This window comes from Microcoleus sp. AR_TQ3_B6 (genome assembly GCF_036702785.1).
Lineage (GTDB): Bacteria > Cyanobacteriota > Cyanobacteriia > Cyanobacteriales > Microcoleaceae > Microcoleus.
Genome location: NZ_JAUBVJ010000002.1, coordinates 57,672 through 115,342, shown reverse-complemented (window position 1 = coordinate 115,342; position 57,671 = coordinate 57,672). Strand labels below are relative to the sequence as shown.

Here is a 57,671-nt window from a genome sequence, read left to right as displayed (position 1 = left end):
TCGGACTCGATCCGATATTGGGACTTATACCGGGCGGCGGCGATTTAATCGGATCGATTTTTGCAGGTTACGTAGTCTTCAAAGCCGCGCAACTCGGAGCACCGCGAGAAACTCTAATACAAATGGCTGCTAACATCGTATTTGATACAGTTGCCGGTACTGTACCCGTTGCCGGAGACTTGTTAGATGTTACTTGGAAAGCTAATGTCAAGAATATAGAATTGCTGGACGCTCATTTAGGTTCCCCCGATACCGGGAAAAAAGCTGACTGGCTGTTTGTCGCTGCTTTGCTGTTGGGTTTGATGTTAATTGTCGGAGGCGTGATTTTCTTGAGCCTCCTGCTTTTTGCCTGGGTATTCCGAGCATTGACAGGGCAGTGATTTTGCGTTTTAGGGTAAAAATAATAAATAACTCTAGCTGTGTCAGGTTAAAAGAACCTAATCTGGGATAAATTGTACTTAAAAATTTTCGTGTATGTCTATAACCAGGGCCAGTCAATATTTAGATTACGCAAAATCAGCCAGAGAAGAAATTTTTCAGCACATAAATCAACCTCTCTGGCATCATAAAAGTCTCAAAGATGTTAGCAAAGTAGTCATTATTCTATCCTCGCCACGTAGCGGGAGTAGTCTCCTTTTTCATCTCCTCAGTCACACAGAACAATTGCTTTCGCTTAATGGAGAACATACCACTTATTACAAACTTAATGGCTACAGTTTTCCGTTTCGCAACTTTCAATCAGATTGTCTGGACAATCCAAAGATAAGTAAGTCTGACTTAAATAATTTTTACCGGAATTTTTTATCATCTGTCGGTGTAGGTTCTGAAGACGTAATTTCGAGGCCGGAAAAATTGAAAAATTTCACTCAACTTATGGCTTTAACGCTACCTATGCAATGGCCCCAATTGGATATATCAGCCGAACAGTGGTTATGGTATATTGCAGAAGCTTGTAGACAATACTTTCACGAACATTCAACATGGAATTCATCTAGCTTTCCGATCGATATCTTAAAACTATTATTGATTAATAATCCGGGATTAAATCCTTTTTACTACGATATAAAATTATCTTTATTAAAGTCCCACTTCCCAAATATTAGTTATCCAAAAGCACCACCTAATCCCCACTTTTGTATTGAAGAGCCTCCTTTTATTGTTATCAAACCCCGCCGTCGTCCAACTTCAGAGGAAATTAGCAGCAAGCCTTGGTTGTTAAAAGCTTCAATTGATGCTTTTCGTCTTCCCCTACTCAAGCACCTGTTTCCCAATGCCGAGTTTAAAATCATTCATCTTACTCGCTTTCCCGCAACAAGTATTAACGGTCTCTATGACGGCTGGAGTCACAGAGGATTTTTCTCTCATAATTTAGAGGGGATTGCTAAATTAGCAATCTCTGGATATTCGGATCTCTATGAATGGGGGAAACATTGGTGGAACTATGAACTCCCGCCCCAATGGAAAAAGGTAATAAACCAACCTTTAGAATATGTTTGTTGCTTTCAGTGGTCTAGTCCACATCAGGTAATTTTAGAAAGTTTAGCACAAGAGAAAAAAAATAACATTTTGAGAGTTAAATTTGAAGATATTATCTCATCTTCCCAACAGCGTCTACTGACAATTGGTAGAATTTTGGAATTTATCGGAATTGGCGAAGATAAGGATCTCAAAAGGGTTGTTGACGAAATGCAGCCAGTGAGGTGTTCAGTCCCAGCAGATGAGACTAGATGGCTTAATCGTAAATCCCTAATCCTGCCAGTTATCAATCAAAAATCTATTCGCCAATTAACAAATGAATTGGGATATGAAAATAGGGAAACGTCCTTACTTACATCTTGCATCTAATTGCTAGGTTCTGTTGTGAATTTTTACGAGATTAGTGGTATACCTCCTAATAATGTCAGGGAGGTGTCTATGAGTTACACGAAACGCATCAGGGCTACTACGTGGACGAAGCTCTACGGATATTTGGTGGAATTTCCACGGATACATACTGGCGATGAAGGCAAGACGAACCAGTTAGTGGAAACGGTGTTTTGGATAGTTCGCAGTGGATCGAGCATAGCGTTTGCTGCCCAAAGAATATGGCAACTGCAACGTGATAGATGTGGCAGAAATCCGACCTATTGAGCAGAGTCTATTAAAGCACTTCGGAGACATCAAAAACCAGGCAGCATCTCACTTTTGTCAAAAGTGAGATACTGCTTGGTCTGTGACCTAAATCGAGGTGAATCAGCACTCTTGTTATATCTCAAATGGGTTTTATAATATAAAGCGATCGCCCTCTCTCGACCCTAAAATATATATATATATTAAGGGTATTGACAAATATTATTAAATGTGTAGTGTCTCTTTTCTGTGAAACTAGCTATTTACCAGCTAGCCGTTGAGTCAGATATAGTTATATAATCCAGACTATAATATCAATTTGATATAAATGCTTGAATTATCAGCCCTTGGGCTGCTACAGTTGCAACCCCTGCATGGCTATCGGCTAAAGCAACAACTGGAGCTGTTTATGAGCAGTTGCATCAGCGTCAACTACGGAGCGATTTACCCGCTGCTGAAGCGCTTGGAAGAGCGAGGGGACATATCGGTAATTGCCGAAGAAGCCGGAGATGCGGGCTGTCCGCGCAAAATCTACGGAATTACCGCCCAAGGGCGCGAACTCTGGCGGCAAAAAATGCTCGAACACCCTCAAGAAAGCTGGGTTAACAGTGGTTCCCGGTTCCGAATCAAGTTTTTCTTTTTTGGGAACTTAGAAGCCGAAGAACGGATGAAATTGTTGGAACACCGCTTGCGAGCCTGTTACACGCGGCAAGACTACATCGAAAACCTCAAGAGAGAATATCCACTAACCGACGACTATCAATTCGCCTCTCGCGATCGCTGCAAGTCAGTGCTGGCCTCAGAGATAAATTGGTTAACCGAGCAACTAGCCAAAGAAAGAAGCGCGATCGCCCGAGTGCGTGACTCCCCAACCTCCCCTGAATCCGCTGAGTCCAAGGGAAAATCCTTCCAACTCAGCCACTCAGGTAAGCCATAATCAGGTCTAATCTTCCCTGCCGATCGTAACTTTTGAGAGTTGACATACTCACGCCCGCTAAAGCAGGGGTGATTCTTGACAGTTCATCGGGTCTTGCTACCGAAGTAGTCTTGCAGTCCCTCCCTGTCCGTTTAAAGTCTCCCAATGCCCTATGGCGACTTTTACTCTTGCCGAACGGGTTAGAGTCAACCATTGCCCTTCTAGCTGTCTTTAAGTTTGCTCTCATCGTAGCTGTTTCAACGTGTCTTGAGCCTAAAGATCCTTTGAGTATTCAGCATTTTAATACAAAGCCGTCCTAAAAGGACAGGGTTTTAAACCCCTCTTCCCGATCGAAGCAAAGATTCCGCCAAAGTCTAGCTAAGTCTGATGTTAAAAAAAATCTAACTGGTGCTGCAAATGAGTTATCCTAAATCCCCAGAATCCGTGGTTGAAGCCCAAGAGCAAAAATCTGCCACACCGGAACTGCACCCAACCGATGCAGACAGCGATCGACCACAGGAGTTTGTTACCGTTGCCGATAGCCCCGAACCTGTTGATAAACCACGATCGCGCTGGCCCCTAATTGCCGCGATCGCGATCGCCGCAGGCGCAGCAGGTTTTGGCTGGTACTCGTGGCAATCGGGTCATAATCGCCCACAGCAACCTGCAGCAGCAGCCCAACCCAAAGCCATACCAGTCAAGCTCGCAACCGTAGAAGCCAGCTCAGTCCAAGAAGCCTCCGAATTTGTCAGCAGCTTAGAGGCCAAGCGTTCAGTAGAAATCAAACCCGAATCAGAAGGGCTAGTCACCGAGATTTTTGTCAAATCCGGGGACTTCATAAACAAAGGACAAGCCATCGCCCGCATGAAAAGCGACAGCGCCCAAGCTGACTTGAGGCAATCTCAAGCCAACCTGATCCGCGCTCAATCACGATACGCCGAATTGCAAGCAGGCACCAGGCCCGAAGAAATTGCCCAAGCTCGAGCCCAAGTCGCCCAAGCCCAAGCCAACCTCGCTCAACTGCGATCGGGCTCTCGGCCAGAAGAAATAGGCCAAGCCCAAGCCCGCGTCGCCCAAGCCGAAGCCAACCTAGCCGACGCCCAAACAGGTAGCCTCTTAGAAGACATCGCCCAAGCAAGAGCGCAAATAGAAGCAAGCACAGCCGAAGCAAAGTTAGCCACCCAGCAGCTTGCCAGATATCAGGCCTTGGCCAAAGAAGGCGCAGAATCCGCGAACACCCTCGAGGAATACACCCAAAAAGCAGGCACCGCCCAAGCCAACCTCCGAGAAGCTCAAAGGCGGTTCGAGCAGCGGCAAAAAAACAGACAAGCCGAGATCGAGCGCCGGACAGCAGCCTTGCAACAGCAGCGCCAAGCTTTGCGGCAATTGCAAAACGGTTCGCGCCCAGAGGAAATAGCCAAAGCCGAAGCAGAAGTCGCACAAGCCAAGAGCAGATTAGCGCAGTTAGCCAACGGCACTCGCCAAGAACAGCTCGATCAAGCTGAAGCGCAAGTTGCCGAGGCCGCCGCTCAGGTGCGCGGCTTTGAAGTACAACTACAAGAAACTGCTGTCATCGCGCCCTTCGCGGGAGTCATCGGCGACATACCAGTGAAAGTAGGTGATTACTTGCAAAAAGGTGATGCCATTGCCACCCTGACTGAGAACCAATTGCTGGACTTGCGGTTATCAATTCCTTTGGAACGGCAGCCTCAATTACGCTTAGGGCTGCCAGTACAAATGCTCGACGCTCAAGGCAAGGCGATCGCCCAAGGTCAAATCAGTTTTATCTCCCCCAACGTCAGCGCCAATTCCCAAACAATTTTAGCTAAAGCCACCTTTCCCAACCCCAGCGGCGAACTGCTTAATCTCCAGTTTGTCAAAGCTAAAGTCATCTGGAAACAGAACCCCGGAATTTTAGTTCCAGTAACAGCAGTCACTCGCTTAGGTGGGGAAACTTTTGTCTTCACAGCTCAAAAGCCCCAACAGCCACAACCTGGAACGCCACCTTTAATAGCGCGCCAAAAAGCCGTGAAATTGGGAACCATTGAGGGGAATAATTATCAAGTTATCGAAGGTTTGCAACCAGGCGACAAAATTGTTGTAGCAGGCATCCTTAACCTGACAGACGGTGTTCCCATTATGGCTCAAGAGGAAGGGAAAGGAGCAGGGGAAAAATTACCAGTAGAAAGCAAAAAATAAGGTATGTAGTTGCGTTTCAGCGCTCTTAATTCACCTCTTAAGAGTGCTAAAGTGCAACTACATACCTTAGGTGACACTACTTGATTGCTCCGCTCTTAAAAAGGGGGCTATTTGATTTTTTGACTGAAGTGCAATTAGGAATTAGCAATTATCAACTAATATCGTTTCCGGTTGCATCAGAATAATCAAATTAAGTCAACAGTTAACACTCAACCATTCAGTTTTTCGACCCGCCCGTCAACAGTCAACAGTCAACAGTCAACAGTCAACAATTACGGACGGTACAACCGGAATTGATATAACAACTACCCATTACCAAAATAATGTTTGCAGATTTCTTTATTAAACGACCAGTCTTTGCTAGCGTCTGCGCCTTAATTATTATCTTGGTAGGCGCCATCAGCATTCCCACCCTACCTATCGAGCGCTTCCCCGACATTAGCCCTACCCAAATTAACGTCACATCTAACTATAGCGGGGCGAGTGCTGAAATTGTCGAAAATGCAGTTACCAACATTCTAGAAAGGCAAATTAACGGCGTTGAAGGACTAAAATATCTAACTTCCAGTAGTAGTAACGATGGCACCAGCACCATTACAGCTACTTTTGATGCATCGCGCAACAAAGACATTGCCGGCGTCGATGTTCAAAATCGAGTTGCAGTTGCTCAGCCACAACTACCAGATGCCGTACAACGCACCGGAGTTAGAGTTACAAAACAATCTACAAGTCTCCTATTAGCGATCGGTTTATTTACCGAAAATAAAGAATACGACACCATATTTTTAAGCAACTACGCTGACCTATATTTAGCAGATGCCTTAAAAAGAGTAAAAGGGGTTGGCGACGTGCGAATTTTTGGGGAAAGACGCTATGCAATGCGTTTATGGATAGATCCCAATAAATTAGCAGCTCGCCGTCTCACAATGCAAGATGTAACGAGAGCTCTCAACGAACAAAACTTGCAAGTTGGTGCTGGGAGAATTGGTCAAGAACCTGCTCCACAGGGACAAATGTATCAAATTGACTTGCGTGCTGAAAGTCGCCTCAAAGAACCAGCAGAATTTGAAGAACTCGTCATCAAAACAGAGACAAATGGAACGTTAGTTAAATTAAAAGATGTAGGGAGATCCGAACTAGGGGCAGAGAATTACAGCTCATTTCTGCGATTTCGAGGCAATGATGCAGTAGGTTTAGGGATTTACCAACTGCCTGGAAGTAATGCTTTGAATGTTGCCCATGCCGTCAAAATCGAAATGGAAAAACTAGCTAAAAACTTCCCTCCGGGGTTGATCCATAGAGTAGCGCTGGACACGACTTTGTTTGTAGAAGAGTCGATGGCAGAAGTAGTCAAGACATTATTTGAAGCAGTCTTGCTAGTGGTGATAGTGATTTTTGTTTTCTTGCAAGACTGGCGCACCACTATTATTCCTACCATCACAATACCAATTTCTTTGATTGGGACGTTTGCCTTTATCAAAGTTTTTGGATTTACTATTAACAGTTTGTCTCTGTTTGGTCTGACCTTAGCGACGGGGTTAGTGGTTGATGACGCTATCATTGTAGTAGAAAATATTGACCGCCTGATTCGCCAAGGGATGAATGCCCGCCAAGCGGCTTTTGAGTCAATGCGGGAGCTGTTTAGCGCTGTAATTGCGACTTCTTTAGTGTTGATGGCAGTGTTCGTGCCAGTGGCATTTTTCCCCGGAACTACGGGAGCGCTTTATAAACAATTTGCGCTGACAATTGCTTTTTCAGTATTGCTTTCTACCTTTATGGCTATTACTCTCACGCCCTCACTTGCAGCTATATTACTGCGTCGAGGTCCGAAGTTTGGGGGTCCGATAGGTTGGGTTTTTGACCGTTTTAATGTAGTTCTCGATTGGGTACAGCGGCAATATCGGAAATCCTTAATATTTCTCACAGGAATTAAGACTATTGTCACCCTCGTGTTCATCGCTTCTCTGGGAGTAACAGCTTGGCTTTATTTATCAGTGCCCACGGCATTTATCCCGGAAGAAGACCAGGGCTATTTTCTGACAATTATTCAAGGACCCCAAGGTGTTTCCCTGCAATACACTCAGAAAGTAATGGACCAAGTAGAAGCAGAAATCCTCAAACTTCCTGAAGTTGTCGGGACTTTTTCAGTGGGTGGATTTGGTTTTAGCGGTAGCACTTCTAATCAAGGCATTATATTTACTACACTTAAAGCCTGGAAAGAACGTCACGGAGAAGATCAAACTGTACAAGCGATTATTGGTAAGTTGCGGGGTAAGTTTTTCGGGATTCCAGAAGCGAGAATTTTCCCTGTGAATCCGCCTGCTATTCAAGGTTTAGGTCAATTTGGGGGTTTCCAATTTCAATTGCAAGACCGCAAAGGTAACAGCGGTTTAGATTCCTTAGTCCAGACTATGGGCGGGATTTTAAAGCAGGCCAATCAGACACCGGGATTGCAGGCGGTATTTAGTACGTTTGCTGCGAATACGCCTCAGTTAATTGTGGAGGTTGACCGCAATCGAGCTAAGGCTCTAGATATTCCCATTGATGATGTTTTCAGTACGTTACAAACGGGTCTGGGTGCTCAGTATGTGAACGATTTTAACCTGCAGCAGCGCAACTATCGGGTGTATGTTCAGGCGGATAAACAGTTTCGTGATAACCCTGAAGATATTGGGAAATTGTATGTGCGTTCTGGAAAGAATGAAATGATTCCTTTGAGCAATTTGGTGAAGATAACTCCGGTGGTGGGGGCGCAAACTGTTAACCACTACAATTTATATAGGTCAATTGAAATTACTGGTACTCCGGCTCCGGGTTCGAGTTCTGGACAGGCGCTAAAATCGATGGAAAAGGTGTCGGCTCAAGTTTTGCCGTCGGGTTTTGGCTATGAATGGTCGGGGAGTTCTTTAGAAGAAATTGAGTCGGGGGGTCAAGCACCGATTATTTTCGGTTTGGGGCTGATTTTTGTGTTTTTGGTTTTGGCGGCTCAGTACGAAAATTATGTCGATCCTTTCATTATTTTGCTATCGGTGCCTCTGGCGATTTTGGGTGCACTTTTAGCTCAGTCGTTGCGGGGTTTGGCGAATGATGTTTATTGCCAGATTGGTTTGGTGATGTTGATTGGATTGGCTAGTAAAAACGCGATTTTAATTGTGGAGTTTGCGAACCAGTTACGGGAGCAGGGATATTCAATTGCTAAGGCGGCAGTTGAGGCTTCTCAAGAGCGTTTACGACCGATTTTGATGACTTCTCTGGCTTTCATTTTGGGTATTGCTCCTCTGGTTAACCCAGAAGGTGCGGGTGCAGCTAGCCGCCGATCGCTGGGGAATGCGATCGCGGGGGGGATGGTTGTTTCTACTGTCTTGAGTTTGTTTATAGTGCCGGTGCTGTATGTGGTGGTTGTCTCGGCTCGCGATCGCTTTAAGAAGCGCGATCGGGTAGAAAATATCCCCGAGGATGGCACAATTTTGAACGGCAAAACAACTCCCCACGAGGAGATTGAACGCGACAAAGTATCGCCGTTTTAGTTGGGAAGTGGAAAAGGCGATCGTTTTGTAAGTAGGATTGGTGCGATCGCCCAAAACCCACCAATCCCGCATCAAAACCCCCAAAGTCCCCAGATTACTCCGGGAATCAATCCCAAATCCCAAATCCCCAATCGAAAATCTCAAATCTCAAATCTCAAATCCCAAATCCCCAATCCCCAATCGAAAATCTCAAATCTCAAATCCCAAATCCCCAATCCCCAATCGAAAATCTCAAATCTCAAATCTCAAATCCCAAATCCCAAATCCCCAATCGAAAATCCAAAATCTAAAATCTAAAATCGATTGACGCCGGCCCCCATCTGCGGCTAGGCTTGGAAGTGAGAGGTTGCTTGCTTGTAGAGGAGGCAGCCCGCGTCGCCCAAAAATCTAGTTGCACTGCCCAAAGCTGTTGATACCAGCAATGGACAGCTAACCGCCAAACTGAAAGCACCAGTCTGGAGGCTAACGGAAGATTGTAACATCCTCTGTAGCCGCCTTGCTATGCGTTGAGCTGCGGGGCGGCTGGGTTTTTGGGTTTTTCTAGAAAACCCAAAAGCAGGAGAACATAATAAGCTGTGTTGCATCTAGATTGCCTATGGTATTAGAGAGGGAGAGGGTCCGATGGGGATCGGGGGAGAGGATTTGACGATTTTTGATCGGGACTCGAAATATACAATTTAAATGCACAACAGTTTATGTCACAGGAATTGGTGCCTGAGGATAACAAATCCGAGCGCCCAAATGACGACTCAGCAGCAGTATCGGAACAGGAAGTGGTGCTGTTAACGGTTGTCGGTTCGCCCAAGGGTGTCAGGGAAACCATACTCACTTTGTACCGACTAGGATTTGCCCAAGTGGGCGATTGGAGTCCCCTACAACGTGCAGCGAATCCGAAGCAGGTGATGAGCGTGCTGATCCGTCGTTCGGGGGCTAACGGTACACCGCCGAGAAAATCTGAACGGTAAGCTGCGCTGTCATTTTGATTGAGTAGCTTAGGATTTACGCGCGGGTGGTCAGAAACCGGGTTTTTTTCGAGAATACTTCGTTTTGGTCGATAGATTCGCTAAAAAACCCGGTTTCTAGGCCTCGGAGTATGTCAGTTCTGTCTGAAAGTCGCATCCCCATAAGTAGGAGAGGCGACGTTCTTTCCCAGATCGCGGGTACTACTTCTTAGGACCTGACTTTAGCACGTGAATTAGTAGGGCAATTGAGCGGATCAGGATTGCGATCGCTAAGAGGGTTTCAGGAACACTGCCTGTATAAGGTTGTGGTGGCAGATTTGGTTGGAGATGAGTTGGTATAGAAACGATTGGTTCGCTCGTGTAAGTCGTGGGTTGTGTTTGAGACATGGAGTTATTTGTCCTGTAAAACTCTACACTCCAATAGTCTGAAAAGTCTGAGTGAGGTCGAATCTGAGGAATATCTGACTTGATAACTGAGTTCGCAACTGATTTGTGACGCGATCGTTTTGTCCAAATATGCGGAATTATCAGTACCAACTGTGTAATTTTATAAATAAGTAAATCTTGTGGATGAGCCATGACAAGATCCGTCAAAATTAACCCTGATCGCAAGCAGCAAGTTATATCAGCCATTGAACGCAATGGGTTTTTGACTCAGGGGGGCTTAGCAGCACATTTGGGGATAGCTTTATCCACCGTCAGCAACTTCATTAATAGTAAGCCTGTATTTGTATCGACTTTTGAACTGATTTGTGAAAATTTGAACTTAGATCAACGAGAAATTCGTAAACCAATTAAGTCAGATAGCGATACTTCGCCCGAAGATTCTACTTCCCCACAAGGTTTTTATGCCTATGACAATGCTTGGGTAGGTCGAGAAAAGCTTGTAGCTGAACTAAGTCAGAAGCTTCGCGGGTCATGTCGGCTATTGCTCGTTCTGGGACTCACGGGAATTGGTAAAACTGCTTTGGCTGAAAGATTAGCAGTGCAATTGCAAGACTGGTTCTCTGGAGATTGGAAGAACAAGTTACGGCGAGCGAATTTTGACTATGAGGACAAAGCCACAGACTTCGCCAGTGTGGCTTCTAGATGGCTTGAAGAATGGGGAGAGAGACTCTCAGCAGAGGATAAAAAACCAGAGCAACTGTTACAGCGATTAGTCAAACGCTTGCGGGAAAATCGGTATTTAGTCCTCATAGATTCTCTTGAGTACCTATTGACAGGAAATGAAGAGGATGGCTGGGGTGATTTTGCTGATGAGTGGTGGGGTAAGTTTTTTGTTAGTTTGTTTGCAGAATCATCTTGTCAAAGTCGCTTCATTCTTACATCTCAGGATTTGCCAACTAAGTTTGAAGCAGAGTGCGATCGCTACAAAAATCTATGGTATTGCCAACTTTTGAAAGGATTAGAAGTACCTGAACAGATGGCTTTATTTCAAAAAGCTGAACTAGATGGCGATTTGGAATTACCAGATAGTCCCCTGCGAGTAATTGGGGAAGTTTATGACGGGCATCCTTTAGCCTTGCGGACAATCGCTGGAGAAATTAAGGGTTCCTATGGAGGGAACGTTAGGGCTTATTGGAAAGATAACAGTCGTTACATTGAAGAAGTAAAAGAGGCTATTGACGAAGCTCGCAATCAAGGAATAGTTCAAGGAGATGAGGATAGGTGGCAGTTAGCATCATATACTACCGTCTTGCGAAGGAAAGTCAATGAACGGATTGAGAAGACATTTGACAGGCTAAAAAAAGATGTTTATGATGCTTATTTTTTGTTCTGTATGGCTTCAATTTATCGCTGCGAAGTGAAAGAAAAGTGGTGGCTGATTAATTTAGAAGACGAGGGTTACAGTGAGGAGCGGCAAAAAGCAGCAATGCAAACTTTGCGCGATCGGTATTTAGTTGAAGATGGGAAAATTGACGATGAAGATAATCGCCTGGTGGGACAACATAATTTGATTCGCACTGTTGCGATCGCTCACCGATTAAAGCTACCAGAAAACTGAACAAATTAGAGAATTGGACTTTGGACAAAAAGAAGGCAATGGAGAGGGTCTCTGTGCTCTTCTTGGTGAAGAACAGAGGAAAAAGAGGCTCGAACCGATGAGGGATTAAGCAGTTTTTGTGCGTTTTTTGCGTGGAGAGGAACCGCGTTTGACAATCGGTCGCGGAGGGCGAGGGTTAAGAGTGAAACCTTGGCGACGACCTGGGGATTTACCACGAGGTTTGACAGATTGAGCCGGAGTGCCAATCGAGCGAATAATTCGAGAGAAGTCCCGTTGGACAATAGAAGGAGAGTTAAGTCCTTGCCGGTAGGCAGGTAAATATTGTTGCCAAGGTCGAGGCAACGAGTGAACGAGGGTGCGAGCTGCCCAAAGTTGAGCATAGGCCAAGCCGGAGAATTGAACCGAGCGTTCTTCGGTAGTGACATCAGGGGTTTGCAGTTGGGTCATCAGGAGATGCTGCTTGCCAAAACGAATGCCATGTTCGAGGTTAAATCGCTGCCGATAGGCTTGATAAGCCTCACAATTGCGAAGTTGCCGACGTTCTTGACCAAAAACCAGCCACTGGGGCGCGAAGAGGCGCAAGGAGGTGGGGTCAGCGAGCTCAACTTGTAACAAGTCAAAGGGATGACGATGCATCGGTTGAGACTTCGACCCTTTCATCAGCAGGTCATGCCAGAGGCGAAGAGTAACGGTACGAGGACGGCCCAGATGGGTTGTGATGCTCAAGGTCTTGTACTCGTCGGGTGGAGACCAACTCGTGTCATCTTTGAGGTCAAACCGTTCGCCATACCAACGGGGATGCCCCCGTTGAGGGGCCGTGCTCGTATCGGGCAAGCGATAGAAGACTCGATTGGCTCGGCATCGGGTGACAATGACCCGGTTGCGGGAGATACTCAAAGGGTAGAGAAAGTGGCGATGAGAATAGTCGCCCGAAGCGACTAACACGCACAAGTCCTCATACCACGGTAAAGATTCGTCATTGAGCAGTCGTTGGACTTGATGGAGTCCGACATCCGTTTTACTCTCAAAACTCGTCACCCGTTCCACGCTCACCGGAATGCTCCAACTCGCTCCAGGAGCTACTTGCGCTTCAGGAATCGCCGACAGCAGTGAATAGTTATGTCCTAAACAAATCGGTTTGTTTCCCGCGATGACCGTGGGTTGATAGACACACTCGCGGTCTTTGAGGGTCTCAGCATGATGGCGTGGGACTGGGGTCACATCTACTCCAAATAGCCAGTAATCTCGCTGCTTGGGGGCGGGCACAACCTGGGCAATGGCTGATATCCAAGATGGGGGAAAACTGTTGTTCCCAGTCCTCGATAGCTCGCTCCGGGTCTTGGGGGATAACGCTTTCTCCCAGAGCCTCAATGGCTCTATACAATGCACTGTATCCTCGGCGAAATCTCTCATGAAGACTTAACTCCACCACTCCCGCTCGCTCCTTCATTGGCACACAAGGCATCTAACAAGTCCATCAGAGAGTCTCTGCGATGCTTGAAGCTACTGTAGACTTGTTCCCGAAATTGGACGAGTTGGTTGATACTATTATCTGGAGTTTAGACTAAGTAAAATCTCCAGGGATAAAAAAAGGGTGTCTGAATTGAAAAGCAGACCCCACGAAAGCAGAAACTAAGAGTAGTACCACCCACCCTTAGCTGCCAATATGCACCTTGCCAAATTAAAAGAATTTCGTCAAGCAGCTTATCAGTATTTATGTCGAGCCCACGATGCGACGTTTGAATTGACTGATGCCATCCTATTGACTCGCCATGTCCACTGTCTAGCTGACTTGTCCCTGTGTCCTGTGTTTCGCCGACGCTGGTCAAGTATTTATGAAGCCTTACAAGATTGCCGTCCAGCGGGCGCGTAAATTGATGCAGATATATATTCAACACATCCCAAAAGATATCCGTCCCATGCTCGCCATAGATCATACCAGTTGGCCGCGCCCAGATGCTGTGACGGGAGCAAGAACGAACAATTGAACATCAAGCAACGGATATCCCTGGAAACCGACCAATTACTTTGGGCCAAGGTTACAGTACAATTGCTTGGGTTCCCGAGAGCGAAGGTAGTTGGGCTTTACCATTACGGCACGAACGAATTACCAGTTGGGAAAGTCCTATTGACAAAGCTGTCTGGCAACTACGACAAGTCAGCCAATATCTACCCTCACGACCAATTGTACTCATAGACAGTGAGTATGGTTGTGCCCCTTTTGTCCTGAAAACTGCAGGCATTCCAGCTGATAAATTAATGCGTTTGCGCTCAAATTTATGTTTGTGGAGTGCGCCGCCCCCTTATTCAGGTAAAGGTTGTCCGCGCAAACATGGCGAGAAGTTTAAGCTCAATGATGCTAGCACATGGGAAGAACCAACGGAAACTATAGAAATTGATGCACCAAAGTTAGGTAGGCTCCGAATTAGTTTGTGGCGGGATAAACATTTTCAAGCGGCGGCTAACATCCAAATGCAATTAATACGGGTTGAACGGCTTAAGAAGGAGAGCGGACAGTTCGCCAAACCTCTCTGGTTAGCTTGGGTGGGTGAAGAAATACTGCCTTTGAATGAAGTTTGGCAACTCTACTTACGGCGCTTTGCTATAGATCATTGGTATCGTTTGGCTAAGCAACGGCTGCATTGGACATTGCCCAAATTAAGCAGCCCAAAACAGTGTGAACGGTGGAGTGATCTGATGCCGTTAATAACCTGGGAGTTGTGGTTGGCGCGTGCAGTGGTGGCTGACAATCCTTTACCGTGGCAGAAATCGATGACCAAATTAACACCTGGACGAGTAGCCCAAAGTATGGGAGGAGTTTTAGCCGCGATTGGTACTCCGGCTGTTCCTCCCAAACCCCGAGGAAAGTCTCCTGGATGGCCTCAAGGAAAACCCCGGCCAACAAAACCTCGGTGTCCAATTGTCAAAAAAGGGACTTCCAAGCGTAAAAAAGCCTTCAAGAAGTCGGTCTAAATCCCAATTTTTCCTCTTCCATATTTTCTTTTAGTAACTCAGCCATAGCTGAGTCAATTTATGCTGCTTAGTCTAAACACCAGTATTATGAATATCCATCGGCAATAGGTTGAGCTGTTTTACTTTGCTCTTTATCTCCTATTGCCACTTCTTTTGGCTACCCCCCTTCTTCCCCTTTGTCCAAAGTCCAGAGAGAAATTAACCATGACAAATAATCTGACACCATCTGGAGAGGAGGTTTTGGAACAGTTAGGAATCAATTCTAATAATCTCCGTGCCGATTTTCCTACTCGCGAGCAGCGGCTTCAGTACAGAGCAGTTGTACAGTGGCTCACGGATTACAAACCGAATTCAGATGCTACTAATCTGGAAAAGGTGCAGGGGTATTTGGAAGCGTTTCATCATCTTGGCAATGTGGAAGATTGGATGCGAAATAGCAAAATTATATCAATTCGACTAGATACACCTACCAAAGAGGAATTGCACGTTCAATTATCACTCTGGGGTTACTATAGAGAACTGATTGAGCTATACAACCAACTTTTGGGTAAATTAAATCCTAATCTGGATGCTGTTTTTATCGCAAATTTTGGCAATTCTTACCATGAACTAGGAGATTATTCCCAAGCTATTGACTATCACCAACAGAGTTTAATTATTGCACGGGAAATCGGCGATCGCAATGGTGAGGGAAGCGCCCTGGGAAATCTGGGAATAGTTTACCGTTCGCTAGGAAATTATTCCCAAGCAATTAAATACAATCAACAAAGTTTAATCCTTGCACGGGATATCGGAAATCGGGAAGGTGAGGGAAACGCGCTGATAAATTTGGGCAATGCTTACAATTCCTTAGGAAATTATTCCCAAGCTATCGACTATCACCAAAAGAGTCTAGCCATTTTCCAAGAAATTGGCGATCGCAAAGGTGAGGGAAGCACGCTAGGGAATCTGGGCATTGTTTACATTTTGTTAGGAAATTATCTCCAAGCCATCTACTATCACCAAAGATATTTAACCATTGCACAGGAAATTGGCGATCTCAAAGGTGAGGGAACTGCATTGTCAAATCTCGGTAATACTTATAAATCCCTAGGAGATTATTCTCAAGCTATCTACTATTCTCAGCAGAGTTTAATAATTTTCCAGAAAATTGGAGTTCTCAATGGTGAGGCAAGTGTACTATCAAACCTGGGAAGTGCTTACCGTTCATTAGGACAATATGCTCAAGCCATCGACTATTACCAACTGAGTTTGACCATTTTCCAAAAAATTGGCGATCGCAACGGTGAAGGAAACGCGCTATCAAATCTGGGAAATGCTTACCACGCTCTGGGAAATTATTCCCTAGCTATCGACTATTCTCAGCAGAGTTTAACTATTTTTCGGGAAATTGGCGATCGCAACGGTGAGGGAAACGCATTGTCAAATTTGGGAAATGCTTACCATGTTCTAGGCAAATATTCCCTAGCCATTGACTGTTATCGACAGGGTTTAACTATTGCAAGGAAAATTAGCGTTCGCAACGGTGAAGGAAGCGCTCTGGGAAGTCTGGGACTTGCTTACAATTCGCTAGGAGATTATTCTCTAGCTATCAATTATTGTCAGCAGAGTTTAACCATTTTTCAGGAAATTGGCGATCGCAAAGGTGAGGGAACAGCACTGGGAAATATAGGAAATTCTTACTGTTCGCTAGGAGATTATTCCCAAGGCATTGACTATTACCAACAGAGTTTAACTATTGCACATGAAATTGGCGATATGGAAGGTAAGGGAACTGTCCTAGGTTTCTTAGGAGTTGCTTACAATTCACTAAGAAATTATCCCCAAGCTATCAACTCTTACCAACAGAGTTTGATGATTGCAAGGGAAATCGGTGATCGCAATGGTGAGGGACGCACCCTAATAAATTTGGGAGTTTTTTACTATTCACTAGCTGATTATAACCAAGCCATCAACTATTATCAACAAGGCTTAACTATTATACGTGAAATAGGACAACACTCGGAACAAGAGCTGTCTTTACTGAATCTATGCAAAGCGTTCATTGCTTTAGGAGACTATAACAAAGCAATAGAGTACAATCAGCAGCACTTAGCTCTCGTACAATCAACATAATAGTAAGTGAAACTATTGATTTCTGATGAGAAAGCAAAACGCGATCGCCCCGCAGCTTTTCCTCTCGGGCGATCGCACTTATGGCATCAACCAACAGCAAACTCCGTAAATTTGCGTTTATAGGGATTGTGAAACCCTAAAACAATATCGCTCTTAGGAATTCCCGCTGCTAGTAAATCATCAACTACACACAAATCTGTCCAATCTTCTTCAACCCAAATTTTGCCATCTTTAATACGAAGATACATCGTAATGTGGCAGATCCGTTTTTTTCCCTCCCAACCAGAGCGAAACCACAGATATTGATCTCGTTTTTCGTCAAAGGCAAGGCGGCTGTCTGTCTCTAATTCATCTAGCGCCATCCCTCCCTTGACGCCGAGTTCATAATATTCAGTCAATATTTTTTCGATCGTACTCCGATAGTATTTTAGTTGATCCATTGCATAATTTCCTCCTTTTCCATTTCAACTACCATTAAGCAAAGCTTATTTTCATTAGTAATTAATTGTATAGACTTGCGTTGAAAAAAGTTTTGGTAGACAACATCGTCAATTGCTAAATAGAGCTTGTATTCTGGCTCTGTGAGTTGAATCAGATTTCTGTAGACCATATATTGACCGAGTGCGCCGTGAAAATCATACATTAGCGATCTCCCAACAAAGGTCTTAATTTCAACAACTATCTTTTGTCCCTGACGTTGTGCTGCAATCGGCTTTTCTGCTGCTAAATCAGCATATAACTCGGCATCCTCATATTTAATAAAGTATGGATCGGCCGTAATTGTCCAACCGTCTTTCAGTAAGGCATTTTTAACTTCGTTGTGGTAGATATCTTTAGCTGGCATAAATTAACTTGAGTTTTCAGCTAATTAAATTATAGTCAGGCTGACGAGCCTACTCCCAAATTTCGCGATCGACTACAGTAGGTAATCCCATTCTATAATATCCTCATTCACATTAACTCAATCCCCCCACAGCCAGCACTCGCATCAAGTCCCATCAGGGGCGTACCCGGAGTCATTTTGGGTATCTTTTCGCCGATCGCCCTCCATCGTGCAATAATAAAATGACTTGCACAAAAACTCTATTAGTAGGGTGAGCATTGCCCCCCTTACTACTACAGGTAGCGTCTCAACTGTCAACCCGTGCTTGCTTCCCACTTAAACCGGCTATTGCACTACACAAATTTTTCCTAATGGCAGAAGTCCCCCAATCTCCCGCAGAACTTGCAGAAGCCCTCAGCGGCTTTACCGATATCAATTTCCAATTGCCAGACCCCGAAGACGAACAAATACCAGACTTTGACTTTGAAAATCAAGTTGACAACGCCTGGAAAGTGTGCGATCGCTTCGACTTGCAAACCGACATTTGGCGGGGACGCATTCTCCGAACAGTCCGAGACAGAGAAAAAAAAGGTGGCGAAGGACGCGGCACAGGCTTTTTGAACTGGCTCAAAGAAAGAGAAATTGGCAAAAGTCAAGCCTATTCTTTGATAGAATTAGCTAATAGTGCCGACACTCTGATCCAGCAAGGAGATTTAGACCCAGATTCCATTAGAAACTTCAGCAAAAGAGCCTTTGTAGAAACCGCCAAAGCATCTCCCGAAGTCCAGCAAATGGTAACAGATGCCGCAGCAAATGGCGATCGCATCACCCGCCGCGAAGTCAAACAACTCTCCGACGAATGGATGGCAATGAACTCAGAATTATTGCCCGAAGAAGTCAAAGAAAAAGCATCTACCGGTTCTCTACCTTCCCGCTACCTCGCACCTTTAGTCAAAGAAATGGAGAAACTCTCCCCATCTCACCAAAGCGAAATTCAAAAAGAAGTAGCAGAAAATCCCGACGTAGAGACTGTCAAACAGCTAACATCCGACGCCAAGAACTTATCAAAATATCTCGACGCCGCCGCCCAAGTGCAAGCTCTCAATCAGCCTCACTTAGACATGGAAATGGCCTTAGAAGAATCTTTGCGAGTCGGCTGTTTGGGAACCACCGCCGACGTTGTAAAACAAGCCGCACAGCTAGAACAAACAGTAATCAAACTCTACACAGTTTGGAAGCGTTTAGGCAGTTTAGCAGATAGATTGTACGTGGATACAGGAGCAAGCACACCCAATTTGCGGTTGCTTTTGGGATGCTTGGACACTCTGTCTGGAGAAAAAATAGAAGTGGATTTCGGAGACGGAGAACGATCTATTCGCTTGCAAATTTTGAGTGAATAGCTCAACCTTGACCGCAGATAAATGCCACCATCCCGGCTGATTATCTGCGTCGAACCCTGTTCATCTGCGGTTAAAATTTCGGATTTTTTTCCAAAGATAGCGGGGATGCAAATAACGCCGATATTTGGTAACTACTTCTTTCCCCAACAGCACCACGCTAATCCAAAAACAAACTTCAGCCCCAACAGCTAAAACGACAGATAAAGTTGCTTTTTGGGTAATGTCCAGCGGCAGAAACGGCACCACAAACAAGATTACCAGCCAGGGCCCAAAAGATAGGACAAATAAGAACAAACCGAGCTTTTGCATAGATTCACATAATACAGCTTTGATATCCCTTTGATCTCGCTTGTGGGCTCGGAGTAGACGAAAGTTTGTATATAGCAATCCTTGCAGGAGTCGTAAAAAGATGTAGGGGTAGTGCCTTTCTTTGCCTACCCCGGCCTGCATCGGGGCAACCACGGGGGGTTTGCCCCTACAAGAATTACACAAATGATGCGAGGATTGCTATAGTAGCGAGTTCAATCGCCGAGTGACTACAAACTCCCCTATTGCACCAATGTCAGCAACAGGCTTTCCGGCCTGTTCCACAAGAACATTTAGTATTGGTGGAACAGGCCGGAAAGCCTGTTCTTGAGAATGGTTAAACCTATGGCTACAAACTTAATTGCCAAACATCTCCACCTCAATTCTTAATCCCCGTCGCCGCAATCCCCCGAATAAACTGCCGTTGACCGGCCAAAAACAGCAACACCACAGGTACAGTTCCAATTACCACTGCCGCCATCAACAACTGCCAACTGCTAGTAAACTGTTCCTGAAATTCCGCCAAAACCAACTGCACAGTCCGCAACTCCGGTCGCGTCGTAAACACCAGCGGCTTAAACAAATCGTTCCACTCTCCAATAAAAGTAAACAAAAACAGCGTCACCAAAGCAGGGCGAGCCAAAGGTAACATCACTTGCCACAAAACCTGCCAGCGGTTAGCCCCATCCAGCATTGCCGCCTCCTCCAACTCCACCGGAACAGTCATAAAATACTGGCGCAGCAGAAAAATCCCAAAACCGTTAGCCGCCGTCGGCAAAATTAGCGCCCCGTAAGTATTCAGCAAATGACCCCACTTCAAAACCAAGAAAATCGGAATCACCAAAAGCTGAAACGGAATAACCAGCGTCGCCAAAACCCCCAAAACAAGGGCCTGTCGCCCCCGAAACTTCAGCCTCGCCAAAGCATAACCGGCCAACGCAGAAGTCACAACCTGAAAACCAGTCACTGCGATCGCCACTAGAGTAGAATTAAAGAATGCCAACCAAAAATTACCCCGTCGCCAAGCCTCCTGATAGTTCGCCAAAGTCAGGGCTGTAGGCTTGACACCCACACCAGAGGGTGAAAGCGAAACCAAAAATACAGCAGCCAGCGGCAGCAGCACCAGCGCAGCCCCCGCCAGCAACAAAATAAAACTCAGCAATTCCAGCGCTTGAGACCTGTCAAAGGATTTACCCATAAATTTGTGAATTAACCTAAAATAATAAGCCTGTGAGGTTCTCCAACCCGATCGCCTCCCAGATTCCCATACAACAACATAATATGTCGTAGAGGGAAAGAAGGAGTACCAAGGCAGGAAGTTGTGATTAGGATATAATTTTAGAGATAGAGTTGGTACTGTAAAACCCTTAAAGGTGGAGACCTAGACCGTATTTCTATCATCTATTTCCGGGCAACAGATCGACTAACGACTAATTCAAGTAATTAGTAAATAGATAGCATTCTAGCGATAGTCTTTCTGGAGTGTTCCACGGCAAAAGTCCGGCAAACACGCTCTTGACGCCAGTTTTTCCCGGACCGTCAAAGAAAAGTTCTTTGTCGAAAGAATCCTCAGCTATAATCTTTGATTTAGATGGGGTGCGTTCAAAAGAGGTAAAGTGTACTGTCACTGACCCCAATTTTAAAGGGGCTTCCAAACATCCCAGAAGCTTATATAAGGAGACTACATATCTATGCCCCAGCTTGAGGCCAGCCCAACAATTGACTTTCAAACCGAAACTTACAAAGATGCTTACAGCCGTATCAACGCCATTGTGATTGAAGGCGAACAAGAAGCTCACGACAACTACCTGACACTGGCCGAACTGTTGGCTGACAAAAAAGCAGAGTTAATTAGCTTGTCCAAGATGGAGAACCGCCACATGAAAGGCTTCCAAGCTTGCGGCAGGAATCTCAAAGTCACGCCGGACATGGCATTTGCCAAGCAGTTCTTTTCGGATTTGCACAGAAACTTCCAAACGGCCGCTGCTCAAGGTCAGATTGTAACTTGCTTGCTGATTCAATCGCTAATTATCGAGTGTTTTGCGATCGCAGCTTACAACATCTACATCCCCGTCGCCGATGACTTTGCTCGCAAAATCACCGAAGGCGTCGTCAAAGAAGAATACAGCCACCTCAACTTTGGGGAAGTCTGGCTGCAAGCTCACTTTGAGGAATCCAAAGCCGAACTCGAAGCCGCCAACCGCGAAAACCTGCCCATCATCTGGAAGCTGCTAAACGCTGTCGCAGACGATGCCCGCGTCTTGGGAATGGAAAAAGACGCTTTAATCGAAGACTTTATGATTGCCTACGGCGAAGCCCTAGGTAACATTGGCTTTAACAACCGCGATATCATGCGGATGTCAGCACAAGGCCTCGCAGCCTAGTTAATTTGGAAATAAGGAATGGGAAAAAAATTAAAAATTAAAAATTAAAAATGGGATACCTCATTTTAAAATATACATTTTTAATCTTCCCATCTTCCCATCTTCAATCTTCAATCTTCAATCTTCCTTCATTTGACAACTTAATGTTTGGTCTAATCGGTCACTTAACCAGCTTAGAACACGCCCAATCAGTAGCTAACGAGCTGGGCTATCCAGAATATGGCGATCAAGGTCTCGATTTTTGGTGCAGCGCACCGCCCCAAATAGTTGATCAGATCACGGTAACAAGCATCACGGGACAAAAAATAGAAGGCCGCTATGTGGAATCCTGTTTTCTGCCAGAAATGCTAGCCACTCGCCGGATTAAAGCAGCCACTCGCAAAATCCTTAATGCGATGGCACACGCTCAAAAAAACGGGATTAACATCACTGCCTTAGGCGGCTTTTCTTCGATCATTTTTGAGACTTTCAACTTGCAGCAAATTAAGCAAATTCGCAATCTCAAGTTGGAGTTTGAACGCTTCACCACTGGTAACACTCATACCGCTTACATTCTCTGTCGCCAAGTAGAAGAAGCAGCCCCTAAATTGGGGATTGAACTTTCAAAAGCCACAGTAGCCGTTTGTGGTGCTACTGGCGATATTGGCAGTGCTGTGTGTCGCTGGCTCAATGTTAAAACAAATGTAGCAGAATTGTTGCTCATTGCCCGCGACAAAGAACGATTACAAGACTTGCAATCGGAATTGGGGCGGGGCAAAATTATGGACTTGGAAGAAGCCCTCCCCCAAGCGGATATTGTAGTGTGGGTAGCCAGTATGCCCAAGGGAGTAGAAATTGACCCTAAGACATTGAAGCAACCATGTTTATTGATTGACGGTGGCTATCCGAAAAATCTGGCAACTCAGGTTCAGCATCCAGAAATTTACGTACTCAATGGCGGCATTGTGGAGCATTCCCTCGATATTGAGTGGAAAATTATGAAGATTGTCAATATGGATGTACCGGGCCGACAGTTATTTGCCTGTTTTGCTGAATCAATGCTGCTGGAATTTGAAAAAATGTATACCAATTTTTCGTGGGGACGGAATCAAATTACAGTGGAAAAGATGGAGCAAATCGGTCATATTTCTGTCAAGCACGGTTTCAGACCTTTAATGTCATTTTGATGTGATTTGTTGTGGTTATTGGTTATTTAGGAAAGTTTTTCTGACAATAACCAGTAACTTTTTAATGACTGATAATATCAATTCCAGATTGTGCGATTGTTATTCATAGAATCTATAAAATCTTGATATATCAAAAAAAATATAGCGCGATCGCAATTCCCATCAGGGCTGGTTTTAAGGCTGGTAATCGCTCCAAATCAACATTCATCTGCGTATATCCGCGTATATCCATCACCATCTGCGGTTAAAATTCCTAAGTAATTCTGCAGTCATGGAAAATATCCGACTTTGCCGACTTGCACAGGCAGTGCCTTGTCCCTACAATTAATCTGGCGATTGTGACATCCCTCATCGAGTGTTCATGATTATTTTGGGGTAGGAAAACGGCATTGACGAATGTTGTTTACAAGAGAGAACTAGTATTTAAAGACATTCAGGAGCATCCAATCTGTAAATTAACGATCAAAATTTTTGAGTAGCTTGTGTTGGGAAAATTCAGCGTGAGGCCGAGCGCCTATTTAGTTAAAACAAAATGACATAATTATTACTATTTTCAAACGAACAAGCGCTCGAATAGGCTGAGGCGCTTAGAAGTTTTGACCGCAATTTTTGATAGTCATCACTTCGATAATTTTTTTGCCCATCTCGTCCGAGATTTCTAAAGCTTCGGCAAGTTCCACTAAGAATTCCTTTTCTTCTTGAGTGAATATTCCATCTACCAAAACTAAATCTGTGGCGATCGCAAAAGCGGTTTCTCGAAGCTGAGGAGTTAGGGCATTTTTAGCAACTGCAAATACCTCAGCCGGATCGTAATTATGGCTCAAGTTCAGGACTTTCTTAAAAAGCTCTTGGAACTGTTCCCCTGAATAAGAGCTGAACAAGCGCATATGATTCGCGGCAAGGGTTTGTCTTTCTTCTTCTGAGATTTGACCGTCGGCGGCAACAGCTAATACAGAAATGGCTGTTAAAGCTTCCGAGGGAGTGAGTTCGATCGTACTTGTGTCGCTTTTTGTAGGAACGAACAATTCAGCAGGATTTGGTCTTTTGTGGCTGTGGGGAGGCATAGGGGCGCAGGGAAAGCTCCGGGTAAAACTCTGAGCTGAGCTATAACAGTTTACCACAAAACGAACATCAAGCACCAGGTTTTCAACGGCGTCCGGCAGCAAATCACTATTCAAAATTCAAAAGTTTCGATTTTCCCTCTTTTTGACCATCCCCTGACAGGGTAGGATCGGGAAATAGCCGATCGACAAAACCTTAAAACCTTATAGAAATTATCAGCGTGCCAAACTCAGACCGCAAACCACTACTCCTAGATTTTGAAAAGCCGCTGGCGGAACTAGAAACCCGAATTCACCAGATCCGCGAACTCGCCGCAGAAAACGGCGTCGATGTCACCGACGAAATTCGCAAACTCGAAGCTCGCTCAGCCCAACTGCGACAAGAAATTTTCAGCAGCTTGTCCCCCATGCAGCGGCTGCAACTCGCCCGTCACCCGCGCCGCCCCAGCACCCTCGATTACATTCAGGCAATTAGCGACGAGTGGATCGAGCTTCACGGCGATCGGCGCGGCACAGACGACCCGGCCCTTGTCGGCGGAATTGCCCGCATAGACGGGCGTCCCACAGTCATCATCGGCCATCAAAAAGGGCGCGACACTAAAGACAATATCGCCCGCAACTTCGGCATGGCTGCTCCCGGCGGCTACCGCAAAGCCCTGCGGTTGATGGAACACGCCGATCGCTTCTCCATGCCAATTTTCACCTTTATCGACACTCCAGGAGCTTGGGCGGGCTTAGAAGCAGAACAGCTCGGACAGGGAGAGGCGATCGCCTGCAACCTCCGAGAAATGTTTCGCCTCGACGTTCCCATCATCTGCACCGTCATCGGCGAAGGAGGTTCCGGCGGCGCATTGGGTATCGGTGTCGGCGAGCGGCTGTTGATGCTGGAACATTCCGTCTACACCGTTGCCACCCCCGAAGCTTGTGCGGCCATCCTCTGGAAAGACTCTGGCAAAGCTAACTTGGCCGCAGAGGCCCTCAAAATCACTTCCTGGGATTTGAAAAACCTCGGCGTTCTCGATCAAATCGTACCCGAGCCGATCGGCGGCGCTCACTCGAATCCCCTCAAAGCTGCCTCCATACTCAAACAAGCTTTGTTAGAAAACTTAGCAGAACTGACACAGCTTACTGGTCAGCAGCGGCGCGAACTCCGGTATCAAAAGTTTCGCGATATCGGTGTATTCACTGAACTTCCTGCTTGAGCCGATCGATTGAGAGTTATCAGTTAGGACTTAAATATCTCTTAACTTTAAACTCATAACTGATAACTCATTATTCTGCAGATTAATCAGCAGTGTTATAATTTCTCAGGTGACACTGGCTTAACAGTTCTTAATGTTAATCTCATAATTAACTGCGATCGCCCGTAGCAGACAGCTTTCTAATTTGCCGAAGAAGGCTGCAATGCTTGAGGGAGTGGCCGAGTCAAAGTATTAGGACAGCGAATAAACCATCCAACAACAAAGCAGGCTCTGATTACCGGAGCCAGCAGCGGTATTGGCAAAGTGACGGCAGCGGCGCGATACCTGGTATCAAAAGTTTCGCGACAACGGTGTATTCACTGAACTTTCTGCTTGAGCCGATCGATTGAGAGTTATCAGTTATGACTTAAAAATCTCTTAACTTGAAAGTCATAACTGATAACTCATTATTCTGCGGATCTGTCAGCAGTGTTATAATTTCTCAGGTGACACCGGCTTAACAGTTCTTAATGTTAATCTCATAATTAACTGCGATCGCCCGTAGCAGACAGCTTTCTAATTTGCCGAAGAAGGCTGCAACGCTTGAGGGAGTTGCCGAGCGAAAGTATTAGGACAGTCAAGAACCTCAGCCTAAAGGCATGAGGCTTGAAGGAGAAATCTAACAAGCCGTTCCCCGGCGGCCGAGCGTCTTAACTGACTCGGTTTTTTGAGTCACGACACCCGCGCCAAGGCGTAGCTAGTCATGAGCTCTGTCGCTGAAGGTTAAACAGTTCGGTATGTCACGCTCGACAGTGCTTTGGGCCTAACAAGCTCTTAAAACAAAGGCGCGTGCTAACTTTACTCCGAAAGGAGATTGAGGCAACCATACCTCATCGGAGGGCAACCATACCCCTCCACCCCGCAAAGGTTTTAAGTCAATGTAAAGGCGTCCTAAAAGGACGGGGTTTCAAACCCATATTTCTGATGAACCATTCAACAACAAAGCAGGCTCTGATTACCGGAGCCAGCAGCGGTATTGGCAAAGCGACGGCTCTAGCGTTCGCCGCCGAGGGCATAAATCTGGCCTTAGTTAGCCGAGAGTCAGAAAACTTAGAAGCGGTTGCAGCAGCAGCCCGAGAAGTCGGAGTGAAAGCAGAAGCTTATCCCTTAGACTTGGCAAAAATTGAGCAAGTGCAAAGCAGCATCAGCGCGATCGCAGCTCAATTGGGTGCCGTAGATATCCTGGTCAACAGCGCGGGTATGGGCTACACCGGCTCCTTGACGGAAACGTCTCTAGCCGACTGGCAGAACGTTCTAGACCTCAATCTTACTAGCGTTTGGCAGTGCATTCTAGGAGTTTTGCCGTCGATGCGCGATCGCGGATCGGGAATCATCATCAACGTTTCCTCGATCGCCGGCATCCAAACCTTCCCCAACTGGGGACCCTACTGCGTCAGCAAATTCGGTCTCATGGCTTTGTCTAAAACCTTAGCCGCCGAAGAACGGGCTCGCGGAATTCGGGTAACAGCAATCTGTCCGGGTTCTGTCAACACTCCCATGTGGGACACAGACACCGTGCAAGCCGACTTCGATCGCAGCGCCATGTTAACCCCAGAAATCGTGGCCCAATCAATTCTGCACGCAGTTCAGTTGCCAGCAAATGCAGTAATTGAAGAAATCACCCTCATGTCCAACGCAGGAGTTTTGTGAACTTGAGATTTGAGACTGCTGGATTTTTCTCGAATTCAACAATCTTTAAATCTCTAGCTATATCCCCCAATCGAAAATCGAAAATCGAAAATCGAAACTCGATTCACCCTCACACCAACTTTTTATGACAATTGCATCTTCCACCGATTCCAATGGTTTGAACTCAACCTCGACTGACAGCATGAAACTTTCACAAACTGCAGACAACAACACCCCGCGCATCCCCACTCGACCCGATCGCAATTCCTCCCACGGTCAAGAATCCAGCATACCCGTACCCTCAGAAGTAGGCCAGGAAGAAATGATGGAGGCGGTTCGCACCCTGCTGCTGGGAGTAGGAGAAGACCCCGAACGGGAAGGATTGCTCAAAACCCCGAAGCGGGTAGCAGAAGCAATGCGGTTTCTCACCAGCGGCTACACTCAATCCCTCGAAGAACTGCTCAACGGCGCTATCTTTGACGAAGGCCACAACGAAATGGTACTGGTACGAGACATCAGCGTATTCAGTATGTGCGAACACCATATGCTGCCGTTTATGGGCAGAGTTCACGTGGCTTACATTCCCAACCAAAAAGTAGTGGGACTGAGCAAATTAGCCAGAATTTCCGAGATGTACAGCCGCCGGTTGCAGGTGCAAGAACGTTTGACACGCCAAATTGCCGAAGCAGTTCAGACAATATTGGAACCGAAGGGAGTGGCTGTAGTAATGGAAGCCAGCCATATGTGCATGACGATGCGGGGCGTCCAAAAACCCGGTGCTTGGACGGTTACGAGTGCCATGTTGGGCGTGTTTCAAGATGAACAGAAAACTCGCGAAGAATTCCTGAATTTAATCCGCCACCAACCCGCATTCTTTTAATCATTAGTCATTAGTCATTAGTCATTAGCCAATCACTTTTTTCCTGGTGGCTAGCGATCGAGCAATTTGGTCACTAGCCACCAGATTCATCCGTAGCCGCAATTCCATAATCTAAAATCTAAAATCTAAAATCTACAATCAGATGACGAGCGACTGATAAACCCATAAAATAGACGGGTGACTCATGACTTGTGACTAATGAATCCTATTAAATTCGGTACAGATGGCTGGCGCGGCATCATTGCTGACGATTTTACATTCGATCGCGTAGCGTTAGTCGCTCCCCTAGCGGCACAAGTTCTCGCACAAAGCAGCAGCAGCGATAACAGCAGCGGTACCGTAATTGTCGGTCACGACCGCAGATTTCTGGCTGAAGACTTTGCCTTCACAGCGGCTGTTGCCCTCCAAAACGCAGGATTTGACGTGCTGCTGAGCGAATCCTACGCGCCTACTCCAGCTTTCAGTTTAGCTGCCAAACAATTAAATGCTTTGGGTGCGATCGTCCTGACCGCCAGCCACAATCCCGGTGCATATTTAGGGTTAAAAGTCAAGGGCGGATTTGGGGGATCAGTTTCGCCCGAAGTTACTCAACAAATAGAAAAAAAACTCGACAATCCGGCGGCACTTTCAGCAACTCCCGGGAAATTGGAGAATTTCAATCCTTGGCCGGCTTACTGCAAAACCTTGCGGGAAATGGTAGATATTGAGGCAATTAAAGAGGCGATCGCCAGCGGCAAAATTACAGTATTTGTAGATGTAATGCACGGTGCCGCCGCAGGAGGGTTAGCTCAAATTTTAGAAGAAACAGTGCACGAAGTCAACAGCGATCGAGATCCGCTGTTCGGCGGCGGTGCACCGGAACCTTTGCCGCGCTACCTGTCGCAGTTATTTCGGGTGATGCGCACTCACCAGCGAAAAAGTTCTGGTTTGTCCATCGGATTTGTATTTGACGGAGATAGCGATCGAATTGCAGCCGTTGACACTAGCGGCAACTTTCTCAGTTCACAAATCCTAGTTCCCATATTAATCGAACATTTAGCTTCACGGCGCGGCTTGACCGGGGAAGTCATCAAAACAGTCAGCGGTTCAGATATAATTCCCAAAATTGCCAAGCTGTACGACTTGCCTTTATTTGAAACGCCGATCGGTTACAAGTATATAGCCGATCGAATGTTAACCACCCAAGTCTTAGTCGGCGGCGAAGAATCAGGAGGAATTGGCTACGGTACGCACATTCCCGAACGAGATGCTTTGCTGTCAGCGCTGTACTTGTTAGAAGCAGTGGTCAAATCCGGGGAAGACTTAAGCGAAATTTACAGCAGGCTGCAACAAGAAACCAGCTTTACTTCAGCTTATGACAGAATAGACTTGCACCTAGCAAATATGGAAGAAAGGTCGCGTTTGCTGTCGCTGCTGCAAAATCAACCTTTAACAGAAATCGCCGGCAAAGCAGTTGTAGATTGCAACAAAGTTGACGGATATAAATTCCGTTTGGCTGACGGAAGCTGGCTGTTAATTCGGTTTAGCGGTACTGAACCGGTGTTGAGGTTATATTCGGAAGCTGCGACTTTGAAAGAGGTGATGCAAAACTTGAATTGGGCGAAAGGTTGGGCACAGAAAGGTTAGAGTCTTACCGTCAGTGAGTGACACGGGCGAGAGGCCCGTGCCACAGATAAAGGCCCTTAAAAAAGCTCCTTTTTAGTAAGGACTTTAGTCCTTATTCAACAAAGCAGCCACTTCACCAAACCGCTCACCGATACTCATTTTACTAGAGAAGCTGCCAATTCACTATACTGAGTCTTCATGTGGATAGAATCTACCATCATAATTTTAATTTCAATATGCTCGCTAAGACTGTTATAAAAGTCAAGTAGTTTATTTGGCCAATTTAAGTAGTAAAACCCTACTTCCTCATCATTTCCTATCGTTTTAAGATACTGAGACCAAGCTGTATTCCTATAAAGCTTAGTAGACGCTACAGCCTGACCAATCAGAGAGTTGGGCAATTTTAGAATAACTACCGAGAAACCTAGTATTTCTAAACGATTATAAATATCTATGATTCTGGATTCATCTTGAGAAGTTGGATACCATAGATTCATTGTTTGTAAGTTGGCATGATGGCTACCTAAAAATCTTTCTAGGGTAGAGTTAATAACTGCATTATCTTGGTTATGACAGAATTTACTTTGAGATTTCCAAGAGGCAATACCTTCCAATTCCTCAACAATATTAGACGCTAAGCCAATTGTGGCTTGTGCGGTTAGGGAACCCTTGGCTTTCTCCTTTTCTAGGACACGTTCGGTGTAATGTTCGCTAATGTAAACCTTTGTTCTGGCAGGATGTCTATTAGCCAATATGTGTTGTAGCTCTTTAATAAATCTGGTTTTCCCAGAAGCTACTACTCCTTCAATAATCCAGCCGCTGATATGTTTTACCATACTTGAATTACCTAGGTCTTATTTTTATGGATGGTAATATTTTTATTATGCTAAAATCTAAGATGGAAATTTATAATTTGACTGTGAGAGTCGATCGACTGTCATCTCTGGCGATCGGGATTAATTTTGGGAGCTAAAAAGATGGCATACAGCGATTTCAGCCTTGCTAGAGTTAAAAACGATTTTGGATTAACCTTGGATGAAACTCGCGATTTATTTGCCGCTACATCCCCTGTTGCACCGTCAGAAATTCTAACAACTATTTTAAACGATTACGTGCCTTTAGCAATTTCTATTTCCACTGAAAAGGCTCGATCTGAATTTTGGATTGCTCCGATTTTGGCAGAAGTTAGGCGGCTGCTAAACAAGCGAGTTTCGCTGTTTTCAGGTAAGGATTTTACTGTCGGTCCAGCAAGGGGATTGCAAGGATTTTGGGATTATATTATTAGCGCTTCTCAGGAACAATTGTTTATTAGCGCTCCTGTTGTGAGCATCTTTGAAGCAAAAAAGGAAGATATTATTGGCGGTTTGGGTCAATGCGCGGCGGCAATGGTGGCTGCTGAATGCTTTAATCAAAATCAAGGCAGTGAGGTCGATCGCATTTACAGTTCAGTGACGGCTGGCACTAACTGGAAGTTCTTGATTTTACAGGAAACTACTCTCTATATCGCTCCGACAGCATACTATATTGTTGATAAGATTTTGGGAATTTTGCTGCAACCATTTTCCCAATATGTTTGTTAATATGGAGCCGTAAGTTTTAAGAGAAATAATGACCGATCGCAAATTGCTAGTTGTAGCTACGGGCAATCCGGGTAAACTCAAGGAAATGCAAGTTTATCTTCAGGATTTGGGATGGGAATTACAGCTCAAGCCGGAAGAGTTGGAAATCGAGGAAACAGGCGAAACTTTTATTGCTAATGCTTGCTTGAAGGCCTCTGAAGTGGCAAAAGCAACAGGCCAATGGTCGATCGCCGATGATTCTGGTTTAATGGTAGATGCACTCAACGGTCAACCCGGGATTTACTCCGCGCGCTACGGGAAAACCGATGCTGACAGGATATCTCGACTTCTCAAAGAATTGGAAAGCGAACAAAACCGGGAAGCACAATTTGTTTGCGCGATCGCGATCGCCCGTCCCGACGGTACAATTGCCTTGCAAGTAGAAGGAATTTGTCGGGGCGAAATCCTCCACACTCCTCGCGGTACGGGAGGTTTCGGATATGACCCCATTTTCTACGTACCCGCACAGCAACAGACTTTTGCAGAAATGACACCGGATATCAAGCGATCGCACTCTCACCGCGGCCGAGCGTTCCAGGCACTATTACCACAAATGGCGAACCTTGTCAACCGCTAATGAGGAAAAAAGCTAAAACCGGGGGTAACTGTGGCATTGGATATGGACACTTAGATATCAGAACTAAACAGGAAAGAGGTTTTTCCTTGGCAATGACCAGTTACCAATGACCAGTTACCAATTACCAATGCCCAATGCCCAATGCCCAATGCCCAATGCCCAATGCCCCAGTATCTTAGATTGCCTCCAAGTTCTTTTCCCCAGTCCGAATCCGAATAATTTGTTCTACAGGAGAGATGAAAATCTTGCCGTCGCCAATCTCGCCCGTCCGGGAAGCAGCGATAATTTTATCAACCACCATGTCAACCTGATCGTTTTCCACAACAATCTCGACCTTGAGCTTTTGCAAGAACTCAACGGTGTACTCAGAACCGCGATAGCGTTCAGTCATGCCCTTCTGACGGCCAAAACCTCTAACTTCAGAAACAGTCATACCCACAATGCCAGCATTGACGAGTGCGATTTTCACTTCGTCTAGTTTAAAGGGGCGAATAATAGCTTCAACCTTTTTCAAGTTTCTCACTCCTAACAGTTAGTACCTTCGTTATATTACTTAAATCGCGTGACATCTTTTCATATCACTGCTAGGATTAAGTATTTTGTAAAATATACTACCTTATTTTGTACTCGCGATGAGATACACGCCAATCTTTAACAATATTCTGGCATTTGCCGGGGCGCGGTATCTCGGTTCGGGCCGATCGCGGTAGAGTGAAAAAGACCCAAGCCCGGAACCACGGATCTGCTAAAACAGAAACAGAACGCAGGAGACAGGAGTTTTCCGAGTTTCCACTACGATGAGGGAGATTTGCACGTATTGCTGAAAACGATAATTGTTAGAGGCGGTCAGTTAAACTATTCCTATGCACCCAGCCAGCCCTCCTCCTGACCGCAGCGGGCTTGATGCCCTACTGAGAAATCGCCCCTTCCTCGCCTTGTGGACGGGCCAGTTGTTGGCCCAAGTGGCGGATAAAATCTTTTACGTATTGCTGATTATTCTCCTGAAAACAGGCGACTACCGACCCTGGCCTGTTTCTTGGCAGCATTCGGAAAATTCTATGCTGTCAGCGGTGATGATCGCCTACACGCTGCCGGCGATCGTATTTGGTTCGGCAGCAGGTATCGTCGTAGACCGCTTTTCCAAAAAGCAAATGCTGATCGCCTGCAACGTGATTCGAGCCTTGTTGATTGTAGCTTTGCCGTTTTTGCCCAAAGCTTTTGTCGTTTTGTTGACGATGACGTTTTTGGTCTCTACCGTAACGCAATTTTTTGCTCCCGCAGAAGCGGCCGCCATCCCCCTGGCCGTGGGGCGAGAGGGACTGATGTCAGCAAATGCCCTGTTCGCCTCGTCCACAATGGGCGGGATTATTGTCGGGATGACGATCGGCGAACCGCTGTTTAGTTGGGTCAAACACAGCTTCGGAGCAGCTTCTCAAGAGTTTTTGCTGGGCGGGTTGTACCTGATATCTGCAGGTTTGATCTATACCATGCGGATCAAAGAAGCTCATGCCGGCAGCAGTGGCAAAAACGTCCATCCTTGGCAAGACCTCAAAGAAGGTTTGCGGTATTTGAAACAGAATCACCTTGTCAGCAACGCGATGGTGCAGTTGACGATTTTGTATTCCGTGTTTGCCGCGCTTCAGGTGCTGGCGATCGCACTTTCAGGCAAAATAGGTCTCAAAGAAACTCAATTTGGCTTTTTGCTGGCGGCAGCCGGAGTCGGAATGGTCTTCGGCGCAGCCTTTTTGGGAAACTGGGGCGCAAGCTTTCACCAAAAACCTCTGCCGTTAATCGGTTTTTTGATGATGGGTTTTGTATTAGCAATGTTTGCCTTTGTCAGACAGTTGTGGGTGGGATTCGGATTGAGCGCTCTGTTCGGTTTTGGGGCTTCCTTAATTAACGGCCCGATGCAAGCTCTGATTCAAGAAAAAACTCCAGAATCTATGCGGGGAAAAGTCTTTGGCTTGGAGAACAATGCGATTAATATTGCTCTGAGCTTGCCTTTAGCACTGACCGGCCCGCTGACGGATGCTGTCAGTAAAGCCGTCGGCTCGGATGACGTGGGCTTGCGGATCGTTTTGCTGAGTTTGGGCTTTTTGGTCTCGCTGATGGGGATGGCAGCTTGGCGACATACCCGCAAAATGTTGCGGGATGTTCTGTGAAGTTTGGGAAGAAGGAAGAAGGAAGAAGGAAGAAGGAAGAAGGAAGAAGGAAGAAGGAAGAAGGAAGAAGGAAGAAGGAAGAAGGAAGAGGGGATGGGTGTCAACTTAACGTCAAATGTAGTACCGATCTACTCTTTGACGATGATTGTCCAGATCCCCTGATAGTTGGGGGGAACCGGAGTATTCTCTTTAGTTTCCCTTAAAAACGAGAATGCCAGCGGGTTCGAGACTCGCGTCTAAACAAGCTTGATCAAGGGTTTTAGGCGATTGTTGACACCAATGGGAAGAGGTGCGACGGCTTTCTTTTTGCGATCGATCTCTAACATAGCCAGCGCCCTGGCGCTATTGACGTTCTCGCATTGCAAACCATGGTTTTTCTTCTCGAAGGCCGATCGAAACTAATGCTAGACAAGGGTCATATCGCGGTAAACCGACAGACAAACCGCGATTTCCTCTGTTTCTTTTCTGGCTCTGCTGTTCCACAAATTCTGGCCTGGCGATAAATGTCCGAGAGCGAAACTTTTTGTAAAATATCAGCAGTTAAATTCTCAGAGTTTGATTATTGAGATTAAAGTAGTATAAAAGCTTTCATTAAAAATCATAATTAGTTTAAGGACGGAAATTCTGTGCAACTAAAAACTAAAGTGGCCATCAGGCGTGCAACTGGTGGATTTGCTTTGATCGACAGCTTAATCCGCCACGGCGTCAAGCATATTTTTGGTTATCCCGGCGGCGCAATTCTACCGCTTTACGACGAACTCTACCTCGCGGAAGAAACCGGCGCCATCAAACACATTTTGGTGCGGCACGAGCAAGGCGCGGCTCACGCGGCCGACGGGTACGCCCGCGCTACCGGACAAGTTGGGGTTTGTTTCGCTACTTCGGGCCCGGGCGCAACTAATTTGGTGACGGGGATTGCGACGGCCCACATGGATTCGATCCCGATGGTGGTAGTGACCGGTCAGGTGGCCCGTCCGGCGATCGGCACTGATGCATTTCAGGAAACAGATATTTACGGGATTACCCTGCCAATTGTCAAGCATTCTTATGTAGTGCGCGACCCCAGAGATATGGCGCGAATTGTGGCTGAAGCTTTCCACATCGCCAGTACAGGGCGGCCCGGGCCGGTGTTGATTGACGTACCCAAGGATGTGGGTTTAGAAGAATTTGACTATCTGCCCGTGGAACCCGGATCGGTGAGAATTCCGGGCTACAAGCCGACGGTGAAGGGAAATCCTCGGCAAATTAATCAAGCGATTCATTTGCTGAAGGAAGCAAAGCGTCCTTTGCTTTATGTGGGCGGCGGGGCGATCGCCGCGGGGGCCCACGAGGAAATTAAGGAACTCGCCGAACTTTTCCAATTGCCGGTCACGACAACCCTGATGGGCAAAGGTTCCTTTGACGAAAACCATCCTTTGTCGGTGAAAATGCTGGGGATGCACGGCACTGCTTACGCTAATTTTGCCGTTACCGAGTGCGATTTGCTGATTGCTGTAGGGGCGAGGTTTGACGATCGCGTGACGGGAAAATTAGACGAGTTTGCCGCGCGCGCTAAGGTGATTCACATCGATATCGACCCGGCGGAAGTAGGCAAAAATCGCGGCCCTGATGTGCCCATTGTCGGAGATGTCCGCCAAGTTTTGATCGATTTGCTGCGCCGGTGTCGGGAAACAGGAGTTTCGGGGAAAGCCGGACAGACTGCGGAATGGCTGCACAGGATCGATCGGTGGAAACAGGACTATCCGTTAGTTGTGCCTCATTACCCAGACATTTTGGCTCCGCAAGAGGTGATTTCCGAGTTGGCTACTCAAGCGCCGGATGCTTACTACACAACGGATGTCGGGCAACATCAAATGTGGTCGGCTCAATTCTTGAACAACGGGCCGCGCCGCTGGATTTCGAGCGCTGGTTTGGGCACGATGGGTTACGGGGTGCCGGCGGCGATGGGCGCGAAAATGGCCCTACCCGATGAGCAAGTGATTTGTATTGCTGGGGATGCTAGCGTGCAAATGAATATTCAAGAGCTCGGAACGCTAACACAATACGGCATTAAAGTCAAGATTGTGATTGTAAATAATGGCTGGCAAGGCATGGTGCGGCAGTGGCAGCAGGCGTTCTATGGAGAGCGTTATTCGTCGTCGAATATGACTGTAGGGATGCCGGATTTTGTGAAGCTGGCTGAAGCTTATGGCGTGAAGGGGATGCAGGTTTCGCGGCCGGAGGAACTCAAAGATGCGATCGCTCAAATGCTCGCTCACGACGGCCCGGTGCTGATGAACGTCAAGGTGACGAGGGACGAAAACTGCTATCCGATGGTAGTTCCAGGTAAGAGCAACGCTCAAATGGTTGGTTTGCCCGAACGCAGCAAGTTGCAATCTGCGGAGTTGATTTATTGTCCGAGTTGCGGGGCTAAGAATGTTTCGAGCAATAAGTTTTGTCCGGAGTGCGGGACAAAAGTTTAAGTAGAGACACGGCAAGGGCTTGTCTGGCAGGGGTTTAAACCCCTGCATATTTTTCTGGTTCAGCGGTTTTTCGGGTTAAGTTGACACTAAGAAAGGCTATGCGATGTCCTTACCCGGATCTGCTGTTTCACATTTAACACCATCTCCGCTGGCATCGCATCGAGAGCTTTAATCTGTAATCTCTAAGCATATTTTATGAGCCAGTGCCTAAACCCTGATTGCCTATTCCAAAACCGGTCTGGCTCTACAAAATTTTGTCAAAAATGTCGGAATAAACTGCTATTGGGCGATCGCTACGGATCCCAAAAAATTATTGGACAAGGGGGGTTTGGGCGCACTTTTTTAGCCGTTGACGAGTATAAACCCTCAAAACCTCCCTGTGTTATTAAACAATTCTACCCCCAACTTCAAGGCGCTTCTAGTATCCAGAAAGCTGCTGAGTTATTTGAGCTGGAAGCAGTCCGCCTAGAACAGTTGGGTAAACATTCTCAAATTCCCGAATTATTAGCATATTTTAGTCAAGATGGACGACAGTATTTAGTCCAAGAATTCATCGACGGTGAAAATTTAGCCCAAACACTAGAATCTAAGGGATATTTTAGCGAAACGCAGATTCGCGACTTGCTTAATAATTTATTGCCAGTATTCGAGTTCATTCATTCCCGCCAAGTAATTCACCGAGATATCAAGCTCGAAAATATTATTCTTCGGCAAGATGGGCAACTGGTTTTAGTTGACTTTGGAGCCGCGAAATATGCGACACAAACTGCTTTATCTGTAACGGGAACGAGAATCGGGACGGCTGGATATACGGCACCAGAACAAGCCAACGGTAAACCGATTCATGCTAGTGATATTTATAGTCTGGGTGTGACTTGCCTGTGTCTGTTAACTCAGGTTGAAGCGATTGATTTATTCGATGATAGCGAGTTTGAGTGGGTGTGGCGAGAACACTTAAAAACATCTGTCAGCTCGGAACTGAGTCAGATTTTAGAGAAAATGATACAACCTGCTATTAAGAAACGTTATCAATCTGCTACTGAAGTTTTGCAGGATCTTGCTTCTCAATCACCTCAACCATCACCTCAAGTACCTCCTCCGCCACCAGACTCCCTGAAATCAGCGCGGGGTGTTGACTATACTCGTCTCCAGGATTTATTGGCCACAGGGGAGTGGAAAGAGGCGGATCGGGAAACATTCCAGGTGATGTTAAAAGCTGCTAGACGGGAGAAGGAAGGTTGGTTCGATACGAACTCGATCAAGAATTTTCCTGGCGATGATTTGCGGACGATCGACAAATTGTGGGTAAAATACAGTCAGGGTCACTTTGGCTTTAGCGTCCAGAAAAAAATCTGGTTAGAAATAGGCGGTAAAGTTGATTATGACACTGAATGCAAGCTAGGCGATCGTGTGGGTTGGCGAAAGAGGAGAAAGGGGAGGAAAGAGTGGTTGATCTACAATGATTTAACCTTTAATTTGCAAGCACCACGGGGGCACCTCCCGTCGTGTGCGCGTGTGTTTGCGTGGGGGGGAGAAGGATTGGGTTTGGTTGTTGGGGTGTTGGGGTGGTTAGGGTTGGTTGTATGGTTCTCTCTTCTTTCGCATCGAGAGCTGTAAGCTGTAATTTATAGCGATTTTAGCCCTTTGTCAAGTCTTTTTTTGAGAACCTTTTTCTACGAAGTTATCGGGTTTTGGTCATTTCATTACCTGTTACGCTTTGATATCACTTTTCAAACAACAGGCTTGCGAAATTCGGGTGATAGCAATTGGCTAACATAAACTGTTTAGGGTTCAGAAACCGGGTTTTTTACCAAATATTTGGTTGTAGTCAGAAGATTGGGTAAAAACCCGGTTTCTTGGGTCAGTGCGTAAATCCTAATCTACTCTAAATTCGAGATAAAATGATGCGTTATGCAATTGTGATCGAAAAAACACCCAATAATTATTCAGCATATCCACCAGATTTACCCGGATGTGCCGCCACAGGCGCAACCCTTGCAGAAGTACAGCAGCAAATTAAAGAAGCAATAGAATTTCACTTAGAAGGATTGCGAGAGGAAGGTTTAGCGATTCCCCAACCAACTACGCTTTGTGAATATGTCGAAGCACGGTAATCTCAGAAACCCGGTTTCTTTCTAGATTTCTCGTCACTCAACGCAAAACTCGTAGCAACCGGGTTTCTAGCCCCCATGCTTAAGCCATGAACTTACGCACTAATGCCAAAGAAACCGGGTTTTTTACCTAATCTGTGGGTGACAACGAAAGATTTTCGTAAAAAAACCCGGTTTCTGAGATATAGGAAAATTCGCGGGAGTAACAAATGAATCTTTATTTGGGAATAGATTTCGGCACGACTGGCGCCCGATCGACAATCATCGACTCCCAGGGTACAATCCATTGCGAGACAGAACATACTTTTGCCCGCGCGCAACAGCCGGAATTGCCCTCAGTGTGGCAAAATGCGCTGTGGGATACGATCGACCAAATTCCCCCAACAATCCGCAATCAGGTAAGGGCGATCGCCCTTGACGGCACATCCTCCACTGTCATGCTGTGCAATACCGACGGTATACCAGTATGCGACCCCATTTTATACAACGATCCGCGCGGTGCAGCGGTGACAGAGAGGTTGCGGGCGATCGCCCCTGCCAACCACACAGTATTGAGCGCTACATCCAGTCTGGCCAAACTCCTGTGGTTCCAACACTTTCGAGAGGAAACCGCCCCTACATTTTTCCTGCATCAAGCTGACTGGCTGGCTTTTCTGCTGCACGGAAAATTGGGAATTAGCGACTATCACAATGCTTTGAAACTCGGTTTCGATGTTGATACTTTGTGCTATCCGAATTGGCTGATAGAGGGAATTGCGGGCGCTGCAACTCCTGAATTGCCACAAGTTCTCGCACCGGGCACGCCTGTGGGGGAAGTAAGAGCTCAAGTGGGCGATCGCTTCGGTTTTCCCCGCGATTGTATGGTTTGTGCTGGCACAACCGATAGCATTGCAGCCTTTTTAGCAAGCGGTGTTAATTTACCAGGGGAAGCAGTAACTTCTCTCGGTTCTACACTAGCAGTTAAACTGTTAAGTCATACCCGCGTAGATGATTCTAGATACGGGATTTACAGTCATAAATTAGGCGATTTGTGGTTAGTTGGAGGTGCTTCTAATACCGGAGGTGCGGTGCTGCGGCATTTTTTTACTGATGTTGAATTGGAGAATTATAGCACACAAATTGATCCAGCACAAGAGAGTTTGCTGGATTATTACCCATTGTTGAAAAAGGGCGATCGCTTTCCGATTAATGACCCGAATTTGTCGCCCCGACTCGAACCGCGTCCCGCTGATTCTGTGGAATTTTTGCACGGTTTGCTAGAAAGCATAGCGCGGATTGAAGCGCGGGGATATCAATTATTGCAAGAATTGGGTGCAACTGCTTTGACAAAAGTTTATACTGCTGGCGGGGGGGCAAAAAATTTGGTTTGGAGTGCGATTAGACAGCGTTATTTAAAAGTGGCTGTTGCAACGCCGGTTCATACTGCGGCTGCTTATGGGGCGGCTTTATTAGCAATGCGAGGTGTGACTGATTAGAGTTGTTGCATAAATCTTGGATGGATGGGGAAACCGCAGATTTATGCAGATTAACGCTGATTAACGCAGATGCTTTGCTATACAGTTGGCTAAGGGAGGTAATTTTGTTTGTTTAAGCGGTTTGAACTGCCGCAAACTCTGATATTTTTACTTACACTCGCTGCAATTTAGCTGTTCTCGGATCGATGATTTTTCTGCCCAAACCGGAAAACTTAATTGCTAGATTTGTTTTATCGCCCGACCCTAAAACGTGGGTAATTTCTCCCACTCCAAAAGCATGATGGAAAACCCGATCGCCGGTTTGCCAATCCACCGATTGTACGTTGGTTCCCGCTTGAGAACTGCCGGAATTAGCTGCTGAATTATTAGTTTTTCCTTTAGAGGCGGCCTTTTTGCCTGCTGGAGTTTTCTTCGCACTTCCAGCTAGCAAATGTGTCGGCAATTCTCCTAAGAATAGCGAAGGGGTGCAGTGTTCCCGGAAACCTCCCCACAAGCGGCGTTCGCGAGTGTGGGTGAGAAATAGCAATTCCTGGGCGCGAGTGATGCCGACGTAGCACAAACGGCGTTCTTCTTCGATCGCTTTGGGGTCGTCCAAACTGCGGAAATTAGGAAATAAACCCTGTTCCATTCCGACTAGAAATACTACGGGAAATTCTAACCCTTTGGCTGAGTGCAGCGTCATCAGCGACACGCGGGAATCTTCTTCCTGCAAGTCATCTAAATCGGATGCTAATGATGCTTTTGCTAAAAATGATGTCAGGGTCGGTTCTTCGTTTTGTTCTTCAAATTGTAGCACTGCATTGTACAATTCTCTGACGTTTTCTATCCGATTTTCGGCTTCCTCGGTTCCTTGATTTTTCAAATCTTCAATGTAGCCTGAATCTTGGATAATTCCTTGGACAATTTGCGAAGCTGGCAGAGTTTCAACTTGCGATTGCCAACGACTAATCATTTCGGCAAACTTAATAATAGCTTTTGCCGATCGCCCTGCTAGAGTATTGACAGATGATTCATCGCTGAGGATTTCCCACAACGGAATGCCTAACTGAGTTGCAGCGTCTTCTATTTTGGAAAATGTGGTATCCCCAATGCCGCGACGGGGTGTATTGATGATGCGTTTGAGGCTGACGCTATCGTCGGGATTGGCAACCGCCCTCAGGTATGCTAGGATATCTTTGATTTCTTTGCGATCGTAAAACTTGAGACCGCCGACAATATTGTAGGCAATGTCTAAACGCATTAACGCTTCTTCAAAGGATCGAGATTGAGCGTTTGTGCGGTACAGAATCGCAAAGTTACTGCCGTTTTCGTATTCGGAGTTTTGGCGCTTTAAGGAATGAATTTGACCCGCTACAAATTCCGCTTCATCTAATTCGTTGTCGGCGCGCCAGACAACAATCGGAGCTCCCGGTTCCCGCGTCGGGCGCAGAATTTTCTCGATCCGTTCGGTATTGTGTTCGATCAAGTGGTTTGCGACTTGCAGGATGTTTTCGCGCGATCGATAATTTTCCTCTAATTTTACCATTGTCTGAGTTTTCTCGTCTGACAAACCATCTCCGAAATCCTCTTGAAATTCCAGCAATATGGTATAATCTGCCATCCGAAAGCTGTAAATTGATTGATCGACATCGCCCACGACAAAAATCGAGCGGTTTTGCCATTTATCGAAGTTTTTCGGGTCGGCGTTATTTGTCACCAACATCCGAATCAAATCGTATTGAGTGCGGTTGGTATCTTGGTATTCGTCAACTAAAATATGGCAAAACTTTTTATGCCAGTAACTTAATACTTGCTCGTTTTGGCTCAAAAGTTTAACCGGAACGAGGATTAAGTCGTCAAAATCTAGGGCATTGTTGGCTGCTAAAGCGTCTTGGTAGCGACTGTAAACATCGGCAATTACGCGACCTCGATAATCCGGTTCTGCTGCTTGGTATTCTTGAGGCGACCAACCTTTATTTTTAGCGTTGCTGATGGCATAGCGGACTTTTCGCGGGTCAAATTTCTTGTCGTCGAGGTTCATGGTTTTTGTAACAATCTGTTTGACGAGGCTTTGAGCATCTGACTCGTCAAAAATCGAAAAATTTTTCTTCCACTGGCGTTTTTTTTCGTCTTGGTATTTTTCAATATCGTAGCGGAGAATCCGGCCGCACAAAGAGTGAAAAGTCCCCATCCAAATGTGTTTGGTAATTGTGCGGTAAATGTGCGAGCGCAATGAAGTTTGCACATCCGGGGTCAAGTCTACCAAAGGTTTGCCATATTCCGCTTCAGCTTGCTGAGTTGCCAGCAATTTCTCAATTCTTTCTTTCATCTCCCTGGCGGCTTTATTTGTAAATGTCACCGCCAGAATATTTTCAGGATCGACTCGATGGGTGCGAACTAAGTTAGCAACTCGGTAAGTTAGAGCTCGGGTTTTGCCGGAACCAGCGCCCGCTACTACTAACAGCGGCCCGTTATAATGGGCGACTGCTTGGCGCTGAGATGGGTTGAGGTGGCTGAGGAAATCAGTGGTTTGTGTCATAACTAGAAAGTTAGTTTAATTTTTTAAGGGGGTAAATAATAGTTGGTATGCGATACCGCGAGTTTTCTTTAAGGTAAGGTGCGCCGCGAGCACTATATATTATAACTAGAACGGTGATTTTTGAAACTTTAAATATTTTCTGGCGAAGCGAGTTTTTAAGGTAAGGTGCGCAATGCGCACCCGACACTATAACTAGATAGGTAATTTTTTTAACGTTTAAATATCCGTGTCAGCCAGATTGCAGCTAATATTCCCAAGCCAATCCAGATGGCAATAATCACAGCAGCGGCAGCCCGATTTATCGGTTTTCCTCGCTCTATTTCTGCGGCTGCTTTTTCCCGACACTCGGCTAAAATCTGTGGCGGAATCATCTTCAGTACCAGCCAAATTCCCAAAGGTACAATTATCAAATCGTCTAAGTAGCCGAGAACCGGTATGAAGTCAGGAATTAAGTCGATCGGGCTAAAAGCATAGGCAACCGTAAGGCTTGCTAAAATTCTGGCGTACCAAGGTACTCTCTGGTCTGTACTGGCTAAATAAACAGCGTAAGTCTCTTTTTTGAGTCGGCGGGCTGCTTGTTTTAAGGATTGCATATAATGACTCATGCCTAATGACTCATGAATGATGACTCATGACTAATGACTTAGACTTTTTTTAGTTGCTAAAAATGTAACAAGGCGGATATTTAGCAATTTCAGTGTGAAGGTAAAGTATAGCATCTGTTGTATGTGAGGAGAATCAAGTTTATGAATTCAAATTTGCAACGTGGCGATCGCATTAATTTCGGTAGTCTGCTAACAGCGTTGTGTTTAACCTTAACTCTCGTGAGTTTCGTGGGATTAGATGCGGCGGTTGCTCAAGAACAGCGGATTAGAACGCTGAGTGTCACTGGGCGGGGTGTGGAAGCGATTCCGACAACCCAGACTCAAGTTGCTTTGGGGGTTGAGGTGCAGGGGAAAACGGCGGCCGAGGTGCAGCAGGAAGCGGCGAGGCGATCGTCCGCTGTGGTAGCATTGCTGCGATCGCGCCAAGTGCAAAAACTCGAAACTACCGGCATCACCCTGAACCCGAGTTACACCTACGAAAACAACCAGCAGCGGCTAATAGGGTATATTGCTACAAATACCGTCAGTTTTCGCCTTAATACTCAATCTGCTGGCACTTTGCTCGACGATGCAGTGCAAGCGGGAGCAACGCGAATTCAAGGTGTAAGCTTTGTGGCCGCCGACAGTGCGATCGAACAAGCTCAAAAACAAGCACTCAAAAAAGCAACTCAAGACGCTCAAGCGCAAGCAGATGCAGTCTTTAGCGCCCTAAACCTGAAGCGGGGAGAGATTCTTAACATTCAAGTCAACGGTGCTAGCCCGCCACCTCCTATGTACCGGCAGGTGGCTGCTGCTCGCCTTGCTAATGCTGATGCTACAACGCCTGTGGTGGGAGGGGAACAGCAGATTGAAGCTTCTGTGACTTTGCAATTTGGATATTAAATAGTTAGGGGTTGAACTGGGCACCTCAGCTTCACCCTAACTATTTCTCGATTTATAAATGGCTACAACCTATTATGAACTATGAACGGAATCTTTCCATCTTCAGGGGGAGAGTTCCTCAATAAATAGACTCTCCGTTAAACCCTAGGCGATCGCATTCCTCATACACACAAAAGAGTGGACTCTTTTCTAAGATCCACTCTATGTTAAACTCTCTTAGGGCTAGCTTTAACAAGCTGGAGTTAAGTCCTTACTTTAGCTAGTCCTTAATTATTCTGTTGTCATGAATGACCACTTTTTCCTTGGCTTCAGGACTGCCGGAGATGTGAATATCCGTATCGATATTTTCCTCGGGGGATTCGGCTAGATATTGGGCAGATGACTTAACATCATGCGTTGCACCTTTGAAAGATGCGGCTGCATTTTGGGCAGAGGACTTAACATCATGCGCTGCACCTTGAGGAGATTCGGTAGCATTTTGGGCAGATGACTTAATATCCTGCGCTGTATCTTTAGCAGATTCGACTGCATTTTGGGCAGATGACTTAACATCCTGCGCTGCATTTTGGGCAGATGACTTAACATCCTGCGCTGTATCTTTAGCAGATTCGACTGCATTTTGGGCAGATGACTTAACATCCTGCGCTGTATCTTTAGCAGATTCCGCTGCATTTTGGGCAGATGACTTAACATCCTGCGCTGCACCTTTGGCAGATTCGGCGGCGCTTTGAGCAGATGACTTGATTGATTCAGCCGCACTCTTACCAGATGACTTAAGCGAGTCGGCTGCACTTTTTATCGATGGCTCCACTGCCTTCGCTGTCTCTCTTACAGTCGATGTAAGCTCCTTAGTGGCACCCTCAATTTCCTGAGCTACAGCTTTGGCAGAAGGCTTAACTTCATCGGCAGTGCTCTTAATAGAGTCCGCTGCACTTTGTATAGAAGGCTTGACACCTTCGACTGTCTGCTTGACTGAATCTTTTACTTCTCTAATCGTAGGTTTGACTTCCTCGGATGCGCTCTTGACTGCATCTACTACAGAAGGCCTCGCTTCCTGAACTGTCTGATTGACAGATTCGGCTATACCTGTAATCGAAGGCTTGGTTTCTTCAACTGTCTGCTTGACTGCTTCTGCTGTAGCTTTGATAGATGGTTTAACTTCCTCAGCAGTTTCCTTTGCTACTGTCCCTAGCTCTTCTACAGTATGTTTAATACCGTCTGCTACAGTGTGTGCTGCATCGCCTAAATTATCTACAGCACGGTTAACCGTATCAGCAGTACCTTTACCAATCATAGCGCCAGCAACTGAGCCTGCTACAGCACCAATAATTCCTCCAGAGCGAGCACCAAGTATACCACCGACTGCTGCTCCTGCTATCCTCGCACCAATGCCTGAGCCTGACGATTGATCTTGGTTTGATTCTGTATTTTCGTTAGTCTGAGCCTGAAGCTGCTGATTTTCGGTATTGTCAACATTCTTTTCCTGGGAGTCAGAATTTGCTTTAGGCTGGTTAAAAGGCTGCGTATATTCAGTCATAGATATCCTGGGCTATTACTACTACATTCACTAGCCTACCTATTCCTTCTAATAAAATCTACAGCCTAAGAATTAGATTTTGACTGTTACTTAAGAAGTAGATTCTCAAAATTACTTACCGCTAGCGCGGTAGCGGCTCGCTGTTCATTCGACCTTGAGGAAACAGGAGGCGCGCGATCGCACATCTGGCACAGTCTTAGCTTAGGGAACCAAAAATAACTCATGTATACAGACTTGTTTGCAGATTAAATGATTAATAAATATTCTAAAAAAAATGTGGACTGCCACCTGATATCAGGTCCGATAGATTAACCATAATATCCCGGTCGTGGCGCTTTTTTGAGATGGATATTGTTGGCAGGTATTGTTGGCTTACGGGTTCTAAAAAAAAAAGCGATCGCTCTATCTGATATGATATAATAACCTTCAAAAAGGATATATTTATGTAAAAAAAATCTACTATTTAATTATTGAATTAAGTGATTTGTTTTGTAGACGTTGCTGATTTACGGTCCCAAAGGCTAAATATGCAAGTCATAGAAACCAGTACCCACAAAGATTCGGGATTTTCAACGGATTTTTTTCATACCCCGATCGAGCAACGCCTGATTTGGGAGCGCTCTAAATCACGAAGGAGCTCTGTGAACAGCAACTTGACCGCTTTAGCCGCCAGAGGCGCTCGCACTTACGTGTAACTGGGCATAAGTTCGATCGCCCCCAACCAACTGAACACAATCGAATTACTACCGGATCGGCGCTTAAAGTACCCGAGATCGACTACAGTAAACACAAAATATTATTGGCGGTGATTTGAGTGATTGAGACTTTAGCAACAGGAATCGCAGCAGCCGGTTCGCTGCTAGCATTGGGCGGATTGGGCCTAGAGTTGAACTATCGCCGGACAGGGAGTGCAAATAAACTAGAACTAACAGCCGGAGAATGGCGCTTAGCCATCTCCGAACCCAACCGCTATCTTTTAGTCGGAGAAATGGAGTTCCGCAACCTGACACAGCGGTTTGAGATTATGTTGCCGTCCGTGCAGGCACAGGTGAAACTGCTGTCAGACGGAAGTTTAGATGGCGTTACTTCCCAGACAAAGGTGATTCCTTGCCACAAAGACGCAGCAGCCAGAGCAGACGATTACTGGTTCGGCTATATTGTTAAAGCCCAAAAAAACACAAAAATTAAAGTATCTGTAGACATTCAAGGGCAAGATTTAACCAAATTGCAGTCAGCTTGGGTGCAAGTACACTTCGTCACCTACGGCCCGGGCGGGCGCATCCCCAAAGTCCGTAACGTAGTAGTCCCGCTGCAATTTCCCAACTCGGACACCGTACCCATCGCCAGAAATGTCGGAGTTGCAGAAGTCTTGCCGATTCGCACTCACATACTGGCGGAATTGGACAATCCCGTCGAAATTGTCAAACGGTACGTGCTGCCGCGGGCTCAGAAAGGCGATATTGTCGCCTTGGCAGAAACTCCCCTAGCTTTGATGCAGGGACGCTACCGCCATCCCAGCGAAGTCAAACCCGGATGGGCGGCAAAGCGAGTGTGCTTGTTTTTCTTGCCCACGTCGAGTTTGGCGACGGCTTGCGGGATGCAGACCTTGGTTGATGTAGTTGGGCCTTGGCGCGTAGTGGCGGCATTTGCAATCGGCGCTGTGGCCAAAATATTTGGCAAACCGGGAGTCTTTTACCAACTTGCAGGGGAACAAGCAAGGCTGATCGACGACGTTACCGGGACTTTGCCTCCCTTCGACCAATTTATTGTCCTAGGCCCGGACAATCCCCAGCAAGTAGTAGAAGAAATTCAACGAGAAACCGGACTTGCGGCGGCGATCGTAGACGCTAATGACTTGAAAGCAGTTAAGATATTAGCAGCGACCTCCGATTTATCGGTAACATTTTTAGAGCAAGCCTTGCGCAGCAACCCGGCCGGGAATGCTGACGAGCGCACACCGGTCGTTTTAATTCGACCTCTGCCACAAAAATATTGAGTTGAAAACTGAAAATTAAAAATTCAAAAAGATGATTTGAAATTTTTAATTTTCCCTCGATCGAGAAAGGGAGAAGAATCAAAAGTTTTAAGTTTTGAACTCAAAATTTACCCATTCAAAACTCAAAACTTCCCTAACTCTTCCCCTTTCTGAATTTTTATTTTTAAATTTCCCTTCCCCACTTTCATGCTATGACTTCATTTCCCTCCCAAAACCCAAACCAGGTTGTGATTCGCCCGTTTCAGTATCGCGACATCGAGGCGATGGAACAATTGTGTGCGGAAACAGCCGACGAGCCAGAAAACCGTAAAGGCGCAAGCTGCGACTTGGTACTAGGTAGAAAGTTGCAGCAGATTCGTCGCTGGTACGGACTGCTAAAGATTTTTAGCTGGTTTCCCAACCCTTGTCAGTCCTTGTTCCGCGCCCACGTGGCCGAAGAAGAAGGGAAAGTTAAGGGCATAATTCAGATTTCTCCTTTCAACCGCACCCGCAGCACTTGGCGGATCGATCGCATAGGAGTAGACCCGGAAGCCCGCAGCAAAGGAATTGGTTCCATGCTGCTGCGGTACTGCTTTGAGGCAGTCTGGGAGGCGCGGACATGGCTGTTGGAGGTGAATGTCGGTGACAAAACTTCCCTGGCTTTGTATCGGCAGAACGGGTTTCAGCCTTTGGCCCAGATGACTTACTGGACGATCGCCCCAGAACGCCTTGTGGAAATGGCTTCCTCGACCCCAGATTTACCGAACCTGCTGCCGGTCAGCAACGCGGACGCTCAGTTGCTATACCAACTCGATACCGCGTCTATGCCGCCGCTGGTGCGCCAAGTATTCGACCGCCACATTCAAGATTTCAAAACCAGTTTTTTAGGCGCTTTAGTCGAAGGTGTCAGACAGTGGCTGGCAAAAACAGAGGTAGTCAGCGGTTACGTGTTTGAACCGCAGCGGAAAGCCGCGATCGGCTATTTTCAGGTGCAGCTATCCCGCAACGGCCACCAACCGCACGTCGCCCAGTTGACGGTACACCCGGCCTACACTTGGCTTTACCCGGAACTGCTGTCCCAGATGGCGCGCCTTGTTCAAGATTTCCCGGTTCAAAGCCTGCAACTGGCTTCCGCTGACTATCAGCCGGAACGGGAAGCTTATTTAGAGCAATTTGGAGCAGTGCGCGTGGAACACAGTTTGCTGATGTCTCGATCGGTGTGGCACAAATTGCGCGAGTCCAAGTTGGTGTCTCTCGAAGGACTCCAGCTATCAGAAATGCTGCAAAGCTTCCAGCCAACTCGCAAACCCGTACCGGGCAGGATGTCCTGGCTCGGCCCGATGGCTGGGGAAGCCACAGCAGGATCCGCGTCCTCGGAGATAAAATCCCTGTTGGCTGACTCAGGAAACAGCCAAACGAATCAAGTTAACCCCTTGAACTTCCAGAATTCCGAATCATCGGCAACAGATATCATCAGCATTTTGCCTCTAAAATTGCCCGAATTGCCTCTAGACGAAGGCTCCCAAAAGAAAAGTTAATACTTAATAGTGAAAAGCAGAAAGTAAAAAATTTTTCATCCAAGCAGCCGTCTCTGCTCTTGGGCGCACCCTACCATTAAGTAAGGTCGTACCAACTATTTTTTTCTTACTTTCTGCTCTGCTCTTCTCTTCTCTTCTGCCTTCGCGCACTTCGCGTCGAAAGCGGTTCCTTAAATAAGATTATCTCCGGGAAACAACAGTAAATCTAAAATCTAAAATCTAAAATCTAAAATCGATTGATTGATTGATAATGTCCAACGATAAATTATGTATTTCAGCACTGGGATTAGATATCGGTCTCAAACGAGTCGGCATCGCCGGATGTGACGGCACCGGTTTAATAGCTACGGGGATTACAACTCTGGTACGATCGTCCTTCGAGCGGGACGTAGCTTATCTCCGAGAGCTCGTCTCACAGCGGAGAGTGCAAATTTTAGTGGCTGGCTTGCCTTACTCCCTGAACGGAGAATTGGGCGCCCAAGCCCGACAGGTGCAAAAATATGCCAATCGCATCGCCAGAGCCTTAGAGCTCCCCCTAGAGTACGTGGACGAGCGCCTGACTTCGGTTGAGGCAGAGGAATTGATGAAAGCAGCAGGGATTTCGGTGTCGCAAAATAAGGGTTCGATCGATCGCAAAGCAGCAGCCCTAATTTTGCAGCAGTGGTTGGACGAGCGGAGGCAAAATATCTGCGCAAGTGGCAATCCTTGATAGCTTGTAACAGAGGCGTGATATCCTGGTTGTGCAAGGAAAGCGAAGCACACCTGTAACCCTTGACACACTGGAGAAAATTTTGCTGTACCCTCGGTACTGAAGAAGCACAAAATTGTGATTTCTCCTCAGTGTCGCTTGCGGACTCGACTGAGATTGAAACGCTGCACTCGGAGCCTGTGCAAAATTCCGGGAGTCTCGCGGTTTAAGCTTGTGGACTGGCGATAGTCGCCCGATTAGCCATAATATCGCCACAAAAATTCCCAATTGTCAAGCAAACGTTACTGAATTATTGACGGAAAATAAGATACACGCGATGTCCTCATCCCCATACCGCAAAGATAATGGCAATTCCAACGAAGAGTCCGTCACCCTGACGGATGAAGTTGGGCGATCGCTAACTTGCAACATAGAATATTCTATGAATCTAGAAGGTCAAGAATACGCTTTGCTGCTTCCGATTGACTCACCCGTAGAAATTTTTACTTGGCACGGAGACGATACCGACGAAGCCGCAATTCCTGTAGAAGACGAGACCGAAATTGACAAAATTTTTGATACAGCTAGAGTTGTGCTGCAAGAGCAGAACTTGACCCTCAGACGCACGGCGGTGACGCTGACTGTGGTTGGCGAATTGCCGGAATTTCCCGAAGACGATATGGCATCCGATGCCGATCCGGATGAGGAGTCCGAGTTTGAGGAGCTGATGTGGCTCACCAGCTTCTACCACGAAGAGCAGGAATATGCCATTTATACGCCTCTCGACCCGTTCTTTATATTGGCTAGAATGAATGATGACGGCAAGCCAGAATTGCTCTCGGAAGAAGAGTTTCAAAGGCTGGAACCGATGTTGCCTATGCTGGAAGACCAGTTCTTTGACGAGCTTGATTAGATATTAATTGCAGGCAGAAGGCCTGACGGCAAAAAGCAGAATTTTTTACTATTTTATAAAAAAAGTAAACTGCTCGCCCGATCGAATTTTTTCGAGATTGTGCCTTCAGCCTTGACGCTCGCGCTTTTGAATGGAACCGCGTGAATTGGGTCTTTTAAACGGCTTGTATCCGTAACTTTTCGGTCATCAATCGCAGGTCATCAGTCATTAGTCGCTAGTTAACCGCCGCTTATCCAGGACAACGGACTGTCACTAACCTCAGCCTGAAGGCATGGGGCTTGAAAAGAGGAAGACTCACCACCTTCTTAAATTCAGGACTAAAAAAGTGTCTAGCCAATTACTGAACTGCCTGGGAATGGTATCCCGCAAGACGTTAAGAATGCCTCCCTAGTTTTTAACCTCTCTGGTGGTCAGTGGCGAAGGGAAATATACACCTAGAAATAGGACTTACGGTCAATGTTTGTACCAGTTGTAGGCAGCAATAACCGTCCCCTGATGCCAACTACCCCTGCTCGGGCTAGACGTTGGATCGAATCGGGCAAAGCTACGCCGTTTTTTAAAAAAGGAGTATTTTGTGTTCGATTGAATGCAAAACCTTTAAGCCACAACTATCAACCAATTGCAGTTGGTAGTGACCCAGGTAGTAAGCGTTCTGGATTTACCGTTAAATCCAGAACGCATACCTACTTAAACATCCAAACCGATGCAATTGATTGGGTAAAAGATCGCGTTGAGGTCAGACGAAATATGCGACGCGGTAGGCGGTTTCGCAATACTCCCTGCCGTCAAAACCGAACTAATCCCTCGGTCAATAAAAATCGCATCCCCCCATCGACTAAAGCGAGATGGCAGTGGCAATTAAGGATTGCCAAATGGTTGACTTTGATGTTTCCGATATCGACATTTGTTGTAGAAGACGTTAAAGCAAAAACCGGGAAGGGAGCTAAGAAATGGAATACAAGTTTTAATCCTCGGGAGGTAGGTAAACGATGGTTCTACTCGGAAATTGAGAAAATTGCTCACCTGGAAATTTTGCAGGGCTTTGACAGCTGTAAAATGCGTCAAGATTTAGGACTGTTCAAGTCTAAACAAAAGCTGTCAAACTTGTTTGAGGCTCATTGCGTTGACTCTTGGGTATTAGCTAATTGGTATATCGGAGGACATATCCAGCCCGATAATACCAAGCTAATAGAAGTAATCCCTTTGGAGTTTTATCCCCGACAGCTCCATCGTTTGCAGCATTCCACTGGTCATGTCCGCTCTCGGTACGGCGGAAATTTAAGTGCAGAATTTAAGCGCGGTTCAATCGTTAAACACCCTAAATATGGGTTCTGTTATGTTGGGGGTTGGCAAGAGTCGCCAACAAAGAAAGACCCACAGCGAAAAACAATTAGTTTGCACGCTCTAAAAACAAGCAAGCGATTGTGCCAAAATGCAGCGCCTACAGATTGTAAGTTTTTGTCTTACAATTCGTGGCGCTCCGCAAATTAATCTGTAAAGCCGTGCTAGAAGCAGGGGGTTTCAAACCCAGAAATTTCGGTCACTAACCCCAGCCTGAAGGCGCGGGGCTTGAAAAGAGGAAGACTCACCACCTTCTTAATTCAGGACTAAAAAAGTGTCTAGCCAATTACTGCACTGCCTGGGAGTGGTATCCCGCAAGACGTTAAGAATGCCTCCCTCGTTTTTAACCTCTCTGGTGGTCAGTGGCGAAGGAAAATATACACCTAGAAATAGGACTTACCGTCAATGTTTGTACCAGTTGTAGGCAGCAATGAATAAAGAACAAATGACAAAAGGCAGCGCGCGCGAGGACCGAAAAGGAACTCCGCAAGTCTCTAAATGGTTGTATTATCTGGCGTTGCTGCCGGCAATCTGGGGGGTTTGCGCTTGGCAGGGCTGGGCTTGGTGGAGCTGGGCTTCCGCCCCGCCTAAAATAGCTGAAACGTCAACTTCCCCGCCAGAGGATGCTGCTGTTTTGATCCAAATCCCCGAGGGTACTCCCAGTCAAAAAATCGGGCGGGATTTAGAGGCGGCGGGGTTGATTCGATCGAGCTCGGCATGGAATATGTGGGCCCGCTGGCTGACTCTGCAAAACCGCGATGGAGGTTTTCAAGCGGGAACTTACCAACTGTCGCCGACTCAGCCTCTGAGTGCAGTTGCTGAGAAAATTTGGAAGGGCGAAGTGGTACAGCAGAGTTTCACGATTCCAGAAGGGTGGTCGCTGCAACAAATGAGCGCTTATTTTGAAGCGCAAGGTTTTTTCCCGGCTAAGGATTTTATGACGGCGGCGAGTCAAGTTCCCTACGCTCAGTACCCTTGGCTGCCGAGCGGCCTGCCTCATTTGGAAGGGTTTTTGTACCCAGATACTTATCAGCTAGACGGCGATGCAGTTACCCCGGAAGCTGTCATCAAGCAAATGCTCGGTCGCTTCGAGGAGTTGGCTTTGCCGATATATCAAAAGAATCAGAAGAAAACTAAGCTGGATTTGAAAGAGTGGGTGACGCTGGCGAGTATTGTGGAAAAAGAGGCTGTGGTTCCTTCGGAGCGCAATCGCATTGCTGGGGTGTTTACCAGCCGCTTGAATAAGGGCATGAAGTTGGGATCAGATCCGACGGTTGAATACGCCCTCGGCATCAGGCAAACTAAGGAGAAGCCCTTGACTTTTAAGCAGGTGGAAACGCCTTCTCCTTACAATACTTATGTAAATGTAGGGCTGCCGCCAACTCCGATCGCATCTCCGGGAATAGCAAGTCTGGAAGCGACTCTGGCTCCGGAAAAGACAGAATATCTGTATTTTATGGCTCGATACGACGGCACTCACATTTTCAGCCGCACCCAGGCGGAACACGATGCTGCTATTGCTAAAGTTGACCAGCAGTTGCGATCGACTCCATAGATGGGCAATGACTAATACAAACGTAAAAAGTCAAAAGTAACAAAGCAAAAGCAATAATTATTCACTTTTGATTTTTTACTTGTTTAATCTTTAACTTCCAATTTCTTATTTCTCAATCTAAAATCTAAAATCTAAAATCTAAAATCATTATGACTTGGGGTAAAATACTGCAGCCTGACTTAGTTCTGGGCGATTCAGTCATGAAATTAACGGTGGATATTCTGCAAGAACATAATATTAAAGGATTAGTTTTGGATGTGGACGAAACTCTCGTTCCCATTACAGCAATGAATGCTTCTCCTGAACTAACCCTGTGGGTGGAAGAAATAAAACCAGTGGTATCGCTGTGGTTGGCGAGCAATAATTTAAGTCAGGCTCGGATCGGTCGGATTGCTGAGTCTTTGAATCTACCTTACATCACGGGTGCGGCTAAGCCGTCGCGTCGCAAGTTGCGAAGGGCTATTCATGCGATGAATTTGCCGGTGGAACAGGTGGCGATGGTGGGCGATCGACTTTTTACTGATGTTTTGGCAGGCAATCGTTTGGGTATGTTCACTATTTTAGTGGAACCAATGGTTGATGCTGGGTATGCGCTTCGCAAGTATCCGGTGCGCTCTTTTGAAGTGTGGGTTTCTCAAGCTTTGGGGGCTTCTCTGAAAATTAAAGATTAAATTGGGCATAGGGCATAGGGCATTGGTAACTAATGACAACAAACAACAGTCAACAGTCAACAGTCAACAGTCAACAAACAACAAACAACAGTCAACAGTCAACAGTCAACAAACCAATGACTAAAACTATAGTTGTTAAAATAGGAACTTCGACGCTGACTCGATCGACTACGGGAAACTTAGCTCTGTCAACTATTGCTGCATTAGTCGAAATTTTAGCCGGTTTGCGGCAGCAAGGCCATCGAGTAGTTTTGGTTTCTTCAGGTGCGGTTGGGGTGGGTTGCGCGCGCTTGGGCTTGACGGAACGCCCGCGAAACATTGCTCTGAAACAGGCTGTGGCGGCCGTGGGCCAAGGGCGGCTGATGCGCGTGTACGATGACTTGTTTACTACTCTACAACAGCCGATCGCTCAAGTATTGCTCACCAGGGGCGATTTAGTGCAGCGCAACGGTTATGTTAACGCTTGCAATACCTTTCAACAACTGCTCAGGTTGGGCGTGATTCCGATCGTCAATGAAAATGATACTGTGGCGGTAGACGAGCTCAAATTTGGTGATAACGACACGCTTTCGGCACTGGTGGCGAGTTTGGTAGAAGCAGATTGGTTGTTTGTGCTCACAGATGTCGATAGGCTGTATTCCGCCGATCCGCGCAGCAATCCCGACGCCCAGCCGATCGCCCTAGTCCAAAGTATGGCACAGCTAACAGAATTTCAGGTGCAAACAGGAGATTCCCGCAGTGGTTGGGGAACCGGCGGTATGGTGACAAAAATAGAAGCGGCGAGAATAGCAACTGCATCGGGAGTGCGCACAGTCATCACTGACGGCTGCTTTCCTGGTAATATCGAGAAAATACTCAACGGAGAGTCGATCGGTACTCAATTCGAGCCTCAACCGCGCCCTGTAAACGCTCGCAAGCACTGGATAGCTAACGTGCTAATTCCGGCAGGAAAACTATATTTAGATGCGGGTGCTGTCAAGGCAATTTCCCAGGGTGGAAAATCGCTTTTAGCTGCGGGTATTGCTCAAGTAGAAGGAGAATTTCAAGCTGATGATTCCGTGCAGTTGTGCGACACAGCAGGCAAGCAAATTGCTAGAGGACTTGTGAATTATAGCAGTTTAGAATTGAGACAAATCCAGGGCTGCAAGTCAGATAAAATTGCTGATATTTTAGGCTATCCCGGTGTAGAAACGGCGGTGCACCGAGATAATTTAGTGATTGTTTAGTAATTTTTAAAACTAACAAATATCGAGACAGTCGAAAGCGCGATCGAATGCAGAAATTGAGGATACTTGCAGCACAGTATTGCAAGAATGTGTTTGGCTGTGTCCGAACAGCTCGTTCATTACTTCTGTAAACAGTTCAAATACATTTTGTGCTAATTCAAAAGCTGCTTGGCGTTCCGCATCAGTAAGTTTTATCTCTGCTAAAACTTGCAACATCTCAAACCTGTTTAAAAGATGATGATTTTCTAAACTCACATAACCTCCTCCCAAATAAACATATTCTTTTTTGGTAATTTGCTGTAATTCCATGACCACTGCTAGGGCCGCCTCAAAAAAAACTGTGGCCGTTGCTTCGAGGACTTCCACTAACACCAGTTTCTGAATGGGAGAGGCTTGGAAAGCATAGCATTCGAGCGCTGAACAGAGCGATCGAGTTTTTTTAGTTTCTTCACCCCAAAGCAGTCTGAAGTCGCCATAACTCATTAATTGATTGAACCGCAATGTCTCTAGGTGTTCCAGATACCCGTGCCAATAGTAGTTTTTTTTGTAAGTATATTTGTTAATCAGTTCCTGAACTTTGTTATTGCTGGAAGATTCTCGGAGGACGTACTTGTTTAAGTCGCTCAAGCCCACTGCCAAAGGATCGAGTACAGGTGCAAAAATTAGTCGTTGATTCGGGTGAATGTGTTTATTAGCTAGAAGTTCAAATAATGGCAAGTTTGCAAACTCTTGCTTTTTTTCTTCGATGAACTCTACAATCTTTTGCATTGCTTTTAATCCTGAATGGCTGCTTTCAATATCATGTTCAGACCTTGATTAATTATCTCTGTTTTTGCTCCAAAATAATTGTGTTTGTTATCATACATATGTGTATTTAACATCATAGGTAAGAGTGTTTCTAGTCACAGGAAATTGTGACTTGTATCATAGGATACCAGGAGTAGGAGCATCTTGCTCGCTAGAGATAAGCTATTCTACATTTAAATTGCATATTTCGGGCGTGGCTGAAAGTTAAGCCACAAGAGTTTGATTATTTAGAGCTAATTTAAATGCTGAGCGAGCTTATATAGCCAAGCGATCATCCTGCTCGCACTCCTAAAAAATGCTTTTTACAAAATCGGGATGAGCCCTGCAAATGGGTCCTAGACGCATAGGAGTCTAGAAACCCGGTTTCTTCGCAGATACATCGCTGCTAAACAAAGATTTATCCTAGAAACCGGGTTTCTTTAACCCTTGCTTTTATTGCTTCTTCCCTCTTTCGTGGGACTTAGGACTTCTTGCTTCTTTCTTCTGCCATAAGTCTCAAAATGACAATTTCCACTTCCCAGAATTGCCTTTAGGTACGTTCTGAGTTACTCTATCTTTTGGATCAGTTAAGAAAATTATAGGAGTTAATCTTGGAACGGACTTTTTTAGCGATTAAGCCCGACGGCGTACAGCGCGGACTCGTCGGCGAAATAATCGGTCGTTTTGAAGCCAAAGGCTTTAAGCTAGTTGGCATGAAGCTAATGACGGCGAGTCGCGAACTTGCCGAACAGCATTATGGCGTACACAAAGAAAGACCCTTTTTTGCGGGACTGGTAGACTTCATCACTTCAGGCCCTCTAGTGGCGATGGTGTGGGAAGGCGACGGCGTTGTGGCCTCGGCGAGGAAAATGATTGGCGCAACAAATCCTTTGAATTCAGAACCGGGGACAATTCGCGGCGATTTGGCTGTGAATGTCGGCCGCAATATTATTCACGGTTCTGATGCTGTAGAGACTGCCCGTGCGGAAATTAGCCTCTGGTTCAAGGATGAAGAATTGAGTGCTTGGACACCTTGTTTAACTCCTTGGATTGTGGAGTAGTTTTGATATTCTCCCGATTGATTAATCGGGAGATATAGCCTTTCTCATAAAGATGAGGTATCATGTTGCTGACTCACTCAAAACCGTAAAATATAGAACAGAAAATAAAATGAACTATAATTAAATCAGGATAAACGTGCAAAAAATGTCTCCCTAATTGAAGTTATATCGGTCAATCGATTTTAGATTTTAGATTTTAGATTTTAGAATTGAATAAAGCAACCCCACTGATAAATTCGGGGGCAAGTGAAGAGGATTCTGAGCTTTTTTATCGATCCACGAATGAATCCGGGGGCTTGTACCTGGCTGAGATCGATTTTAGATTTTAAATTTTAGATGTTAGATTTTAGAATTGAAGTCAATTAACCCTCTTTCCGCACCCTCCACTGTCACAATCGGTTTTTGCGGAATTTTGTGAACCAAAATGGTCATTTTTTATACAGACAAGTGGGAAATTGGACTTGCGATCGCCAGTTCAATTTAGCTAAACTCCCAAAATTCTTAGTGTGACAGTTCAGGGTGCGGAATGTGGGCAGGAAGATCCTGGTAACGAGAAGAAAAAACGTTAATCGGAATTTAAAAACTCCAAATAATTATCAGTCAATTCTTTGACTGCTAATTCGTAAAACTGCTGGCCGTGTTCTGGAGTTGCTAAGGCGGGATTTGAA

52 protein-coding genes (2 of these 52 cut by a window edge) are annotated in these 57,671 nt (G+C 46.1%); 35 read left to right on the top strand and 17 right to left on the bottom strand.

What is annotated here, in order from left to right; all coding sequences use genetic code 11:
• From QUB56_RS01740 to QUB56_RS01725, 4 genes are all read left to right on the top strand, one after another.
• A protein-coding gene (locus QUB56_RS01740; protein WP_332952610.1) for a DUF4112 domain-containing protein crosses the window boundary here: on the top strand, nt 1-380 show its 3' portion. The gene continues 133 nt to the left of window position 1, outside the view; only the last 380 of its 513 coding nucleotides appear in the window; the start codon falls outside the window, past its left edge; the stop codon is at nt 378-380.
• Nucleotides 381-474: 94 nt separating this feature from the next.
• Nucleotides 475-1,845, top strand: a complete 1,371-nt coding sequence (locus tag QUB56_RS01735; RefSeq protein WP_332952609.1) for a hypothetical protein — start codon at nt 475-477, stop codon at nt 1,843-1,845.
• A 69-nt stretch (nt 1,846-1,914) separates the two neighbouring features.
• Nucleotides 1,915-2,130, top strand: coding sequence for a hypothetical protein (locus tag QUB56_RS01730; RefSeq protein WP_332952608.1), 216 nt, complete (start codon nt 1,915-1,917; stop codon nt 2,128-2,130).
• Nucleotides 2,131-2,437: 307 nt separating this feature from the next.
• Nucleotides 2,438-3,046, top strand: coding sequence for a PadR family transcriptional regulator (locus QUB56_RS01725; RefSeq protein WP_332952607.1), 609 nt, complete (start codon nt 2,438-2,440; stop codon nt 3,044-3,046).
• Here QUB56_RS01725 and QUB56_RS01720 read toward each other — a convergent pair.
• Nucleotides 3,024-3,272, bottom strand: coding sequence for a hypothetical protein (locus QUB56_RS01720; RefSeq protein WP_332952605.1), 249 nt, complete (start codon nt 3,270-3,272; stop codon nt 3,024-3,026). The genes QUB56_RS01725 and QUB56_RS01720 overlap by 23 nt on opposite strands.
• 170 nt (nt 3,273-3,442) lie before the next feature.
• Between QUB56_RS01720 and QUB56_RS01715 the strand changes: the two genes are divergently transcribed.
• Both QUB56_RS01715 and QUB56_RS01710 read left to right on the top strand, forming a co-directional pair.
• Nucleotides 3,443-5,224 carry an efflux RND transporter periplasmic adaptor subunit gene (locus QUB56_RS01715; protein ID WP_332952604.1) on the top strand — a complete coding sequence of 594 codons (1,782 nt, stop codon included), beginning with the start codon at nt 3,443-3,445 and terminating at the stop codon, nt 5,222-5,224.
• A 323-nt stretch (nt 5,225-5,547) separates the two neighbouring features.
• Nucleotides 5,548-8,751: an efflux RND transporter permease subunit gene (locus QUB56_RS01710; protein ID WP_332952603.1), complete on the top strand. Its 3,204-nt coding sequence runs from the start codon at nt 5,548-5,550 to the stop codon at nt 8,749-8,751.
• Nucleotides 8,752-9,077: 326 nt separating this feature from the next.
• On the opposite strand, the gene QUB56_RS01705 is transcribed toward QUB56_RS01710, so the two are convergent.
• Nucleotides 9,078-9,335, bottom strand: a complete 258-nt coding sequence (locus QUB56_RS01705) for a hypothetical protein (protein WP_332952601.1) — start codon at nt 9,333-9,335, stop codon at nt 9,078-9,080.
• 111 nt (nt 9,336-9,446) lie between these two features.
• Here QUB56_RS01705 and QUB56_RS01700 point away from each other — a divergent pair, with 111 nt between their 5' ends.
• Nucleotides 9,447-9,716 carry a hypothetical protein gene (locus QUB56_RS01700; protein ID WP_332952600.1) on the top strand — a complete coding sequence of 90 codons (270 nt, stop codon included), beginning with the start codon at nt 9,447-9,449 and terminating at the stop codon, nt 9,714-9,716.
• Between the two features lie 198 nt (nt 9,717-9,914).
• Here QUB56_RS01700 and QUB56_RS01695 read toward each other — a convergent pair whose 3' ends face one another.
• Complete coding sequence (locus tag QUB56_RS01695) at nt 9,915-10,100, bottom strand: hypothetical protein (protein ID WP_332952598.1); 186 nt, start codon at nt 10,098-10,100, stop codon at nt 9,915-9,917.
• 190 nt (nt 10,101-10,290) lie between these two features.
• Between QUB56_RS01695 and QUB56_RS01690 the strand changes: the two genes are divergently transcribed.
• Nucleotides 10,291-11,718, top strand: coding sequence for an ATP-binding protein (locus QUB56_RS01690; RefSeq protein WP_332952596.1), 1,428 nt, complete (start codon nt 10,291-10,293; stop codon nt 11,716-11,718).
• 105 nt (nt 11,719-11,823) lie between these two features.
• Here the strand turns inward: QUB56_RS01690 and QUB56_RS01685 are convergent, their stop codons facing one another.
• Complete coding sequence (locus tag QUB56_RS01685; RefSeq protein WP_332952594.1) at nt 11,824-13,131, bottom strand: transposase; 1,308 nt, start codon at nt 13,129-13,131, stop codon at nt 11,824-11,826.
• A 253-nt stretch (nt 13,132-13,384) separates the two neighbouring features.
• Between QUB56_RS01685 and QUB56_RS01680 the strand changes: the two genes are divergently transcribed.
• The 3 genes from QUB56_RS01680 to QUB56_RS01670 all read left to right on the top strand — a co-directional run bounded on the left by QUB56_RS01680 (nt 13,385) and on the right by QUB56_RS01670 (nt 16,806).
• Nucleotides 13,385-13,591, top strand: coding sequence for a hypothetical protein (locus QUB56_RS01680; protein ID WP_246277101.1), 207 nt, complete (start codon nt 13,385-13,387; stop codon nt 13,589-13,591).
• 110 nt (nt 13,592-13,701) lie between these two features.
• Nucleotides 13,702-14,691, top strand: coding sequence for a transposase (locus QUB56_RS01675; RefSeq protein ID WP_332952787.1), 990 nt, complete (start codon nt 13,702-13,704; stop codon nt 14,689-14,691).
• A gap of 204 nt (nt 14,692-14,895) precedes the next feature.
• Nucleotides 14,896-16,806: a tetratricopeptide repeat protein gene (locus tag QUB56_RS01670; protein ID WP_332952588.1), complete on the top strand. Its 1,911-nt coding sequence runs from the start codon at nt 14,896-14,898 to the stop codon at nt 16,804-16,806.
• An 86-nt stretch (nt 16,807-16,892) separates the two neighbouring features.
• On the opposite strand, the gene QUB56_RS01665 is transcribed toward QUB56_RS01670, so the two are convergent.
• On the bottom strand, nt 16,893-17,246 hold the full coding sequence (locus tag QUB56_RS01665; RefSeq protein ID WP_332952587.1) for a XisI protein: 354 nt from the start codon (nt 17,244-17,246) through the stop codon (nt 16,893-16,895).
• A complete protein-coding gene (locus tag QUB56_RS01660) occupies nt 17,234-17,650 on the bottom strand; it encodes a XisH family protein (RefSeq protein ID WP_332952585.1) in 417 nt (138 codons plus the stop codon). Before QUB56_RS01660 ends, QUB56_RS01665 begins: the two co-directional genes overlap by 13 nt.
• A 350-nt stretch (nt 17,651-18,000) precedes the next feature.
• On the opposite strand from QUB56_RS01660, the gene QUB56_RS01655 reads away from it, so the two are divergent.
• Nucleotides 18,001-19,029: a hypothetical protein gene (locus QUB56_RS01655; protein ID WP_332952584.1), complete on the top strand. Its 1,029-nt coding sequence runs from the start codon at nt 18,001-18,003 to the stop codon at nt 19,027-19,029.
• A 60-nt stretch (nt 19,030-19,089) separates the two neighbouring features.
• Here the strand turns inward: QUB56_RS01655 and QUB56_RS01650 are convergent, their stop codons facing one another.
• The 3 genes from QUB56_RS01650 to QUB56_RS01640 all read right to left on the bottom strand — a co-directional run bounded on the left by QUB56_RS01650 (nt 19,090) and on the right by QUB56_RS01640 (nt 20,963).
• A complete protein-coding gene (locus QUB56_RS01650; RefSeq protein ID WP_332952581.1) occupies nt 19,090-19,338 on the bottom strand; it encodes a transporter suffix domain-containing protein in 249 nt (82 codons plus the stop codon).
• Nucleotides 19,339-19,714: 376 nt separating this feature from the next.
• On the bottom strand, nt 19,715-20,533 hold the full coding sequence (locus tag QUB56_RS01645; protein WP_332952578.1) for a carbohydrate ABC transporter permease: 819 nt from the start codon (nt 20,531-20,533) through the stop codon (nt 19,715-19,717).
• A gap of 232 nt (nt 20,534-20,765) precedes the next feature.
• On the bottom strand, nt 20,766-20,963 hold the full coding sequence (locus QUB56_RS01640) for a hypothetical protein (RefSeq protein WP_332952577.1): 198 nt from the start codon (nt 20,961-20,963) through the stop codon (nt 20,766-20,768).
• A gap of 63 nt (nt 20,964-21,026) precedes the next feature.
• Between QUB56_RS01640 and QUB56_RS01635 the strand changes: the two genes are divergently transcribed.
• Both QUB56_RS01635 and QUB56_RS01630 read left to right on the top strand, forming a co-directional pair.
• Nucleotides 21,027-21,719 carry an aldehyde oxygenase (deformylating) gene (locus QUB56_RS01635; protein ID WP_332952576.1) on the top strand — a complete coding sequence of 231 codons (693 nt, stop codon included), beginning with the start codon at nt 21,027-21,029 and terminating at the stop codon, nt 21,717-21,719.
• Between the two features lie 143 nt (nt 21,720-21,862).
• Entirely contained in the window at nt 21,863-22,885 is a 1,023-nt protein-coding gene (locus tag QUB56_RS01630) for a long-chain acyl-[acyl-carrier-protein] reductase (protein ID WP_332952784.1), read from the top strand.
• 587 nt (nt 22,886-23,472) lie between these two features.
• Here the strand turns inward: QUB56_RS01630 and QUB56_RS01625 are convergent.
• Nucleotides 23,473-23,949: a tellurite resistance TerB family protein gene (locus QUB56_RS01625; RefSeq protein WP_332952575.1), complete on the bottom strand. Its 477-nt coding sequence runs from the start codon at nt 23,947-23,949 to the stop codon at nt 23,473-23,475.
• Between the two features lie 218 nt (nt 23,950-24,167).
• Here QUB56_RS01625 and accA point away from each other — a divergent pair, with 218 nt between their 5' ends.
• The 4 genes from accA to QUB56_RS01605 all read left to right on the top strand — a co-directional run bounded on the left by accA (nt 24,168) and on the right by QUB56_RS01605 (nt 29,322).
• Complete coding sequence (accA, locus tag QUB56_RS01620) at nt 24,168-25,148, top strand: acetyl-CoA carboxylase carboxyl transferase subunit alpha (RefSeq protein ID WP_332952573.1); 981 nt, start codon at nt 24,168-24,170, stop codon at nt 25,146-25,148.
• A 963-nt stretch (nt 25,149-26,111) separates the two neighbouring features.
• Complete coding sequence (locus QUB56_RS01615) at nt 26,112-26,837, top strand: SDR family oxidoreductase (protein ID WP_332952572.1); 726 nt, start codon at nt 26,112-26,114, stop codon at nt 26,835-26,837.
• Between the two features lie 124 nt (nt 26,838-26,961).
• On the top strand, nt 26,962-27,696 hold the full coding sequence (gene folE / locus QUB56_RS01610) for a GTP cyclohydrolase I FolE (RefSeq protein WP_332952570.1): 735 nt from the start codon (nt 26,962-26,964) through the stop codon (nt 27,694-27,696).
• A gap of 198 nt (nt 27,697-27,894) precedes the next feature.
• Complete coding sequence (locus QUB56_RS01605) at nt 27,895-29,322, top strand: phosphoglucomutase/phosphomannomutase family protein (protein ID WP_332952567.1); 1,428 nt, start codon at nt 27,895-27,897, stop codon at nt 29,320-29,322.
• Nucleotides 29,323-29,456: 134 nt separating this feature from the next.
• Here the strand turns inward: QUB56_RS01605 and QUB56_RS01600 are convergent, their stop codons facing one another.
• On the bottom strand, nt 29,457-30,137 hold the full coding sequence (locus tag QUB56_RS01600) for a hypothetical protein (RefSeq protein WP_332952566.1): 681 nt from the start codon (nt 30,135-30,137) through the stop codon (nt 29,457-29,459).
• 141 nt (nt 30,138-30,278) lie between these two features.
• On the opposite strand from QUB56_RS01600, the gene QUB56_RS01595 reads away from it, so the two are divergent.
• Both QUB56_RS01595 and rdgB read left to right on the top strand, forming a co-directional pair.
• The gene (locus QUB56_RS01595; protein WP_332952564.1) at nt 30,279-30,881 is read left to right on the top strand and encodes a hypothetical protein; all 603 of its coding nucleotides are present in this window, start codon (nt 30,279-30,281) and stop codon (nt 30,879-30,881) included.
• 28 nt (nt 30,882-30,909) lie between these two features.
• Nucleotides 30,910-31,497, top strand: coding sequence for an RdgB/HAM1 family non-canonical purine NTP pyrophosphatase (gene rdgB / locus QUB56_RS01590; protein ID WP_332952562.1), 588 nt, complete (start codon nt 30,910-30,912; stop codon nt 31,495-31,497).
• A gap of 175 nt (nt 31,498-31,672) precedes the next feature.
• Here the strand turns inward: rdgB and QUB56_RS01585 are convergent, their stop codons facing one another.
• Nucleotides 31,673-32,011, bottom strand: a complete 339-nt coding sequence (locus QUB56_RS01585) for a P-II family nitrogen regulator (RefSeq protein ID WP_006633346.1) — start codon at nt 32,009-32,011, stop codon at nt 31,673-31,675.
• 349 nt (nt 32,012-32,360) lie between these two features.
• Between QUB56_RS01585 and QUB56_RS01580 the strand changes: the two genes are divergently transcribed.
• From QUB56_RS01580 to QUB56_RS01560, 5 genes are all read left to right on the top strand, one after another.
• Nucleotides 32,361-33,659 carry an MFS transporter gene (locus QUB56_RS01580; RefSeq protein ID WP_332952561.1) on the top strand — a complete coding sequence of 433 codons (1,299 nt, stop codon included), beginning with the start codon at nt 32,361-32,363 and terminating at the stop codon, nt 33,657-33,659.
• A 626-nt stretch (nt 33,660-34,285) separates the two neighbouring features.
• Nucleotides 34,286-36,121: a biosynthetic-type acetolactate synthase large subunit gene (gene ilvB / locus QUB56_RS01575; protein WP_332952559.1), complete on the top strand. Its 1,836-nt coding sequence runs from the start codon at nt 34,286-34,288 to the stop codon at nt 36,119-36,121.
• 195 nt (nt 36,122-36,316) lie between these two features.
• A complete protein-coding gene (locus QUB56_RS01570) occupies nt 36,317-37,738 on the top strand; it encodes a serine/threonine-protein kinase (RefSeq protein ID WP_332952556.1) in 1,422 nt (473 codons plus the stop codon).
• A 284-nt stretch (nt 37,739-38,022) separates the two neighbouring features.
• Nucleotides 38,023-38,235 carry a type II toxin-antitoxin system HicB family antitoxin gene (locus tag QUB56_RS01565; protein ID WP_332952555.1) on the top strand — a complete coding sequence of 71 codons (213 nt, stop codon included), beginning with the start codon at nt 38,023-38,025 and terminating at the stop codon, nt 38,233-38,235.
• Between the two features lie 206 nt (nt 38,236-38,441).
• On the top strand, nt 38,442-39,707 hold the full coding sequence (locus QUB56_RS01560; protein ID WP_332952552.1) for an FGGY-family carbohydrate kinase: 1,266 nt from the start codon (nt 38,442-38,444) through the stop codon (nt 39,705-39,707).
• 151 nt (nt 39,708-39,858) lie between these two features.
• On the opposite strand, the gene pcrA is transcribed toward QUB56_RS01560, so the two are convergent.
• Both pcrA and QUB56_RS01550 read right to left on the bottom strand, forming a co-directional pair.
• Nucleotides 39,859-42,225, bottom strand: a complete 2,367-nt coding sequence (gene pcrA / locus QUB56_RS01555) for a DNA helicase PcrA (protein ID WP_332952550.1) — start codon at nt 42,223-42,225, stop codon at nt 39,859-39,861.
• A 209-nt stretch (nt 42,226-42,434) separates the two neighbouring features.
• Nucleotides 42,435-42,830, bottom strand: a complete 396-nt coding sequence (locus QUB56_RS01550) for a YkvA family protein (RefSeq protein ID WP_332952548.1) — start codon at nt 42,828-42,830, stop codon at nt 42,435-42,437.
• A gap of 141 nt (nt 42,831-42,971) precedes the next feature.
• Between QUB56_RS01550 and QUB56_RS01545 the strand changes: the two genes are divergently transcribed.
• Nucleotides 42,972-43,712, top strand: a complete 741-nt coding sequence (locus tag QUB56_RS01545; protein ID WP_332952546.1) for an SIMPL domain-containing protein — start codon at nt 42,972-42,974, stop codon at nt 43,710-43,712.
• 259 nt (nt 43,713-43,971) lie between these two features.
• Here the strand turns inward: QUB56_RS01545 and QUB56_RS01540 are convergent, their stop codons facing one another.
• Nucleotides 43,972-45,249 (bottom strand): hypothetical protein, encoded by a 1,278-nt coding sequence (locus QUB56_RS01540; RefSeq protein ID WP_332952543.1) that lies wholly within the window; start codon nt 45,247-45,249, stop codon nt 43,972-43,974.
• A gap of 814 nt (nt 45,250-46,063) precedes the next feature.
• Between QUB56_RS01540 and QUB56_RS01535 the strand changes: the two genes are divergently transcribed.
• The 8 genes from QUB56_RS01535 to proB all read left to right on the top strand — a co-directional run bounded on the left by QUB56_RS01535 (nt 46,064) and on the right by proB (nt 55,156).
• Entirely contained in the window at nt 46,064-47,245 is a 1,182-nt protein-coding gene (locus QUB56_RS01535; protein WP_332952542.1) for a F420-0:Gamma-glutamyl ligase, read from the top strand.
• A 191-nt stretch (nt 47,246-47,436) separates the two neighbouring features.
• Entirely contained in the window at nt 47,437-48,762 is a 1,326-nt protein-coding gene (locus QUB56_RS01530; protein WP_332952540.1) for a GNAT family N-acetyltransferase, read from the top strand.
• A gap of 250 nt (nt 48,763-49,012) precedes the next feature.
• A complete protein-coding gene (gene ruvX / locus QUB56_RS01525; RefSeq protein WP_332952537.1) occupies nt 49,013-49,471 on the top strand; it encodes a Holliday junction resolvase RuvX in 459 nt (152 codons plus the stop codon).
• 316 nt (nt 49,472-49,787) lie between these two features.
• Nucleotides 49,788-50,363, top strand: a complete 576-nt coding sequence (locus QUB56_RS01520; RefSeq protein ID WP_332952534.1) for a DUF3727 domain-containing protein — start codon at nt 49,788-49,790, stop codon at nt 50,361-50,363.
• 456 nt (nt 50,364-50,819) lie between these two features.
• Complete coding sequence (locus QUB56_RS01515) at nt 50,820-51,854, top strand: RRXRR domain-containing protein (protein WP_332952532.1); 1,035 nt, start codon at nt 50,820-50,822, stop codon at nt 51,852-51,854.
• Nucleotides 51,855-52,134: 280 nt separating this feature from the next.
• The gene (gene mltG / locus QUB56_RS01510; RefSeq protein ID WP_332952531.1) at nt 52,135-53,259 is read left to right on the top strand and encodes an endolytic transglycosylase MltG; all 1,125 of its coding nucleotides are present in this window, start codon (nt 52,135-52,137) and stop codon (nt 53,257-53,259) included.
• 149 nt (nt 53,260-53,408) lie between these two features.
• The gene (locus QUB56_RS01505; RefSeq protein WP_332952530.1) at nt 53,409-53,930 is read left to right on the top strand and encodes a YqeG family HAD IIIA-type phosphatase; all 522 of its coding nucleotides are present in this window, start codon (nt 53,409-53,411) and stop codon (nt 53,928-53,930) included.
• A 116-nt stretch (nt 53,931-54,046) separates the two neighbouring features.
• Nucleotides 54,047-55,156 carry a glutamate 5-kinase gene (gene proB / locus QUB56_RS01500; protein ID WP_332952783.1) on the top strand — a complete coding sequence of 370 codons (1,110 nt, stop codon included), beginning with the start codon at nt 54,047-54,049 and terminating at the stop codon, nt 55,154-55,156.
• 12 nt (nt 55,157-55,168) lie between these two features.
• Here proB and QUB56_RS01495 read toward each other — a convergent pair whose 3' ends face one another.
• Nucleotides 55,169-55,924, bottom strand: a complete 756-nt coding sequence (locus QUB56_RS01495; protein ID WP_332952528.1) for a hypothetical protein — start codon at nt 55,922-55,924, stop codon at nt 55,169-55,171.
• A gap of 629 nt (nt 55,925-56,553) precedes the next feature.
• Here QUB56_RS01495 and ndk point away from each other — a divergent pair.
• Complete coding sequence (ndk, locus tag QUB56_RS01490; protein WP_332952527.1) at nt 56,554-57,003, top strand: nucleoside-diphosphate kinase; 450 nt, start codon at nt 56,554-56,556, stop codon at nt 57,001-57,003.
• 565 nt (nt 57,004-57,568) lie between these two features.
• Here ndk and QUB56_RS01485 read toward each other — a convergent pair.
• A protein-coding gene (locus tag QUB56_RS01485; RefSeq protein WP_332952524.1) for a creatininase family protein crosses the window boundary here: on the bottom strand, nt 57,569-57,671 show its 3' end. The gene runs 644 nt beyond the window's last position; 103 of the gene's 747 nt are visible here — the last part of the coding sequence; its start codon lies beyond the right edge, outside the window — the gene reads right to left on this strand; its stop codon occupies nt 57,569-57,571.

Coding starts and splice junctions, on each gene's coding strand:
- QUB56_RS01735 (WP_332952609.1), top strand. CDS start 475: ATGTCTATAACCAGGGCCAGTCAATATTTAGATTACGCAAAATCAGCC.
- QUB56_RS01730 (WP_332952608.1), top strand. CDS start 1,915: ATGAGTTACACGAAACGCATCAGGGCTACTACGTGGACGAAGCTCTAC.
- QUB56_RS01725 (WP_332952607.1), top strand. CDS start 2,438: ATGCTTGAATTATCAGCCCTTGGGCTGCTACAGTTGCAACCCCTGCAT.
- QUB56_RS01720 (WP_332952605.1), bottom strand. CDS start 3,272: ATGAGAGCAAACTTAAAGACAGCTAGAAGGGCAATGGTTGACTCTAAC.
- QUB56_RS01715 (WP_332952604.1), top strand. CDS start 3,443: ATGAGTTATCCTAAATCCCCAGAATCCGTGGTTGAAGCCCAAGAGCAA.
- QUB56_RS01710 (WP_332952603.1), top strand. CDS start 5,548: ATGTTTGCAGATTTCTTTATTAAACGACCAGTCTTTGCTAGCGTCTGC.
- QUB56_RS01705 (WP_332952601.1), bottom strand. CDS start 9,335: ATGCAACACAGCTTATTATGTTCTCCTGCTTTTGGGTTTTCTAGAAAA.
- QUB56_RS01700 (WP_332952600.1), top strand. CDS start 9,447: ATGTCACAGGAATTGGTGCCTGAGGATAACAAATCCGAGCGCCCAAAT.
- QUB56_RS01695 (WP_332952598.1), bottom strand. CDS start 10,100: ATGTCTCAAACACAACCCACGACTTACACGAGCGAACCAATCGTTTCT.
- QUB56_RS01690 (WP_332952596.1), top strand. CDS start 10,291: ATGACAAGATCCGTCAAAATTAACCCTGATCGCAAGCAGCAAGTTATA.
- QUB56_RS01685 (WP_332952594.1), bottom strand. CDS start 13,131: ATGAGAGATTTCGCCGAGGATACAGTGCATTGTATAGAGCCATTGAGG.
- QUB56_RS01680 (WP_246277101.1), top strand. CDS start 13,385: ATGCACCTTGCCAAATTAAAAGAATTTCGTCAAGCAGCTTATCAGTAT.
- QUB56_RS01670 (WP_332952588.1), top strand. CDS start 14,896: ATGACAAATAATCTGACACCATCTGGAGAGGAGGTTTTGGAACAGTTA.
- QUB56_RS01665 (WP_332952587.1), bottom strand. CDS start 17,246: ATGGATCAACTAAAATACTATCGGAGTACGATCGAAAAAATATTGACT.
- QUB56_RS01660 (WP_332952585.1), bottom strand. CDS start 17,650: ATGCCAGCTAAAGATATCTACCACAACGAAGTTAAAAATGCCTTACTG.
- QUB56_RS01655 (WP_332952584.1), top strand. CDS start 18,001: ATGGCAGAAGTCCCCCAATCTCCCGCAGAACTTGCAGAAGCCCTCAGC.
- QUB56_RS01650 (WP_332952581.1), bottom strand. CDS start 19,338: ATGCAAAAGCTCGGTTTGTTCTTATTTGTCCTATCTTTTGGGCCCTGG.
- QUB56_RS01645 (WP_332952578.1), bottom strand. CDS start 20,533: ATGGGTAAATCCTTTGACAGGTCTCAAGCGCTGGAATTGCTGAGTTTT.
- QUB56_RS01635 (WP_332952576.1), top strand. CDS start 21,027: ATGCCCCAGCTTGAGGCCAGCCCAACAATTGACTTTCAAACCGAAACT.
- QUB56_RS01630 (WP_332952784.1), top strand. CDS start 21,863: ATGTTTGGTCTAATCGGTCACTTAACCAGCTTAGAACACGCCCAATCA.
- QUB56_RS01625 (WP_332952575.1), bottom strand. CDS start 23,949: ATGCCTCCCCACAGCCACAAAAGACCAAATCCTGCTGAATTGTTCGTT.
- QUB56_RS01615 (WP_332952572.1), top strand. CDS start 26,112: ATGAACCATTCAACAACAAAGCAGGCTCTGATTACCGGAGCCAGCAGC.
- folE (WP_332952570.1), top strand. CDS start 26,962: ATGACAATTGCATCTTCCACCGATTCCAATGGTTTGAACTCAACCTCG.
- QUB56_RS01605 (WP_332952567.1), top strand. CDS start 27,895: ATGAATCCTATTAAATTCGGTACAGATGGCTGGCGCGGCATCATTGCT.
- QUB56_RS01600 (WP_332952566.1), bottom strand. CDS start 30,137: ATGGTAAAACATATCAGCGGCTGGATTATTGAAGGAGTAGTAGCTTCT.
- QUB56_RS01595 (WP_332952564.1), top strand. CDS start 30,279: ATGGCATACAGCGATTTCAGCCTTGCTAGAGTTAAAAACGATTTTGGA.
- rdgB (WP_332952562.1), top strand. CDS start 30,910: ATGACCGATCGCAAATTGCTAGTTGTAGCTACGGGCAATCCGGGTAAA.
- QUB56_RS01580 (WP_332952561.1), top strand. CDS start 32,361: ATGCACCCAGCCAGCCCTCCTCCTGACCGCAGCGGGCTTGATGCCCTA.
- QUB56_RS01570 (WP_332952556.1), top strand. CDS start 36,317: ATGAGCCAGTGCCTAAACCCTGATTGCCTATTCCAAAACCGGTCTGGC.
- QUB56_RS01565 (WP_332952555.1), top strand. CDS start 38,023: ATGATGCGTTATGCAATTGTGATCGAAAAAACACCCAATAATTATTCA.
- QUB56_RS01560 (WP_332952552.1), top strand. CDS start 38,442: ATGAATCTTTATTTGGGAATAGATTTCGGCACGACTGGCGCCCGATCG.
- pcrA (WP_332952550.1), bottom strand. CDS start 42,225: ATGACACAAACCACTGATTTCCTCAGCCACCTCAACCCATCTCAGCGC.
- QUB56_RS01550 (WP_332952548.1), bottom strand. CDS start 42,830: ATGAGTCATTATATGCAATCCTTAAAACAAGCAGCCCGCCGACTCAAA.
- QUB56_RS01545 (WP_332952546.1), top strand. CDS start 42,972: ATGAATTCAAATTTGCAACGTGGCGATCGCATTAATTTCGGTAGTCTG.
- QUB56_RS01540 (WP_332952543.1), bottom strand. CDS start 45,249: ATGACTGAATATACGCAGCCTTTTAACCAGCCTAAAGCAAATTCTGAC.
- QUB56_RS01530 (WP_332952540.1), top strand. CDS start 47,437: ATGACTTCATTTCCCTCCCAAAACCCAAACCAGGTTGTGATTCGCCCG.
- ruvX (WP_332952537.1), top strand. CDS start 49,013: ATGTCCAACGATAAATTATGTATTTCAGCACTGGGATTAGATATCGGT.
- QUB56_RS01520 (WP_332952534.1), top strand. CDS start 49,788: ATGTCCTCATCCCCATACCGCAAAGATAATGGCAATTCCAACGAAGAG.
- QUB56_RS01515 (WP_332952532.1), top strand. CDS start 50,820: ATGTTTGTACCAGTTGTAGGCAGCAATAACCGTCCCCTGATGCCAACT.
- mltG (WP_332952531.1), top strand. CDS start 52,135: ATGAATAAAGAACAAATGACAAAAGGCAGCGCGCGCGAGGACCGAAAA.
- QUB56_RS01505 (WP_332952530.1), top strand. CDS start 53,409: ATGACTTGGGGTAAAATACTGCAGCCTGACTTAGTTCTGGGCGATTCA.
- proB (WP_332952783.1), top strand. CDS start 54,047: ATGACTAAAACTATAGTTGTTAAAATAGGAACTTCGACGCTGACTCGA.
- QUB56_RS01495 (WP_332952528.1), bottom strand. CDS start 55,924: ATGCAAAAGATTGTAGAGTTCATCGAAGAAAAAAAGCAAGAGTTTGCA.